Genomic DNA, 55,681 nt, shown 5'->3' with positions numbered 1-55,681 from the left:
GGCAGCGGGTGCCGGCGCAGCAGCAGCGGGTGCCGCGACGACCGGACCAGCCGGATTGCCGCCCTTCGAGCGGACCCACGCTTCCCACTTGTCGACCGGAAGCACTTCGACGGCGATCGGCATATAGCCATGATCGACGCCGCACAGTTCCGAACACTGGCCGTAATAGACGCCGACTTTGTTCGCGGTGAAGGTCGTTTCGTTGGCACGGCCGGGGACCGCGTCCATCTTGGTCCAGAAGGCGGGAACCGCGAAGCTGTGGATCACGTCGGCGCCGGTGATGATCAGCTTCACCTGACGGCCGACGGGAACGACCATACGGTTGTCGACGGCGAGGTGATAGGGCTCGCCCGCGGCCACGGCCTTGTCCTCGGGCAGGATTTTCGAGACATATTCGCCGATGCCCTGGTCGGGATAGGCATAGCCCCAATACCATTGGTAGCCGGTGACCTTGATCGTCAGCGCCTCCTTCGACGGCGGCTCATATTGCTGCGCGAGAAGCCGGATCGAGGGCACCGCGATCACCGCGAGGATCAGCACCGGAATAGCGGTCCAGATGATTTCGATGAAGGTGTTGTGCGTCGTTTTCGACGGCACCGGGTTCGCCTTGGCGCGATAGCGGAATGCCACCCAGAACAGGAGACCGAGAACCAGCAACGAGATCACCGTGATCACCGGCAGCAGGATGACATGGTTGAACCAATATGCCTGTTCGCCGACCGGGCTGACCTGCGGCTGGAAATCGATGCCTGCGTCGACCGGCTGGCCAACCCCGGGGGTCGGCTTCATCGGGACATAGGTCGCATCGCCAGCCGGAACCGCGGCGGTCGTCGCGACCGGTGCCGCTGCCGGAGCTGCCGGAGCAGCCGCATCGGCGGTGGCCGGAGCCGGATTCGCCGGAGCCGTTGCGGCGGGCGCTTCGGCCGGAGCCGTCGCGGGCGATACCGGCGTTTGGGCATGCCCCGCGCCCACCGCGCCCAGCGACAAAGCCGCCGCAATTACAAGGGTTTTCAAGCTCTTCATAAGGATAGTGCCGCCCGTTGCCTGTTGTTCTTATTGATGCCCCACCCCCTTTGCGGCAGCGGCCGGACATGCGTCGCGGCAGCCGGCGGAGGGGCTGAAACTCGCGGGCGCTATAGACCCGCTTGCCGCTTGCCTCAAGCATCTCTAACACTATTTTGCGGCTGGATAATCTTCGCCGCCAAAACCCGGTCGCCCATCATGGGCGACGCACTGGACAAAAGAACAACTCTCCCATGACCGATGATGAAATCCTGGCCGAATTCCGCGCCGCCGACGCCTTGCTGCAGGGCCATTTCCTTCTCTCCTCGGGCCGTCACAGCGAATATTACCTGCAATGCGCGCGCGTGCTGATGGACACCGAACGCGCCGGGCGGCTCGCCGTCGCGCTCGCCGCCAAGCTGCCGCGCGAGCTGAAACAGGCGATCGACATCATTGTCTCGCCCGCGATGGGCGGGGTGATCATCGGCCATGAAGTGGGCCGCGCGCTCGGCAAGCCCGCGATTTTCGTCGAGCGGCCGACAGGCACCTTCGAACTGCGCCGCGGCTTCACGATCGACCCCGGCGCCAAGGTGCTGATGGTCGAGGATGTCGTGACCACCGGCCTGTCGTCGCGCGAAGCGATGGAGGCGGTACGCGCCGCGGGCGGTGAAGTCGTCGCCGAAGCCGCGCTGGTCGATCGCTCGGCGGGCAACGTCGAACTCGGCGTGCCTTTCTATCCGCTCGTCGCGATCAATTTCCCGACCTATGCAGAGGGTGAGCTGCCCGAAGCGCTCGCCGCCACCGAGGCGGTGAAGCCCGGCAGCCGGAGCAAGGCGGCTTGAGCGGCGGCGCCCCTTCCCGCCTGCGGCTCGGCGTCAACATCGACCATGTCGCAACGATCCGCAACGCGCGCGGCGGCGAGCATCCCGATCCGGTGCGCGCGGCGGAGATCGTTGCGGCGGTCGGCGGCGACGGCATCACCGCACATCTGCGCGAAGACCGCCGCCATATCCGCGACGACGATCTGGCGCGAATCCAGGCCGCGACCGACCTGCCGCTGAACCTCGAAATGGCCGCGACCGACGAGATGGTCGAGATCGCGCTGCGCCACATGCCGCATGCGGCCTGCATCGTTCCCGAAAAGCGCGAAGAGCGCACCACAGAGGGCGGGCTCGATGCCGCGGGGCAGCACAACCACCTCGCGCCGATCGTCGCGCGGCTCAACGACGCCGGCATCCGCGTCAGCCTGTTCATAGAACCCGACGCACGGCAGATCGAGGCAGCGATGCGACTCCGCGCGCCCGTCGTCGAATTCCACACCGGCCGTTACGCGCATGTCGAGGGCGAGGAACGCGCCGCCGAACTCCGCCGCCTCGCCGATGCGGCCGCGCTCGCATGGAAGAACGGCATCGAGCCGCACGCCGGCCACGGCCTCACTTATGAGAATGTCGTCCCGGTCGCCGCGATCCCGCAGCTCGCCGAGCTCAACATCGGTCACTATCTGATCGGCGAGGCAATCTTCACCGGGCTGGAAGATGCGGTGCGCCGGATGCGCGCGCTGATGGACGAGGCGCGGGGCGCGCCGTGATCATCGGCCTCGGCTCCGACCTCTGCAATATCGAGCGCATCCAGAAATCGCTCGACCGCTTTGGCGAGCGCTTCGAAAATCGCGTCTTCACCGATGTCGAGAAGGCCAAGGCGGCACGGCGGCCGTTCACCCGCGCCGGCACCTACGCCAAGCGCTTCGCCGCGAAGGAAGCCTTTTCGAAAGCGGTGGGCACCGGTTTCAAGCGCGGCGTGTTCATGAAGGACATTGGCGTCGTCAACGCCCCGTCGGGTGCCCCGACGCTCGCACTGACCGGCGGTGCCGCCGCCCGGCTCGCGCAGATGATCCCGCTGGGCCACACCGCGCATATCCATTTGACACTGACCGACGACCATCCGTGGGCGCAGGCTTTTGTCATCATCGAAGCAATCAAGGACTGACACGAATATGGCGAAGGACAAGTCGAAGGACGACGGGAGCTGGGGCAAGTTGATCCGCGACGTCGTGGTCATCCTGCTGCTCGTGCTCGGCATCCACAGCTGCGTCGCCAAGCCCTTCTATATCCCGTCCGATTCGATGATGCCGGTGCTGCGCAACGGCGACCGGCTGATCGTCAGCAAATATCCTTATGGCTGGTCCTATTCCTCGGTCAGCTTTCACCTCGCGCCCAAGATCGAGGGCCGGCTGTTCGGCAAGCTGCCCGCAAGAGGCGACATCGTCGTGCTCGAACATCCGGTAACGCGGATCGACTATATCAAGCGCGTGATCGGCCTGCCCGGCGACACGATCCAGCTCCGCAACGGCGAACTCGGCATCAACGGCAAGCCGGTGAAGCGCGAAGTCCAGCCGATGCTGGCGATCCCGGTCGACCCCAATCTGCCCGGCCCCGACAGCAGCCTGTTCCGTTTCGTGAACCGCGATGAGAAAGGCAAGGAAGTGCTCGAACTCCCTATTGTCCGCGAAACGCTGCCCGGCGGCGCGACGTTCGATACGATAGATATGGGGCCCGGCTATGCGACCGACGATTATGGCCCGGTCACCGTGCCCGCCGACCACCTCTTCCTGATGGGCGACAACCGCGACGGCAGCGCCGACAGCCGGGTCGGCACGGACCAGAAGGGGCTGGGCGGCCCCGTTCCCTTCGACGCCATCGCCGGGCGCGCCGAGATCATCAGTTTTTCGACCGATGGAACCGCCGAGTGGTATAACCCATTGAGCTGGTTTAGTGCCTTGCGATCGGGGCGCGCGGGAACCGACCTGCGACCCGAGCGTCAGGGCAATTAACACAACGGGGAACAAGACATGGCGGCGACAAGGAAGACAACCGGAACGCGCGCCGCCAGCGCCGCCGCCAAGGCAGAAGCGCACAAGGAAGCCCCCGGCCCCACCGAGATACGCAGCCAGCTTGTCCGCACCGAACTGCTGAAAGCCGGCGTCTGGATCGGCCTCGCGCTGCTCATCGGTCTATGCATCGTCCTGATCCAGCCGATCCTGCTGATCTTTGCGGGTATCGTCATGGCATCGATGCTCGACGGCGGAACGCGCCTGCTCGGCCGCGTGCTGCCGATTGCGCGCGGCTGGCGGCTTTTGATCGTCTGCCTGTCGCTGCTCGTCTTCCTTATCTGGACCATCATGTTTGCGGGCTCGCAGATCGCCGATCAGGCCGCGACATTGCAAACCGTCGTGATGGGACAGGTCGAGCGGATCGCAGCTTGGGCGAGCGACCATGGCATGGGCAATCTGCAACTCGATACCAAGACGATCACCGACAATCTCGCCGGCACGTTCGGCCGCGTCACCGCAGCGGTGGGTACGGTTCTCGGGGGGTTGACCAGCTTGATCATGATCCTCGTGCTCGGCATCTTCATCGCGATCGAGCCGCGGCTTTACGAACGCGGCGTCGCGTGGATGCTGCCGATGAAGAGCCGCGAGAATTTCTACATCACCACCGCGCGCATGGGCTTCACGCTGCGCCGGTTGATGGCGGGGCGTCTGCTCGGCATGCTGGTCGAGGGCATCGGAACCTGGCTCGCCTGCATGGCGGTCGGCATCCCGATGGCGGCCTTGATGGGCCTGCTCACCGGTTTGCTCGCCTTCATTCCCAATATCGGCGCGATCGTCTCGGGCGTACTCCTCGTCCTCGTCGGCTTTTCGGCGGGGACCGACACCGGCCTGTGGGCGATCGCCATCTATTTCATCGTCCAGACGGTCGATGGTTATCTGATCGTGCCGATGGTCGCGAAGAAGACCGTCGACCTTGCCCCCGCGCTCGTGCTCGGCGCGCAGATCTTGTTCGGCGCGCTGCTCGGGCTGATGGGGCTGTTCCTCGCCGACCCGATCATCGCGATGATCAAGGTCGCGCTGGAACGCGAGGCCGAGCGCAACGCCGATGGCGCCCAAACGAAAGCGGCGGCGGGCACCTAAGCCCGCCGCCGCTTTTGTTTCCCAGGGACCGCTCGCTTATCGCTGCGGCGGCATGCCCGGCGGCGGGCCACCCGGGCCGCCGGGGCCACCCTGGATCTGTTGCTGCTGCATCATCTGCTGCTGTTGCTGCATCTGCTGCTGCATCGCACGAACCTCGGCCTCCGAGCGGAAGTCGAGCAGCGTGACGGCGAAGTGCAGCGTGCTGCCGGCCGGGATCGGACCGACCACGCGGTCGCCATAGCCGAGTTGCGCCGGAATGGTGATCTTGTACTCGCCGCCCTTCTTCATGCGCGTCAGCGCTTCCGAAAAGCCGGGAACGACCTGCGCAACCTGCATCGGCGCCTGTTCGTTGGCGTCGAAGACGGTGCCGTCGTCGAGCTTGCCTTCATATTTGACCAGCACGACGTCGGCCTTGGTCGGGCTCGGCCCGGTGCCTTCCTTTACGACCTCGAACCCGATGCGCGGGGTCATGTGCCAGGCAAAGGCCGCGCCCGCCACCAGCAGCGCCGCGAGGCCAAACCACATCAGCCACAGGCCGCCCTTGCTCACCGGACGCAATGGAACCGTCGTTACGCTCATCTTGGCTGATCCTTCCGCAGGCGCCCGCGGGCGCGAATGTTGGCGAGCCTATAGGCGGTGCGGCGTGGAAGGGTCCAGAGGCAATTAGACGCCGGAAGTTTGCGAGCGCCGATGTCGGCTTTGGGGTGGGAAGCGGACGTCTCGCTCTTTCCCTTCGTCATCCCGGACTTGATCCGGGATCCATGCGGCGCTGAAGTCATGGACCCCGGATCAAATCCGGGGTGACGAGGATGAGAATCCTCCCTGTCGCGAAGCGATGGGGAGGGGGACCGCGCCCGGAGGGCGTGGTGGAGGGGCCGCGACCTCACGCAAAAGCCCCTCCGTCAGCGCTTCGCGCTGCCACCTCCCCATGGCTTCGCCACAGGGAGGATCAACGGCCGCCATCGGTCGAAAGCCACCACCCTCGCCCGATCCAACGAAAAAGGGCGCCGCGTTGCCGCGGCGCCCTTTTCACGATCCGGATCCCGAACGGGAGACGGTCTTACTTGATACCGTCACGCTCCATCCGTTTGCGCTCCATCTTGCGGGCGCGGCGGACGGCGGCGGCGTGCTCGCGCGCGCGCTTTTCGCTGGGCTTCTCGTAATGACGGCGCAGCTTCATTTCGCGATACACACCCTCACGCTGCAGCTTCTTCTTGAGCGCGCGAAGGGCCTGGTCGACATTATTGTCGCGAACGATGATTTGCATACGCCGTGTCGTCTCCGGTTCGTCCAACGATCTGCGGCAACCGGATACCCGGTCCGCCATAAATCGCCGATATTAGGGCAATAAAAAGAGCGCCGCGATCACGCGACGTTCCGATGCACCGCCAACTAGAGGGATTCGCGCCGAAATGCAAGCCCCCGCGCGGCGAACCGCGCCCGTCGCGCTATCGAACCGCCCCGCCTGCACTCGGACCTGCTCTCGGGCCTGCTCTCGGGATTGTATCGTGCCCGTACCTTATGGCATAGGTAGCAGGACGAAACTAACATCATAATGAGGGACAGGCCATGGCGACCCAGCTCAAACGCAACAGCAAATATAGCGAAGCCGAATGGACGGCGCGGCAGGAGCTTGCCGCCTGTTACCGCGTCTTTGCGATGATGGGCTGGGACGAGATGATCTTCAACCACATCACGGTGAAGATTCCCGACGAGGACGGCGCCTTCCTCATCAACCCCTATGGCCTGCATTTCAGCGAAGTCACCGCGTCGAACCTGATCAAGATCGACATCGACGGCAACAAGGTCGACGAGGATAATCCCTGGCACGTCAACAAGGCGGGCTTTGTCCAGCACAGCCTGTTCCACCGCACCCTGCCCGACGCGCACGCGATCATCCACACGCATACGACCGCGACGGTCGCGGTTTGCGCGCTCGAAGGCGGATTGCAGCCGGTCAATTTCTACGCCTGCAACTTCGCCGGCCAGCTCGCCTATCATGATTTCGAGGGCGTGACGGTGCGCGAGGAAGAGGGCGAGCGGCTCGTCGAAAACCTCGGCAACAAGCGCATCCTGATGCTCAAGAACCACGGCCCCGTAGTGATGGGCAAGACGCTGACCGAAGCCTTCATCAAATATTGGGCGCTCCAGCGCGCCTGCGAGATTCAGATGGCGACGATGAGCATGGGCAAGCCGATCACCGTCCCGCAGGAGGTCATCGCCGTCCACCAGCGCGACCTGTTCATGGCCTCTATCCCGGGCCAGGCGGGCAAAGCCGAATTCGACGCGATGGTGCGCAAGGTCGACAAGATCGACACAAGCTGGCGTGACTAATCCCGCCAGTCGGCTAACAGGAGCCACATGACGCGATTCTCGGTCAACGACCGCCCGGTCGAATATCGCATGGAACCCGAAACGCCCCTGCTGTGGGCGCTGCGCGATGCGTCGAACCTGACGGGCACCAAATATGGCTGCGGCACCGGCGAGTGCGGTGCCTGCACCGTCGATATCGACGGCGAGGCGATTCGCAGTTGCATGGTCACCATTGCCGAATGCGAGGGCCGCTTCGTCACGACGATCGAGGGACTCGCCCGCGACCGCAGCCATCCGGTGCAGCAGGCGTGGGTTGCCGAACAGGTGCCCCAATGCGGTTTCTGCCAGTCGGGGATGATCATGGCGGCCGCGGCGCTGCTGCGAACGAACAGCAATCCCAGCGATGCCGAGATCGACGCGGCGATGACCAATATCTGCCGCTGCGGCACCTATCCGCGCATTCGCACCGCGATCCGCCTTGCCGGACGCGTCGTCCGCGGCGAGGAGCGCATCGCCGCCGCGCCCCCCCCGGGCATCCGTCCCGAGGATGCCGCGCGCGCCGTCCCGGCCCTCCGCCTGCCGCCCGGAACCTGAGCATCGCCGTTCATCTAGCTGAACCGCAGGCAACAGCGCGGTCAGCCATCGATCATCTTGCGGAGAGTAAGAATCGATTCATCATCCCAGCTGGCGTCTCCAGCACACGGGACATGAGTTGGAGTATGGCGAGATGAAGAAGATGTTCGGAGGGTTGCTGATCGCTGCAACGATCCTGACCCCGATCGCCCCGGCCGCCGCACAGGCATCGGGCGAGCGGGTCCAGATCGCGCAGCGCGGCGACCGCGGGGATCGCGGACCACGCGGCCCCGAAGTGCGCCGTGGTGGCAATTCGGGTGGCGAGGCGCGACCTCAGCGCCAGCAAAGCCAGCAGCCACAGGTCGAGCGCCAGCAGCGCAGCGAAATGCGCCAGCAGCAGCGGCAACAGCGCGGCAATGACCAGCAGCGGCAGGCCCAGCGCCAGCAGTGGCAACAGCAGCGTGGCAACGATCAGCAGCGCGGAAACGATCAGCAGCGTCAGGCGCAACGTCAGCAGTGGCAGCAGCGCGGCAACGATCAGCAACGCCAGCAATGGCAGCAGCGGCAAACCGAGCAGCGCCAGACCCAGCAGGTCCAGCGCCAGCGCGGCGGCGCCTATGACCGCAACAATGACGGCCGCATCGACCGCCAGTGGGACCGCAACCGTAACGGCCAGGTCGATCGGCGTTATGACCGCAACGACAACAACCGCGTCGATCGGCGTTATGACCGCAATCGCAACGGCGACCTCGACCGCCGCTGGGATCGCAACAACAACAATCGCATCGACCAGCGCGACGGGCGTTACGATCGCAACCGCGACGGCCAGATCGACCGGCGTTACGACCGCAACAACAACAATCGCGTCGATCGGCGTTATAACGACCGGCGGGGCGATCGCTGGAATCGCGACTGGCGCAGCGACCGCCGCTACGACTGGCGCAGCTATCGCGACCGCAACCGCAGCTATTACCGCCTGCCGCGTTATTACAACCCGTATCGCGGTTATGGATACACACGGTTCGGCATCGGCTTCAGCCTGAATTCGCTCTTCTATAGCTCGCGTTACTGGATCAACGATCCCGGCTATTACCGCCTGCCGCCCGCCTATGGGGGCACGCGCTGGATCCGCTATTACAACGACGCGCTTCTGGTCGACACATACTCGGGCGAAGTGATCGACGTGATCCACGATTTCTTCTGGTAATATTCCTTTCGGTTATCAGATGACAAACTAAGGGGCCGGTTTGACCGGCCCCTTTTTTTATTCCCGGATCGTCCTCTTTCGACCGGTAGAGAACACTCTTCCCCCCTCCCGCTTGCGGGAGGGGGCGGGGGTGGGCGACGACGGCGCGGCCATGCCCACCCCGCTGCGGCTAGCCAGCAAGCTGGCAAGCCTCGCTGCCCCTCCCGCTTGCGGGAGGGGAGATCATCGTCTGCTCACCACCCCAAAACCGACATTGGCCGACCGGCGAAAAATCGCTGTCCTACTTTATCGCGCCGTGCCAGCCTCGAGTTCGCTCTTTGAAATCGTCGGCTTCCGCAAACCGCTCTTAAAGCGACAAAGGAGACATTTTTCGCAAGCGCATGTGTATCCTTTGTCGCCTTAAGGCCACAAAGGATACAAAATCGAAGCACGCATGCGGGGCTCTTGTGGCTTTAAGCGCCTGCCGGACCGAGAAACGGCTTTCGTGCAATGCCACTCACCACTTGCCCTCCCCCGCCCGCCGCGCCACGGTGGCGCCTTCAGACAGGGGAGACTTCATGCGTAAATTGGGAATGGTCGCAGCCGCGACGCTCGCGCTGCTCGGCACTACGGCGCACGCGAAAACCACCATCGTCTATGCCGGCCGCGTCATCACCGACGCCGCCAAGCCCGCGCAAGGCCCCTCGACGATCACCGTCACCGACGACCGCATCACCTCGATCGCGCCCGGCCGCACCGAAGCGCCCGCCGGCGCAGAAATCGTCGACCTTGGCGACAAGACTTTGCTGCCCGGCCTCGTCGACCTCCACGTCCACCTGACCGGCGACCCCGGCGGCGATTATCGCGCCGCGACGGTCGACCCCGACGAATGGGGCGTTGTCGTCGGCGCCAAGAATGCCGCGATCACGCTGCGCGCGGGTTTCACCACAGTCCGCGAAGCCGGATCGGCGCAATATACCGCCTATGCCCTCCGCCGCGGCACCGCGAACGGTTTCATCGAAGGCCCGCGCATCGTCGCCGCCGGCCCCGCGCTGTCGATCATCGGCGGGCACGGCGACGTGACGGGCTTCCGCGAGGATGTCCATGCCGTCCTGGATGAAGGCTACACCTGCACCGGCGCGGTCGAGTGCGCCGAAAAGGTGCGCAAGGCATCGCGCGCCGGCGCCGACGTCATCAAGATCACCGCGACGGGCGGCGTGCTGTCGCAGCAGGCTCGCGGCCTCGAAGGCCATTTCACCAGCCCCGAACTGCAAAGCATCGCCGACACCGCACATTCGCTGGGACTGAAGGTGATGGCGCATGCGCACGGCGCGGGCGGGATTACCTCTTCGGCGGCAGCCGGCATCGACAGCATCGAGCACGGCACGTTCGCCGACGATGCGACGCTGAAAGTGATGAAGGCCAAGGGCACCTATCTCGTCCCGACGCTGATGGCATTCGAGGGCATCCGCGAGCGGCTCGGCAAGGGCATCTATACCCCGACGGTCGAGAACAAGGTGCGCATGACGCTGAACGACGTCGGCAAGGCGGTGACCCGTGCCAAGGCGCTCGGCGTGCCGATCGCCTTCGGCACCGATGCCGGCGTGTTCGAGCATGGCCGCAACGGACAGGAGTTCGCGCTGCTCGTCAAACATGGCCTCACCCCGCGCGAGGCGCTGGCGAGCGCGACGACGGTCGCCGCAAAGCTCTTGTCGCTCGAAAACGAGATCGGACGGATCGCGCCCGGTATGTCGGCCGATATGATCGCGGTCAGCGGCGACCCGCTGACCGACGTCACGGTGCTGGAAAAGGTCGACTGGGTGATGGCGCGCGGCCGCATCGCAAACTGATCCAAGGTGTCACGCGGCGCGGCGGACCCGCCCCTGCGCCGGCGTGGCCGTCTTCGGACCGATCAGCCCGTCGACCTCGACCGCTTCGGCAAATTTCACGCCGACGCGGTTGCCCACCGACCAGCGCGCCTCGGCATCGAAAATCTGGTCTGCGCCGAATTCGAGGATGAGCGGCGTCCCGGGAGGAACATTCCATAGCCCCTCGATCAGCGCCCCGCGCGACGATATGTTGCGGACGATCCCCTCATATTGGTAACCGCCGCTGCCGACCCGGATCGTGCGAAAGGTCGTAAGTCGGGCCTCGCGTGCGCTCTTGTATCCCTTCGCCTCGACACGCCCGCCACCCTCGCGAAGCAAGGCCAGCACCTCAACCAGATCCATCGGCTTGCCATAGATATAGCCCTGGACATGGCTGCACCCGAGCCCACGAATCAGCGCGAGGTCGTCGTGCGTTTCGACGCCTTCGGCGGTCGTTTCCATCTTCAGCGCGGTCGCCAGCCCGACGATCGACGAGATGATCGCGGCGTTCATGCTGCTGGGGTCCGCGGCGCCGAGGACGAAGCTCTGGTCGATCTTGATTTTGTCGAACGGCGCCTTCTTCAAATAGCCGAGCGCCGAATAGCCCGTACCGAAATCGTCGAGCGCCAGCCGCACGCCGGTGCGCTTCAGCTTCTGGAACATCGCGAGATTCTCGGCGCTCTCGTCGAGGAAGACGCCCTCGGTGATCTCGAGTTCGAGCTGATCGGGACGAATGCCCGCTGCCGACACCGCGCTCATGATCGTCGCGGGCAGCTTTTCGTTGGCGAACTGGCGCGGCGAGACGTTGACCGCGACGCGGTATCCGGAGCCGAGGTGCGCAATCGTCGCGCAAGCAGTGCGGATAATCCATTCGCCGATGGGTACGATCAGGTTCGACTCCTCGGCAATCGGGATGAATTTCGACGGGCTGATTAACCCGCCGGTCGCATGATGCCAGCGGATGAGCGCCTCGAATCCGGTGATCCGTTCACTCTCGACGTCGACGATCGGTTGATAAAGAAGCCTGAGCTCGTCCTTCGCCAGCGCGTCGCGCAGCGCATCCTCGATCGCCTTGCGCTCGCTCGCCTGGTTGTGCATCGCGTCGGCATAGAAACGATAGACGCCGCGCCCCGCATCCTTCGCGGCATAAAGCGCAAGGTCGGCGTTACGGACGAGCGCCGACGCCGACACCCCCTGCCCGTCCGATACCGCGATGCCGAGCGACGATCCGATACGCACCTGCTCACCCTCGATCGAAAAGGGTTTGGCGAGGCTGAGGATGATCGCGTTGGCGATGCCGGCGAGCTTTTCGGGCTGGCTGAGCTGCGGCACGACGATCTGGAATTCGTCACCGCCGAGCCGGCCGACCTGTCCCTTGTCGCCGACGATCTGCGTCAGGCGTCCCGCGACCTGCTGCAGCAACTGGTCGCCGACGGGATGCCCCAACGTGTCGTTGACCGCCTTGAACCGGTCGAGATCCATCAGCAGCAGCGCGCAGGGCTGCGGCTGCCCGCTATGGCTCTTGAGCGCGCGTTCGAGCAGATCGGTGATGTGGCGGCGGTTTGCCAGACCCGTGAGTGTGTCATAGCGTGCGAGCTGGTTGATCTCCCGCTCGGACCTTTTCTTGTCGGTCAGGTCGGTGCCGCTGCCTCTGAACCCCTGGAAATTGCCGAGCTCGTTGCTGATCGGGTGGCCCGAGATCGACCACCAGCGCTCCTCGCCCGGAACCGCCGCCTGCACCGTCAGTTCCTTGAACGGCGTACGCGACGACAGGCTGAAACCCAGCGTCCGCTCTTCACTCTCGTCATTGCCGATCCGCTTGCGGATGATGTCCGTAAAGGGGTGACCGAGCAGGTCGGCGAGCGGCCGGTCGAGCCGTGCTGCGACGGTTGGCGAGATATAGACGAGCTGGCCGTAGCGGTCGGTTTCCCAGAACCAGCCGCGTCCCGCTCGCTCGAAATCGCGCATCAGGTTCAGCGCGCGCTGCTGGTCGCTGATGCTCAGCCGCGCGGCGCGCGTTGCGCGGCGCTGGTGGCGGACATCCTCGCGCATCATCACGATCAGCAGGCCAAGGAAGACGAAGCCCGCGACCGCGAACGGCCAGGAGGCGACGCCAATCGCCCCACCCAGCGCCGTCGCACCCGCGAAGGCGAAAAAAGCGGGACGGACCACCGCGACCGCCGACGCCGCGACGAGCAGCGAGCCGATGTGGATCGCGGTAAAGGCATCGAAATGGCGGCTGCCGTCAGGAACCGCAATTGCATCGAACATCGCTGCAGCGTTGAGCAATGTGCCGAGCGCGATCAGCGCCATGCACAGCATCGCCATGAGCCGCACCTGGCTGTGCGCGATCGGACGCGGTTTGCGCATCGCCTGCCCGATCACGGTCAGCGCGACATCGCATGGCAGGCCGGTGACCATGACCAGCCAATGCGAAGGATGATCGAGGAAGCCTGCAAGGCCCGGCAGAAAGGCAAAGGTCAGGAATGCAAGGACGCGGCCGATCAGCACATAATGCCACAGCTTTGCCACGCGCATCAGGTGCGTGACGAATTCCGGTGAATCGAACAGCGATTCACCCGATGGCAAATCGCCGCCTCCCGGCCGGATGATGTTGCGCCGAACCCCCAATGTCCCGATAATCCCCGCTTTTCTGGTCGCGACAACCAGTGGCCAAAAAGGGGTTTCCAATTCCTTACCGCAAGCTTGCGATTTCCGCCGATATTGTGCCAAAACGGAAGGGGTTACGTTTCGGTTCGCAACTCGTTATAGATCGGTCATGCCTGCCGTCCGCCTGTTCCCGCCCGACCGTTTTTTCGACCGCACCGAATGGTCGGCAATCACGCGCGCGTCCTCTTGGCGCGGGATCTGGCTCGTCGCGCACGCATGGATCGTCAGCATCGCGCTTGTCGGCCTTGCCGCCTGGTCGCAGAACCCGGCCCTATGGCTGTTGGCCGTCATCTTCGTTGGCGGGCGCCAGCTCGGACTCGCGATCCTGATGCATGACGCGGCGCATGGCGCGCTCCATCCGAACCGGAAAATCAACAATTTCCTTGGCCAGTGGCTGACCGGCGCAGCGGTGGGATCGGATCTGATCGCCTATCGCACCTATCATCTGCAGCATCATAAATTCACGCAACAACCCGAAGACCCCGACCTGTCGCTGTCAAAGCCCTTCCCGGCCACGCGCGCCAGCCTGTGGCGCAAGGTTCTGCGCGACATGACGGGCCAGACCTTCTTCAAGCAACGCGTTGCGCAATTCGGATTCGCCTTCGTCGGCCTGAAAGCCATACTGCGCGGCGAGCAGGGGCAGAAAAGCGGCGCGAGCGCCAAGGCCGGGACGCCGTTCAACAAACAGTCCGACGACGGCATGACGTCACCGACAATCGATGTCGCGGGGGCGATGGCGGTGGCACGCGCGGTCGGGCGTTTTCTGGTCGCGCAGGCGGTGCTGCTCGGCGCCTCGCTCGCGCTCTATGGCTGGATGCCTTACCTCCTCTGGTTCGCCGGGCTCGCCACGACCTTTCAGCTGTACCTGCGCGTCCGCAACATCGCGGAACATGCATGCACGACGACCGGGAGCGACGACCCCTTCACCCACGCGCGCACCACCAACGCTGGCTGGTTGGCGCGCGCGACGGTTGCTCCATATTGGGTGAATTATCACGCCGAGCATCACCTGTTCATGGGTGTGCCTTGCTATCGGCTGCCCGAAGTGCATGCCGCGCTCGGCCGCGCGGGCAAGCTTGATTCGATGACGATCGCGCCGAACTATGCTGCGGTGCTGCGGCAGGTCACCGCCGGGGGATGATCAGCCTTCCTGCACGAAACGGGCGCCTGCGCGGTCCTTGACCGTCTTTTCGGGGTCGAAGATCATCCCGTTCATCGCGACATAGACCCCGGGCGGCAGCGTCTGCGCCGCTGCGAGCGCGAAGCCGACGTTGAATTCGGCATCGCTCGCGCGCACCGACGCGGGTTGCATCGCCCCCGTCATTACGATCGTCTTGCCCGTGATTCCCGCGAGCACGCGGCCGGTGACGACCATTGTGTCGGTGCCGTGGGTGACGAGGATGCGCGATGCATCGCTCGCGGCGACTGCGGCGCGGATCGCCTCGCGATCGGCATCGCCCAATTCGAGGCTGTCCTTGCGCATCAGCTGCGTCACGCGGTGCGGGACGTGGACGTTGTTTTCGCGCAGCATGTCGGGGATCGCCGCAGGGCCGATCTGGAACTCGCTCAATGCATCGAAATAGACTTTGTCGATCGTCCCGCCAGTGGTGAAGATGTCGATCATGTCGATCATGTCGGTCACGCACACTCATCCTGTATAGGCAGCGCCGGTGTCCCGTCGGGCGCGGCGAACGGCCGCTTGAAAGTGAAAGCCTCCGCCGTCGGCCCGTTCGCCTCGATCATCGCGATCCGCGCCATGCCCTCGGCGACCGTCGGGCGATGCCCCGCAGGAACCCACCACAGCGCCTGATAGGTCGCCATATGGTCGAACCATTCCTTGCGCCGCTTCATCACCGTCAGATGGTCGGGCGTGCGATAAACATAGGCCGCGAGCGCATCGATATTGCGCCACATCGACATGTTGGCGATCAGGTGCGGATCGTCGGTCACGGGCACATCGGTCGCGTTGTTACCCTCGCCAGTGAGCCGCCAGACGAAGCCGTCGGCCGCCTCGGCGACGGCGTTCACATGGTCGAGCGCGTCCATGAAATCGCGGTTCGCGACATGCTCGGACGGCAGGCGAAAGCGGCCGATGTTGATTTGCGCGAGTTCATAAGCCGCCATAGGTTCTCCTCAGGCCAGAGCCTCGGCGATCAGCCGCCGCGTATTGTCGATCCCGAACAGCGCGATGAAGCTCCCCATGCGCGGCCCGGCGCTCGACCCGAGCAGGGTCTCGTACAGTGCCTTGAACCAATCGCGCAGATTTTCAAAGCCATAGGCCTCGTTCTTGCCGATCGCATAGACGATATTCTGGATGTCGTCGGCCGAGGCATCGGCGGGCAGCGCCGCGAGTTCGCCGTCGAGTTCGGTCAGCGCCGCGACCTCCCCGCCCTGCGGCTTGCGGCGATTGAGCGTTGGCGCGACATAGTCCCGGTTATACGCCATCGCATTGTCGATCAGCCGGTCGAGTTCGGGCCAGGTCGCAGCGTCGGCGCCCTCGACATATTGGCCAAGATAGCGCCAGATCTGCTCCTTCGACGCATCGGCGCCCATCACCGCGACGAGGTTCAGCAGCAACCCGAAGCTTACCGGCAGTTCGCTCGCCGGAATATCCTCGCCGCGCGCGACATGGACGTGGTGCACCGGATTGCCGAGGCGCTTGTCGGGCTCCTGCGCCGGATAGCTGCCGCGCATCTGCAGATATTCGTCGATCGCCTTCGGGATTACGCCGATGTGGAGCTGCTTCGCCGCCTTGGGCTCGCGGTACGCGAAAAAGGCCAGGCTTTCCTCGCTGCCATAGTCGAGCCATTGATCGAGACTCAGGCCATTTCCCTTCGACTTCGAGATTTTCTCGCCCTTTTCGTCGAGGAACATCTCATAGATCAGCCCCTCGGGCTTGCGCCCGCCGAGCGCCCTGGCGATCTTGCCCGACTGGACGCCGCTGTCGGTCAGGTCCTTGCCGTACATCTCGTAATCGACGCCGAGCGCGACCCAGCGCATCGCCCAGTCGACCTTCCATTGCAGCTTCGCGCCGCCGCCGAGGACGCTGTGCGTGATCGTCTCGCCCTCGTCCTCGAACGACACCAGCCCCGCATCGGCATCGACGACGGTCACCGGCACCTGCAGCACGATCCCCGACCGGGGGCTGACGGGCAGGATCGGCGAATAGGTCGCGGCGCGCTCGGCGCGCAGCGTCGGCAGCATGATGTCGAGGATGTCCTGATTATGACGCAGGACATTCTTCAGCGCGTCGTCGAATGCGCCCGACTTATAGCGTTCGGTCGAGCTGATGAATTCATATTCGAAGCCAAACCGGTCCAGAAACTCGCGCAGCATGGCATTGTTATGATGCGCAAAACTCTCGAACTTTCCGAATGGGTCGGGAATGTCGGTCAGCGGCTTGCCCAGATATTCGCGGAGCATGTCGCCGTTCGGCACATTGTCCGGGACCTTGCGCAGCCCGTCCATATCGTCGCTGAACGCGACAAGGCGCGTCGGTGCGGGCACCCCGGATTCATTGGCCGTCAGCGCCTCATAGGCGCGGCGGACCATCGTCGTGCGCAGCACTTCGTTGAAGGTGCCAATATGCGGGAGCCCCGACGGACCATAACCCGTTTCGAACAACATGGCTTCACCACCCGGCTTGCCGTCCGGATAGCGTTTGACCAGCTTGCGCGCTTCCTCGAACGGCCAGGCTTTGGACATCTGCGCGGGTTCGCGCAGCGACGGGTGAAGGTGCGGGTCAGTCATAGCTGCGCCCCATAGCGGCAAGAAGCGCCGATGGAAAGAAGCGCGGAAAACTGCGCAACTTTACTCGTGAATCACCGACGACGCTTGGCTCTTCCGGACTTAAGGAGACAAAGGATACGCGCGCGCGCATCCATATTGTCTCCTTTGTCGCTTTAGCGAGAGAGGCGGCTGTCGATCGCATCGGACAGTATCAAGCATGCCGGTGCAATGTAGGAAAGCCGGTATCTCGGTCGGCACCTGCCGATACCGCCCGTCTCGTTTCAGCCCCGCGGTTGCATCGCCGGCATGAAACTGCTCCGGCGCAGCAAGGCGGCCGACACGATGGATACCAGCAACGCAACGGGAAATATCTCGGTCAGCGTCAGCGCCATGCGGAAGAGCGGATTTTTGTACTGCTCCGCCATCACCCCCATCTCGGCCGAGAATTTCGCGATCTCAGCGGCCGGTTTGCCGGAAGCGTGCATGTCCTCGACGCTCTTGGCGATATAGTCGGCCATAAACGTCCCGCCCGTCTGCCACATATAGAGTTCCCAGCCCAGGATGTAGAAGAGCGATGCGACGAGCCCGATGCCGAGACCGACGCCGAGCGCTTTCCAGAAGGTGATCACCCCGCCCATATTGACGTCGCGGTAACGCTTCACGCCGATGAAAACAAAAAGCAATGCGACCAGCATCGACAGATAGCCGGCGACCATGCCCATCGTGCCGTGGTCGGCAACGAAGGTGATGCTGATAAACATGCCGAGAATGACGATGACGCCCGCGATGGCGCCGTAAACCGCAATGATTCTGCCCATGATATGTCTCCCCTGGTGGTGAATGCCACGCGAGATGGGCCGAAACAACGGTCGGAATCTATCGCCCAAATGGGTGATTTGGTGCCGATCGCCCGATTTTACGGCAGGATGCCGAGCGTCCGTGCCTTCTGAATGGCCTGGGTCCGGCTGGCGACCGCCAGTTTTTCATAGACGCGCGCAATATGGGTCTTCACCGTGTTGGGCGAGATATCGAGTTGGCGCGCGATCACCTTGTTGGCGTGCCCAGCGGCCAGCATCTCCAGCACTTCGAATTCGCGCGCGCTGAGTCCCAGCGCCGCGATCGCCGCGTCGTTGCGCACAAAAGCCTGGCGCGGCCGGGCGGTCAGCCGGTTTCCGGCCCATATGCCAAGCGCAACGCAAATGACCGCGACGCAGACAATGTAAAATTCGGTCGACCAGCGGTGCACGACATGCTTGTAGTTCAGCCACTCGAGCAGAAACGCCGCGGCGGCGAGACCAACGCCATAGAGGATGATCGGACGGACCATGATCCGTGTAGACCATCGTCGGCGATCGCTTGCAATATTGTCCCGGCACGAACCAACATCGTTACCGGAAAATTTACCATGCTGGCGTAGCGTCCCGGACATGGACAATTTTCGCACCCCCGCCGCCCGCAGCCACAAGCGCACCGCCGTTTCGATCGAGGTCACCGTCAATGGCGTGCTCAACTTCGTCGACGGCCGGATCACCGACCTGTCGGAAGGTGGCGCGCGGATCGACGGGGCCAGCATGCCGGCGCGGTCGCGCTGCGAAATCCACTATGGCGGACAGGTGACTTATGCCGTCGTCATGTGGTCCGAGTATGATCGCATGGGCGTGCGTTTCCCATATGAGCTGACGCATGGCGCGCTGCATAATGCGCTGAAAATAGCGCGCGGCGCATCGATGATCGAGCCCACGCAGATTTTCCAGACGGCACGCCCGATCACCTTCGGACGCCGCGGGCTGAGCTGAGCGATTCGTCGCGGCCATCTTGCCGCGTTCGCCTTTTGTCCCTATCCACGGAGCGATGGCTCCCGACCCGCTCACCCTGCCCGCGATCCATGCGAGCCATATCGGCATCTGGATCGCCGACACGCGCGGCCGCGTGCAGCGCGTCGGGCGCGGTGAAGCGATCGCGGCGGTCGCAGCGACCCCGCATTTGCTGCTCAATGCGACGCTGACCGGCGACCGACTCGGCTATCCCGAACTGTCGGGGCTCGACCTGCTCGAGCTCTTCGCTTTCCTCTATCCCGCGCGCTTTGCCGTGCCGACCCCGGCGGGAATCGCCGCCGGGGTCGGCCTGACACCGCCGAAAAGCGAAGAGGATATCGCGGCCTTTCTGCCCAAGGCGACCGCGGCAATGCTCGCGAGCTTCGACGATCCCGACTGGCCCGAGCGCGAAGGCGCGTGGCACGGCGTCCAAGCCTTGTCGCGCCAGCGCTGGTCGTGGTCGCCGTTGATCCAGCCACGGCTATCGCAGCCCGACGCAAATGAACGCTGGCTGTTCGCGCGCCTGCCCGAGTGGGAGGAACAGCCGCCGCGCGGGACGCCGCGCCAGGTGACGATCAACGCGGACGATGTGTCGGCGCGGCTCGACCGGCTGACCGGCGACGGCGCCGAGCGGCGGCCGGGGCAGCAGGATTATGCGCGCGCGACCGCCGCGATCTTCGCCCCGCGCGAACGCAAGGACGCGCCGCAGATGCTCGTCGCCGAGGCTGGAACGGGCATCGGCAAGACTTTGGGCTATCTCGCCCCCGCCAAGCAATGGATCGACCAGTCGGCGGGCAGCGTCTGCATCTCGACCTTCACCAAGGCGCTGCAACGCCAATTGTCACGCGAGACCGAGAAGCTCTATCCCGACGCCGAAACCCACCGCGAAAAGGTGGTGGTGCGCAAGGGGCGCGAAAATTATCTCTGCCTGCTCAACCTGGAAGATGCGTTGCAGGGCGGCTTTTCGGGCCGCGCCGCGATCCTCGCGCAGCTTGTCGCGCGCTGGGCCGCCTATACGCGCGACGGCGACATGGTCGGCGGCGACCTGCCCGGCTGGCTCCCCGCCCTGTTCCGCCGCAACGGCACGACGGCGCTGACCGACCGGCGCGGCGAGTGCATCTATGCGGGCTGCCCGCATTTCCGCAAATGCTTCATCGAACGCTCGGCGCGTGCGGCGACGCAGGCCGACATCGTCATCGCCAACCATGCGCTGACGATGGTGCAGGCGGCGCGCCCGCGAGACGGCGGCGCGCCCGCGACACGGCTGATCTTCGACGAAGGCCATCATCTGTGGGATGCCGCCGACAGCATGTTCGCCGCCGCGCTCACGGGGCAGGAAGCGGTCGAGATTCGCCGCTGGGTGCTCGGCCCCGAGGGCAAGTCGCGCGGACGGCGGCGCGGGCTCGCCGCACGCCTCGCCGATGTCGCAAGCTATGACGAGGCGGGCGACCGCGCGATCCAGGCCGCAATCGCCGCCGCCGCCGAACTGCCCGGCGACGGCTGGCTTGGCCGATTGTCCGAAAACGACCCGTGGGGCGCGATCGAGCGGCTGCTCGTTGCCGTACGCGGACAGGTTTACGCGCGCGCGGTTGATACGCGTACCGCCGATGCGGGCTATGGCCTCGAAACCGAACTCGCCGATCCCGATTCCGAGCTGGTAACCGCAGCCGCAGCGGCGAGCGACGCGGTCGAGGCGTTGCTGCGCCCGCTGATGGCGCTCGGCAAGCGGCTCGACGCGCTGGTCGACGATCCACCCGACTGGCTCGACGGACAGGCGCGGGCAAGGGTCGATGGCGCGTGGCACAGTCTGGGCACACGGATCGATACGCTCGGTGGCTGGCTGTCGCTGCTCGGGCGCGTGGGCGGGCCCGCCGACCCCGATTTTGTCGACTGGCTCGCGGTCGACCGCTACGACGGGCGCGAGTTCGATACCGGGCTGCATCGCCACTGGCTCGACCCCGCGCGGCCGATCGCCGAGGTCGTCTACGCGCAGGCGCAGGGCGTGCTCGTTACTTCGGCGACGCTGCGGAACGGCGGACACGGGAGCGGCGGCTGGACCGACGCCGACATCCGCACCGGCGCGCGCCACATGGACGGCGGCGTCCAGCATTTCGCGGTGCCGAGCCCGTTCGACTATGCGCGCCAGTCAGAGGTGCTGATCGTCACCGACATCGCGCGCGGCGACCTTCCCGCGCTTGCCGGCGCGTATAGCCGGCTGATCGAGGCGTCGGGCGGCGGCGCGTTGGGGCTGTTCAGCGCGATCCGGCGGCTGCGCATCGTCCATTCGCGCATCGCCGACCGGTTGGCGCGGGCGGGACTGCCGCTGTTCGCGCAGCATGTCGATCCGCTCGACACCGGGACGCTCATCGACATTTTTCGCGCCGATCCGCACGCATCGCTGCTCGGCACCGATGCCTTGCGCGACGGCGTCGATGTTCCCGGTGATTCGCTGCGGCTCGTGGTAATGGAGGGCGTTCCCTGGCCGCGCCCGACGATCCTCCACGCGGCGCGGCGCGCGGCGCAGGGCGGCAGCGCCTATGACGATATGGTCATTCGGGGCCGCATCGGGCAGGCGTTCGGGCGATTGATCCGCCGCGCCGACGATTTCGGCCAGTTCGTGATGCTCTCACCCAGCTTTCCCTCGCGCCTGCTGAGCGCCTTTCCAGAGGGTACGCCGATCCGCCGCCTGCCTCTCGACGAAGCGGTCAATCATGTGGCCGCGGCGAATGTGGAAAGGCGAAAAAGCGCCTTTCCGGCCTTTTCACCGTCATAAGTTTCCGGCACAAGGCCCGCGAACGAGGACAAGAGTGTGGGCGCGCGGGGAGCGATTTTGAAGACTTTGACGATCCTGCGCCACGCCAAATCGGGTTGGGATGTCCAGGTCGAGCGCGATTTCGACCGGCCGATCAACAAACGGGGGGCGCGCGGCGCCGACCTGATCGGACAATGGCTGAAGCGCCAGAAACTGCCCGTCGATCGCATCATCGCCTCGCCCGCAGTGCGCGTGACCGAAACACTCGACATCTTCCAGCCCGCCGCCGACCTCGACACGCTCGAGCCGCATTGGGACCGGCGCATCTATCTCGCCTCCGCCGCGACGCTGATCGACGTGATCCGCGACACCGGGCGCAACGCCGACCATCTGCTGATTTCGGGGCATAATCCCGGGCTGGAAGACCTGATCCTGATGCTCGTCCCCGAATCGGCGGGCGACGAATTGCGCGCAAAGGTCGAAGAAAAGCTGCCGACTTCGGCGCTGGCGCGGCTGAAGCTGGACATCGGCAACTGGCATGATCTCGACACGAACAGCGCGCGTTTTGTGGGTTTTATCCGCCCACGCGACCTCGACCCCGCGCTCGCGCCAGCGATGGACAATGACTGAAGCTTAGCCGAGCACCGCGGCGAGGCGCTGGCGGAGCGACACCAGCGCCTCGACCGGAACCCCCTTCACTTGCATCGGCGCGGCGCTGTCGAGCGCCTCGCGGGTCAACGGCGCGCGCGACGTCGGTGCTGCCCCCGGTTCGGATAGCGCCTTGCGCGCGCCCTCGACGGTGAAGCCCTGGACATGCAGCAGATGGTGGATGCGCTCGGCAAGCGCGACGTCCTCGGCGCGGTAATAGCGGCGGCGGCCCGACCGCTGGAGCGGCTTCAACTGCGGGAAACGTGTTTCCCAATATCGCAGCACATGCGTCGGAACGCCGATGCGCACCGCCAGTTCGCCGATGGCGAGCATGGCGCCAGACGCCTTGCCGCCATCGTCGGTCATCTCAAAACCCGACATGGGTCAGGCGCGGTTTATTTACCGGCAACGCGGGCTCGCATCGTCTGGCTGGCGCGAAAGGTCATCACGCGCCGCGGCAGGATCGGCACTTCGATGCCAGTCTTGGGATTGCGGCCAATCCGCTGCGCCTTGTCGCGCAGGACGAATGTACCGAAACCCGAGATTTTCACATTCTGACCGACCGCGAGCGCGTCGGACATATGATCGAGAATCGATTCGACGATTGCAGCCGATTCATTACGCGACAGACCGATCTGTTGATTGATCCGTGTCGCAATGTCGGCCCGCGTGAGCGTCCCTGCTGCCATGATGATCCCTTCCCCCTCACTGAAGCGAAATATAGTCAATTAAGTCCCTGACAGCCCCCACCGTCACGAGTCCCATTACCATATGTAACAAATGCGAATTAATCCGCCAAACTGAAACGGATGGAGCGAGAAGTTGACGCGCCGGAACGAAGCGTCAGACGCGCAAAACCGCAGCGCCCCAGGTGAAGCCGCCGCCCATCGCCTCGAGCACGACCAGGTCGCCGCGCTTGATGCGCCCGTCGCGCACCGCGAGATCGAGCGCGAGCGGCACCGACGCCGCCGACGTATTGGCGTGCCGGTCGACGGTCAGCACGACGCGTTCGGGCGGCAAACCCAGCTTTTTCGCGGTTGCGTCGATGATCCGCTTGTTCGCCTGATGCGGCACGACCCAGTCGATCAACTCGGGCGACAGGCCGACGTCGGCCATCACCTCGGTCAGCACCGAGGCGAGGTTGGTGACGGCATGGCGGAAAACTTCGCGGCCCTGCATACGGACATGGCCGACCGTCCCGGTCGTCGACGGGCCGCCGTCGACATAGAGCATGCCTGCGTATTTTCCCTCGGCATGCAATCGCGTCGCGAGGATGCCTTGGTCGTCATCGACATCCTTGGCCGACAGCACCACCGCCCCTGCCCCGTCGCCGAAGAGGACGCAGGTCGTGCGATCTTCCCAGTCGAGGATGCGGCTGAAGGTTTCCGAACCGATCACCAGCGCATGCCTGGCGGCGCCCGTGCGGAGCATCGAGTCGGCGACCGACACGGCATAAAGGAAGCCCGAACAGACCGCCGCGACGTCGAAGGCGATGCAATCGGGAATGTCGAGCAGCGCCTGCACCTTGGTGGCGCTGGCCGGGAACGTATTGTCGGGGGTCGCGGTGGCAACGATGATCAGGCCGATGTCGGCGGGCTCGAGCCCCGCAGTGGCCAGCGCCTGCCTGGCCGCATCGGCGCCGAGCGTTGCCGTCGTCTCGTCGGGTTCGGCGATATGGCGGAAGCGGATGCCCGTGCGTTCGACGATCCATTCGTCGCTGGTGTCGACACGTGTCGCGAGTTCGGCGTTCGAGACTCGCGTACGCGGCAAGGCCGAGCCGGTGCCGGCCAATATGGCGCGGAGCGTCATGCTGCGGCGCCGCTACGGAAATTCGCGAGATCCTCGGTCACCTGACGCGTGATGTCCTTTTCGATCAGCTCGGCGCAGAGGTGGACGCAGTTCGCGACCCCCTTCGCATCGGCGCTGCCATGACTTTTGAGCACCACGCCGTTGAGGCCAAGGAACACCGCGCCGTTATGGTTGTTGGGATCGAGATGATGCTTGAGCAGCTCGGTCGCAGGGCGCGAGATCAGGAAGCCGATCTTCGAGCGCGTCGAGCTGGTGAAGGCGCGGCGCAGCAGGTCGGTGACGAAACGCGCCGTCCCCTCGATCGTCTTCAGCGCGATATTGCCCGAAAAACCGTCGTGGACGATCACGTCGACATTGCCGCGCGACAATTTGTCGCCCTCGATAAAGCCGGTGAATTCCATCGGCAGGCCGTGCGCCTCGCGCAGCCGTGCCGCGGCATCGCGAATCTCGTCGGTGCCCTTCAGTTCCTCGGTGCCGATGTTCAGCAGCGCGACGCGCGGGCGCTCGAGTCCCATGGCGGTGCGCGCATAGGCGGCGCCCATGACGGCGAACTGAATCAGATTGTTGGCGTCGCAATCGGTGTTCGCGCCAAGATCGAGCATGACGACGTCATTGTCGCCGAGCGTCGGCAGCAGCGCCGCGAGCGCCGGCCGGTCGATGCCCGGCATCGTGCGCAGCGCCAGCTTCGCCATCGCCATCAGCGCGCCGGTGTTGCCCGCCGACACGGCGCCGCCGGCATCGCCGCGTTTTACGGCGTCGATCGCGAGCCCCATCGAGGTGCTTTTCGCCTTGCGCAGCGCCTGGCTCGGCTTGTCCGAACCCGACACCACGCCATCGGTGTGGATGATATCCGACGCCGCGCGCAGATTCGGGTGATTTTCAAGCGCCGCCTTGATCTGCACCTCGTCGCCGACGAGGATGAAGCGGAGGCCGTCGTGCTTGTGGCGCGCCATCGCGGCGCCGGCGAGCATCATGCGCACGCCGACGTCACCGCCCATCGCATCGATTGCGATTCGCGGTGTCAGTGCCATTTAATGCCCTCCGGCTTGATTTTTACGCGCCGACCGACACCACTTCACGGCCATTATAATGGCCGCAGGCGTTGCAAAGATTGTGCGGGCGCTTCAGCTCGCCGCAGTTGGGGCATTCCTGAAAGGCTTCGACCTTCAGGCTGTCGTGGCTGCGACGCATGCCGCGCTTCGAGGGCGAGGTTTTTCGCTTGGGAACGGCCATGATATTTCCTGCATTCTTAAATAGTGTGTCACGAATCGGCTACCCGGATTTGTCACCGCCGTCGCCGGAAATGACTGGCCCGCCCGCCACGCCGAAGCCTGCTCCCGCCGATATTCGACAGGGAAAAACTTCCGCCGGAGGGTGCCTCAACGCCATATGGTGTCGGGTGCCGGATCGGGCGGGGCTATAGCGTTTTTGCCCGCAAAGGCAAGCCCATTGCGTCCATCCCCGTGCAGACTTGCCGCCCCGGTCAGGGGATGCCACACCCTGCCCGCTGCCGGCAAGCGAAACGCGCCGGCCAATAAGGGGGAAACCAGATGATTATCTTGCCGATCAGCCTGACGATTGCCGCGGGGGCGGCGCTGCTCAACCTGTGGCTTTCGGTGCGCGTCGGCCGCGTCCGTACGAAGGAAAAGGTCTTCATCGGCGACGGCGGCAACGAGCCCCTGACGCGGCGGATGCGCGCGCACAGCAATTTCGTCGAAAACACGGCCTTTGTGCTGATCCTGCTCGCATTGGTCGAGCTGGGCCTCGGATCGTCGATCTGGCTGTGGGGCGTCGGCGCGCTTTACCTTGTCGGCCGCATCCTTCACGCGCTCGGGATGGACGGGATGACGTGGGGCCGCATGGCGGGCACGATCATCACCATGGTGACGCAACTCGGCCTCGCGCTCGGCGCGCTCGCGATCGTCTATCTCACGCCGACGAGCATCACCACGACCGAGATCGTGGAAACCGAAGTCGCAGCGCCGCGGTGATCTTCTGCCCTCTCGCTTGCGGGAGGGGACATTACGCCTCCAGCGCAGCGTCGCTCACGAACGGATTGGTGCGCCGTTCGTGCGCGAAATTGCTGTGCGCGCCGTGTCCGGGCAGAAAGGTCGTGTCGCCCCCGAGCGGCCACAGTTTTTGCGTGATCGAATCGAGCAATTGCTGGTGATTGCCGCGCGGAAAGTCAGTGCGGCCGATCGATCCCTGGAAGATCACGTCGCCGACGATCGCGAGCTTCGACGGCGCGTGGTGGAAAACGACATGGCCCGGCGTGTGGCCCGGGCAATGGATGACGTCGATCGCGAGATTGCCGACGGTCACCGTGTCGCCATCGACCAGCCAGCGATCGGGCTCGAAAGATTCGCCGACCATACCGAAGCGCGCACCGTCCTCGGCAAAGGCGTCGATCCAGAAACGATCGTCCTCGTGCGGCCCCTCGATCGGCACGCCGAGTTCCTTCGCGAGCATCCCCGCCTGCCCGCAATGATCCATATGACCATGGGTGACGAGGATCTTCTCGACCTCGACCCCGGTCTGCTTGACCGCTTCCTTAAGCTTGTCGAGATCGCCGCCGGGATCGACGAAGGCCGCCTTGTTGGTCTTGGTGCACCACAAAAGGGTGCAATTCTGCTGGAAAGCGGTGACGGGCACGATCGCGGCGCGAAGCGGAGGAGTGGGAGCGTTCATGCGCCTTCATGTGGGGAAATGCGCGCAGGTTGGCAAGCCACGGCTCCAAAGCCCGTTGCTCTTCGTCTGCCCGCCCGCCTGCACAAAATGCGTGCTTGAATCCCTTTCTGGCTATCGCCAGACTGAACGGGGTCATAAGGGGGGAGTGAATGGCGGACTCTATCTTTGCAATTCTGCTGCAGTACGGGCTGCCGACGTTGGCGATAGCCTGTTTCGGGTTGCTGCTCGGAACATTCGCCTGGCGAAATGCCCGCCCCCTTCCGCGGACGATATTCGTCGCGCTGAGCGCTTACGCTATCAATGTCGTACGGTCGGCGCTTGGTTTCACCGTTGCGAATTTCGGGTGGGTAGGCGAAGCGATTTATTCCGTGCCCGGAGCGTTGATCTTCGGCCTTCTATATTATTGGCATCTCAAGAAGAACTGGGTCGACGACGAACCTTCTCCGAGCGTCTATCGTTAGACAATCCGCGCCTCAGCGCAATGCCATCGTGTCGCCTTCGACGTTCACCGCCGCGAGTTTCGAGAGGAAGCTCTGCCCGAGCAGCGATACGCCCATATCGGCGTCGATGACCGCCGCCTGCACGCCGCGCACCTCGATCCCCTCGACCTCGACACTGTCGAGCATGACCATCCGCATCGGCACGACGCCGCCCGCGGTGTTCGCGCTACCGCCGACCGGAAGATCGTCGACGTTGATCCCGATCGCCTCGGCATCGCTGCGGGTCAGCGCGACAATCGACGCGCCGCTGTCGACGAGCATGCGAATGTTCCGCCCGTCGATCTCGGTATCGGCATAGAAATGCGAATCGCTTGCGCGAGCGAGCAACACCTCGCTCGGCCGGCCCGAACCGCCCCGGGCTTCGGCCGCGGCCAAAGACCGGTCCTTGCGAACTTTATGCGTCGTCCAATTGTCGTGATTGCCCGAAATGACGTTCGACGTTTCGACGGCGTCAGTGGACGGAGACCGGCTGGCGATTCCCGCCAAGCCGACCGAAACCGCCGCGATCACCGCAGCCAGCCCGAGAAAGCGCCCCAACATGAGGCGCCTTTTCGCAAAAGAGGGTTGGAGATTGGTTAAGCGGGTTCGCGCTGCTCGATGAACGCGCGCCAAGTCGGCGTCTCGCCGCGAATGCTGTACGCGATCCGTGCGCAGGCATAAGGGCGCCCCGGCAGATTGTCGGCCTCGACCGCGGTTGCCGGCCATGGCACTGAGCCATTTCCGCCCGCCGACCAGCACACCAGCGCCTCGGCCTCTTGGCCATTCTCGATCGCGGCGCGTTCTTCGGCGCCGAGCGATGCGGGCGCGTTCCAGCCGAGGATCCCGCGGTGGGTCGATCCTTGCGAAAAGAGCGCGCGCAGGAACGGGCTGTTCCGGTCGCCCAGCAGATTCTTGACGCGCTCGCGATCTGCGGCGGACAGCCATTGCCCGCCGAGCAGCGGTGCCCACTGCGCCTCATCGCGCGAGCGCAGCGCCGTCGCCAGCTTGTCCGCCGCCGCCGCGAAACGCGGCGTCCATGCGGAGTCTGCTGCCAGCGGCGCGAGTTGGGAAGGGGGCTGCGCCGCCTCGGGTTCGGTCGGCAACAACGACGTCGGCGCCGCAACTGCGGGAGCCGACAAGGCGAAGGCGGCGACGAGCGCCGACGAAATCAGCAAAGCGCGCATGCCCGGCAGTCTAGCAGCAAAGGCTGCATCTGTCATGAACCGACCGCGAGGCTCTCGCGCATCCACGCGGGTACGTCGGCCGCTTCGATATTCTCGGTCCTGCGATGTTCGACCGACCAGCCGAGGTCGGGATAGGCGATAACCTGCCGCTTTTCGTCGGCCCCCGCGATCGGGACAACGACCAGCCGCCGGTTAACCTTTTGCCGCCAGTTCATCCGCGCGGTGTTTTCCTGTCCGACATAGCAGCCCTTGGTGAAGCTGACGCCATTCAGATCGATGGCGTTGCATTCCAGCCACAAGGTCGTGCCGTCACCCAGTTCGGCGCGCCCCTCGGTGACGCCGAGCGCGAGGCGGTGAGCGCGCCAGGCAGCGTCGGCGCCCGCGCCTTCACCGGCGGGGGCCAGCCAGCGCTGGCCGAGTTCGGGAAGGCGCGGATCGACGACACCCAGATCGCCCTGCCGCGCCCAGTGGACCGCCAGATCGGGTTCGACCGCGATCGTGATCGCACGGCGCAGCCGATAGAGCGTCAGGCGCTTCGCCAGCGCCTCGGTCGCCTCCCGCTCGCAATCAATCAGCACGTCGCCTTCGTCGCCCCAGATCAGGAAATCGAACAGCGCCTTGCCCTGCGCGGTGAGCAGCGCCGCCCACACCGGCAGATTGCCCGATGTGTCGTTGGTCACCAGCCCCTGAAGGAAGCCGTGGACATCCTCGCCCGACAGACGGATGAGGGCGCGGTCGTTGAGGGTTGTGTTGGCCATGCGTCGACAATAGGGAGCGCGGACGTGAACTTAAAGCCCCTCCCCTGAAGCGGAGGGGGGAGAAGATTATGACCGACCGCCTGACGATCCGCCGCGCCGACGACTGGCATGTTCATCTGCGCGATGGCGCGATGCTGGACCATGTCGCGCAATATACCGCGCGGCAGTTCGCGCGCGCGATCATCATGCCGAACCTGTCGCCGCCCGTGACAACCGCCGAGGAAGGCGCGGCGTATCGCGACCGGATCAACGCCGCGGTTCCGGCCGGGCTCGACTTCACCCCGCTGATCGTCGCCTATCTGACCGATCACAGCGACGCTGACGAGATGGCGCGCGGCCATGCCGAGGGCATCTTCACCGCGGCAAAGCTTTACCCCGCCCACGCCACCACCGGCAGCGCGCATGGCGTCACTGACATCGCGAAGATCATGCCCGTGCTCGAGCGGATGGCCGAAATCGGCATGCCGCTGCTCATCCACGGCGAGGTCACCGATCATGATGTCGACATTTTCGACCGCGAGGCGGTGTTCATCGAACGCACGCTGAAGGGGCTCGTCCGCGACCTGCCGAGCCTGAAAATCGTGTTCGAACATATCACCACGTCCGAAGCGGTCGATTTCGTCCAAGCCGCCCCGGCCAATGTCGCCGCGACGATCACGCCGCAGCATCTTCACATCAACCGCAACGCGATGCTCGTCGGCGGCATCCGGCCGCACGCTTATTGCCTGCCCGTCGCCAAGCGCGAGCAGCACCGGCTCGCCGTCCGCGCCGCGGCGGTATCGGGCTCGCCGAAATTCTTCCTCGGCACCGACAGCGCGCCGCATGCGGTGCATACGAAGGAAGCCGCGTGCGGCTGCGCCGGCATCTTCAACGCCCCCTATGCGCTCGAATCCTATATCCAGGCGTTCGACGAGGAAGGCGCGCTGGACAAGTTCGAAGGCTTCGCCAGCGAGCATGGCCCGAATTTCTATGGCCTGCCGCTCAACACCGGGACGGTGACGCTCGAACGCGGCGAGACCGTCATTCCTGACAAGATCGGCGAGGTCGTTCCGTTCCATGCCGGCGAAACGCTCGGCTGGCGGCTCACCGCCTAAGCCGCCGGCATCATCCGGTCGGCGCGCATCTTGCGCCACATGTCGAGGCTGAACACCGCGATGCTGACCCAGATCAAGATGAAGCAGACGAGCTGTGCGGGCTTCAGCGGTTCATGGAAGACGAAGAGGCTGAGCAGGAAGGCGATGCTGGGCGCGAGATACTGGACGAAACCCAGCGCCGCATAGCTCATCCGCCGCGCCGCGGTCGCGAACAGCAGGAGCGGCACTGCCGTGACAACCCCGCCAGCGGCGAGCAGCCAGCTGATCCCCGCTTCCGACCCGAAGCCGCGACCGTCGCCGAGCCAGATATAATAAGCGGCGCCCGCCAGCGAGAGCGGCAGCAGCAAGGTCGTCTCGATCGCGAGGCCCGGGAGCGATCCGACCGGCACGATTTTACGGATCAGGCCATAGGTGCCGAAGCTGAACGCCAGCGTCAGGCTGATCCACAGCGTGTCGAGCGCGCCCGCGAGCAGGATCGCGACACCGATCCCGGCGATGACGACCGCGAGCGCCTGGAGCCGCGAGAGACGTTCGCCGAGGAAGATCATCCCCAGCATCACATTGACGAGCGGATTGAGATAATAGCCGAGGCTCGCCGCGAGCACATGGTCAGTGAAGATCGAATAGATATAGACGAGCCAATTGAGCGCGATCAGGACCGAACTGATGAGCAACAGCCGCAGCACGCGCCAATCGCAGAGCGCCGCGAGATATTCGCCGATCTGGCGGCGGAACGCCATGATCAGGAAGCAAAGCGGCAGCGACCAGACGATGCGCTGCGCCAGCACCTCGGCCGGCGGCACGCTCGACAGCAATTTGAAGAAGAGCGGGACGAAACCCCAGATCAGATAGGCGCTGATCGCGAACGGCAAGCCGCCCTGATTGCTCCCCGCGGGGGCCGCTGGCTGGTTCATGATCGGTCAGCCCGGCTGGATCAGATGATGCCGCCGCCGAGCATCAGGCGGATCACGCCGATGACGATGACGACGATGTTGAGGTTGCGCCCGCTCGTCTTGTCCGACATCGCGCCGAGCGCGAGCCCGACGACGGCGAAAGGCACGATCACCCAGTTCGCCCAGCCGAGCAGCGGAATGAAGGCAAAAACGGCCAGAACCAAGGCGATAGCGCCGATGACGAGCGATCCGATATTGAGCATGGCCGGATTGTCGCATGCCGCCGCCGATGCGGCAAGAGCTTATCGGTTCGTCGATGGAAACACTCGACTCGTCTTGTTGCCTTGGGTTCATGCAACGGCTTTGCAGCCCGGTTCGTTTTCCCCATCGAAGCGCCCGGTCTTGTGCAAGCGGGATGAGGTGCCGAACCAGGAAAGGACTTTTTATGCGTAATTTCACCAAGGGCCTGATGGGCACTTTTGCTGCCGCCAGCGTCGCCCTGACCGCGCCTGCCTATGCAGGTATCGCGGCTCCGGCGAAGGCCGATGGGTTCCACCAGCTCGACCAGTCTTCAAATTTCTACCGCAAGAAGGACCGCCGCTATTATGCCCGCGACGAGCGCGTCAATAACAATACCCGTGTGTGGCGCGACAATGACGGCCGTTATCGCTGCAAGAAGGATAATGGCACGACCGGCCTGCTGATCGGCGGCGCTGTCGGCGGTCTCGCCGGCCACGAGATCGCAGGTGGCGGCGACAAGCTGCTCGGCACCGTACTCGGCGCAGCCGGTGGAGCCCTGCTCGGCCGCGAGATCGACAAGTCGAAATATCGCTGCCGCTAAAGGATAGCTAACCGTCTCGAGTATGGGTTCGAGACCCCTCCAGCCCGTACACGCTGATGGCGAGGGCGCCGGTTTAACGACCGGCGCCCTCAAGCGTATCTGCTTGCCGAAATCGTCCTCTTGCCGCAGAAGCGGCGGCCATCCGCTGCGGGAGAGAGAGAATGTTGAATGGCCCCCTTCTCGTCACCGAGCGGCTAATCCTGCGTCCGCCCGCGACCGAGGACTTCGACGGCTTCGCCGAAATGTGCACCGAAGAAGAGACGATGCGCTTCATCGGCGGCACGTGCCCGCGCTCGGCCGCGTGGCGCACGTGGTGCACGCTCGCCGGCGCCTGGCACATCCGCGGCTTTTCGATGTTCTCGGTGATCGAGCGCGCGACCGGCGAATGGGTCGGACGGCTCGGCCCATGGGAGCCCGACGGCTGGCCCGCACCCGAGATCGGTTACGGCGTGCGCGCCAAATTCGCCGGCAAGGGCTATGCGCTCGAAGGCAGCGTCGCGGCGTGCGATTTCGCGGTCGAATTCCTGAAATGGCCCGAGCTGATGCACAGCATCGACCCAGCGAACACGCGCTCGCAGGCGCTGGCGCAACGGCTCGGCGCGACGAACAGCGGTCCGACCCGCCTCCCCGCGCCGTTCGAGGACGCGCCGGTCGATGCATGGACGCAGAGCGCCGACGCATGGCGGGTGAAGCGCAAGGAATTCCTGCCCGGAGTGTGAGCGAAAGCGCAAAAGCGTCTCGCTCCGAGACAGTTTTCGACGAACAAAGCCTCGCCCGTTAACGCATTTTATTTGGGCCTTTTTGACCAGAATAGGGCATTCCCGGCAATGGATTAAGGGAGTGTTAGCGATGATGGTGCGCGGAAAATGGCTGGTTACCGGCTTGCTGATGGCGGCGGCGCCGCTCGCCGGCTGCCGGGATAACCCCAATGCCAAGGCCGATCTCGCTCCCCTCGACGACGGGCTGACCAACGCCGACCCGGCGATCAAGGGCTCGCTCGAAGACAAGATCATGGTCGACCCCAAGCTCGCCGGCCAGTCGAACAAGAACGCGGTGGGTCCGGGCAACAGGCCCGTCGACGGCGGCGTGCCCGGCGTCGCGGGCGGCAAGGCCGCGACCGCCGCCGAGGCCGCAGCGGCGCAGGCAGCAGGTAAATTGCTCACCGCGCCGAAAGCATTGCCGTTCGAGGCCGGATGCGACGGCTGCGAAGCCAAGCAGCGCCCCGTCACCATCGGCGCGCTCGCGCGCGACCAGCAAAAGGGTGGCTGCGACGCCAAGCTGACGTACAGCAACGCCTGGGCCGATCGCCTGCCCGCCGCGTTCAAAGTCTATCCGCGCGCGACGCTGCGCGAAGCCGCGGGCATCGCCGGCGGCAAGTGCAACATCCGCGTCGTCAATTTCCAGACCGCGGCGTCGATGCAGGCGGTGCTCGATTATTATCACACGATGGCGATCCGCGCCGGCTACACCAGCGACCACCGCGTCAACGGCAACGAGCATATGCTCGGCGGCACGAAGGGCGATCTCGCCTATGTCCTGATGATGCGCCGCGACGGCGCGATGACCGACGTCGACATGGTAGCCTCCGGGGGGAAGTAGATTGATCCTCCCTGTGCCGGAGGCATGGGGAGGTGGCAGCGCGAAGCGCTGACGGAGGGGCGATGACGCTACGTCGCGGCCCCTCCACCATTCGCTTCGCGAACGGTCCCCCTCCCCATCGCTTCGCGACAGGGAGGATATAGAAAAAGGCCCCGGGGAGAGGGATACCCCGGGGCCTTTTTCATTGCTTGCGTGACGCGCAAGTGGTCAGATCTTGTCGCCGAGCGCGCCCTGAACCTTGCCCTTCAGATTCTGGGCTTCGCCCTTGCGCTCCTGCGCTTCGCCTTCAGCGCGAAGACGTTCGTTATCGGTCGCCTTGCCGACCGCCTGCTTCGCATTGCCGGCAGCTTCGTTGGCGATGCCTTTCGCCTTTTCAGTGAATTCACCCACGGGGTTTCTCCTTGGCTTTACAGAGGCGGGAGGGGCTCGCCTCTTGCGGGAGAAACGGGTGACGCAGCGTGACGTTGCGGCGCGCGGGATAAGGCGTTGCAAAGGAAAGACGATGCGGGGTCAGCTTTGGGGTGGGAAGCGGACGTAAGAGTGGGTGCGCGGGTATCCCCTCCCGCAAGCGGGAGGGGTAGCGAGGCTTGCCAGCTTGCTGGCTAGCCGCAGCGGGGTGGGCCATCGCAACGTCGCTGCCCACCCCCGACCCCTCCCGCCAGCGGGAGGGGAGAAGAACGGCAACTATCGGTCACGAACGGACGTTCAGATCAATCCCGCCAGCGGGCTCGACGGATCGGCGTAACGACGAACGCCCATGCGCCCCGCGAGATAAGAATCGCGTCCCGCCTCGACCGCGAGCTTCATCGCGCGCGCCATGCGGATCGGGTCCTTGGCCTCCGCAATCGCGGTGTTCATCAGCACGCCGTCGCAGCCGAGCTCCATCGCCACCGCGGCGTCGCTCGCCGTGCCGACGCCCGCGTCGACAAGCACGGGGACCGAAGCCCCCTCGACGATCAGGCGGATCGTGACGCGGTTCTGGATACCGAGGCCCGAGCCGATCGGCGCGCCCAAGGGCATGATCGCGACCGCGCCCGCATCCTCGAGCTGCTTCGCGGCGATCGGATCGTCGACGCAATAAACCATCGGCAGGAAGCCCTCTTTCGCGAGCACCTCGGTCGCCTCGAGCGTCTCGCGCATGTTCGGATAGAGCGTCTTCGCTTCGCCGAGCACCTCGAGCTTCACCAGATCCCAGCCGCCCGCCTCGCGCGCCAGCCGCAGCGTGCGGATCGCGTCGTCGGCGTTAAAGCAGCCCGCGGTGTTCGGCAGGTAGGTGATCTTCTTGGGATCGATATAGTCGGTGAGCATCGGCGCGGCCGGGTCCGACACGTTGACGCGGCGCACCGCGACGGTGACGATTTCCGCCCCCGACGCTTCGACTGCGGCGGCGTTCTGCTCAAAATCCTTATATTTGCCGGTGCCGACAATCAGCCGCGACGTGAACGTCCGTCCGGCCACACTCCACTGATCCGCTGACACCTCAACCGCCTCCCACAAAATGGACTATTTCCAGCGCATCGCCCTCGGCGAGCGCGACTTCGGCGAGCGTCGAGCGCGGTACGATCTCGCGGTTGCGCTCAACCGCTACCTTTTTCACATCGAGCCCCAGCGAGGCGACGAGGTCGGCGATGCTGCCTTTGCGCACCTGCCGTTGTTCGCCATTGAGGAGGACAGAAATCACCGCGTACCCGCCTTGCTTTGCCTTTGCCGAGCAGCCCATATAGGGGGAGCGCGCGTCCCCGCAACCGAAAGCCCAACCCTTGACCAACAAGCCCTTGACCAACGAGCGTATCGACAAGCCGACTGTCTTTGTCTTCTCCGGCCCCAATCTCAACCTGCTCGGCACGCGCGAGCCCGAGATTTACGGGCATGATACTCTGAACGACATTCACGCGCGGCTCGAGGCGCAAGCGGCCGAGTTGGGATTACGCGTCGAATGCCGGCAAACGAACCACGAGGGCGTGCTGATCGACTGGCTGCACGAAGCCTATGTCGCGGGCGCCAAGGCGGTGCTGCTCAACGCCGGCGGCTATACGCACACGTCGGTCGCGATCCACGACGCGATCAAGTCGATCAAGGTGCCGGTGATCGAGGTCCATCTGTCGGACCCCCTGAAGCGCGAAGAGTTCCGCCATATCAGCTATGTCGGCATGGCGGCGGTCGACCATTTTGCGGGCCATGGCGCGAACAGCTATACGCTGGCGCTGGACGCCGCCGCGCGTCTCTGACAATAGGGCGCATCAAAAACGGGGTCTGAGCGTCCTTTGAATGGACGCCGCAACAACAGGAAAAATTCTCATGGGTGACCATAAAGACAATGGCATCAACATCGATCCGGCCTATGTGCGCACGCTCGCCGAGCTGCTCGACGATACCGGTCTGACCGAAATCGAGGTCGAGGACGGTGAGCGCAAAATCCGCGTCGCGCGCACGTTGACCGCGGCCGCCCCGCCCGTCGCTTATGCGCCTGCGCCGGTTGCTGCACCGGCCGCTGCTGCACCCGCCGCTGCATCCGCTGCGCCGGCAGCCGACAGCTTTGCCGACGCCGTGAAATCGCCGATGGTCGGCACCGTCTACCTCTCGCCCGAACCTGGCGCGGCGAATTTCGCCGCCATCGGTTCGGCGGTGAAGGTCGGTGACACGGTCCTCATCATCGAGGCGATGAAGGTGATGAACCCGATCGTCGCCCCCGCCGCAGGCACGCTGAAAGCCGTGCATGTCGAGAACAGCCAGCCGGTCGAATTCGACCAGCCGCTGTTCACCATCGCCTGAGTTTCGCATGGCCATCGAAAAGCTCCTGATCGCCAACCGCGGCGAGATCGCGCTGCGCATTCATCGCGCATGCCACGAAATGGGCATCAAGACGGTCGCGGTCCATTCGACCGCCGACACCGACGCGATGCACGTCCGCCTCGCCGACGAGGCGGTGTGCATCGGCCCGCCCGCGGCAAAGGACAGCTATCTCAACATTCCTGCGATCATCGCCGCCGCCGAGATTACCGGCGCCGACGCGATCCATCCGGGCTATGGCTTCCTGTCCGAAAACGAGCGTTTCGCCGAGATTATCGAAGCGCATGACATGATCTTCGTCGGGCCGAAGCCCGAGCATATCCGCACGATGGGCGACAAGGTCGAGGCAAAGCGCACCGCGGTCGCGCTGGGTCTTCCCGTCGTTCCGGGCTCGCCGGGCGCGGTCACCTATGGCGAAGAATGCCGGAAAATGGCCGAGGAAATCGGCTACCCGGTGCTGATCAAGGCTGCCTCGGGCGGCGGCGGACGCGGCATGAAGGTCGTTCCCGACGAGGACAGCCTCGAAAGCCTGATGGGCCAGGCGTCGAGCGAAGCCGCGGCCGCCTTTGGCGACCCGACCGTTTACATGGAAAAATATCTCGGCAACCCGCGCCACATCGAATTCCAGGTGTTCGGCAACGGCAAGGGCAATGCCATCCATCTGGGGGAGCGCGACTGCTCGCTGCAGCGCCGCCACCAGAAAGTGCTTGAGGAAGCTCCCTCGCCGATCATCTCGGCCGAGGAACGCGCGCGCATGGGCAAAGTGTGCGCCGACGCGATGGCCGCGATGCACTATCGCGGCGCCGGCACGATCGAGTTCCTGTGGGAAAATGGCGAATTCTTCTTCATCGAGATGAACACGCGCATCCAGGTCGAGCATCCGGTGACCGAAATGATCACCGGCTTCGACCTTGTCCGCGAGCAGATCCGTATCGCGGGCGGTTCGGATCTGTCGGTGAAACAGGAGGATCTCGAATTCCGCGGCCATGCGATGGAATGCCGCATCAATGCCGAGGATCCGCGCACCTTCCTGCCCTCGCCCGGCAAGGTGACCAATTATCACGCCGCGGGCGGCATGCATGTGCGCGTCGATAGCGGGCTTTACGCCGGCTATTCGATCCCGCCCTATTACGACAGCATGATCGGCAAGCTGATCGTTTACGGCCGCACACGCGAAAGCTGCATGATGCGAATGCGCCGCGCGCTCGAGGAAATGGTGATCGCCGGGGTCAAGACGAACATCCCGCTGCATCAGGCGCTGCTCGCCGACCCCGACGTCATCCACGGCGATTATACGATCAAATGGCTCGAGGATTGGCTGGCAAAGCAGGATGAAGCGGCGAAAGCCTGACATCTATTCTTGCGACGGAGTGTGCGGCAGCTCACTTTAATTGCGGATTGTTTTTGGCTATGGGCTTTAATCATGGTCAAAAACTCTCCCTTTTCGGCGCGTCCTGCTGCGGCGCTCCTTCTTCCGCTGAGCCTGCTCGCGGCGCCCGCTTTCGCGCAGCCGGGGGTCAAGGAGGATTCGGTGATCCTTCAACCCGACAAGGTGAAGGACGACGCCCCCGTCGTCGAAACCGCGGCCGAAGCGAATTTGCCGAACTGGTCGAAACAGAATGCCGAGGCGCTGCTGGTGTCGATCGAAGGCGTTGGCGCCGAGGGACTGTTTCCCAAGGATTATAGCCCCGATGCGCTCGCCGCCGCAATCATGGGCGGCGATCAGGCGCGGCTCGACAAGACCGCGACCGATACCTTCCTGCTGCTCGCGACGCATCTGCGCGATGGGCGCACGCCGAACGCCGCGCGCAAACAATGGTTCATGGTCGACAGCGACGGCGACAGCGAGCCCTTGCTCTCGCTGCTCGCCGCCGCGCTGGGCGCCGGCACCGTCAGCGAAACGCTCGCGACGCTCGACCCCGTGCATCCCGATTTCGCGGCGCTCAAGGCATCGCTCAAAAAGGCAAAGACCCCCGCCGACGCCAATGCGATCCGCGTCAACATGGAACGCTGGCGCTGGATGCCGCGCACGCTCGGCGAACGCTATGTCGTCAGCAACGTGCCCGAATATCTGACCCGCGTCGTCCACGGCGGCACGATCATCGCGACGCACAAGGCCGTCGTCGGCAAAAATTCGACTCCGACGCCGCAGCTCAACCCGATGGCGACCGGCATCATCGTCAACCCGACATGGACGCTGCCGCGCAGCATTATCAACGAAGGCATCGGCGGCACGATCGCGCGCAATCCGGGTGCGGCGCGCGCGCAGGGCTATACCTGGACGGGCAGCGGCAAGACGCTGTCGGTCGTGCAAAAGGCCGGGCCGGGCAACGCGCTGGGCGTGATGAAGATGGAGATGCTCAATCCGCACGCCATCTACCTGCACGACACCCCGTCGAAGGGTGCGTTCGCCGCCGCGGCGCGCGCATTCAGCCATGGCTGCATCCGTACCGAGCGGGCGCTGCATTTCTCGGGCCTTATGGCGGTGATGTTCGCGGGCAAGAGCCCCGAAGAGTTCGGCGAGGCGATCGCCAGCGGCGCGACGACGCGCTTCGGGTTCGAGAGCCCCTTCCCCGTCTATGTCGCCTATTGGACCGTCGTTCCCGACGGCAAGGGTGGGACCAAGAAGCTCGCCGACATCTATGGCCGCGACGCGCCCGTCGTGGCGAGCTTTTCCCAGCCCGGCCGCCCGACCGCGACGATCATCGCGCCGACGCCCCCCCCCGTGGTTCCGACGGTGACGACGACCGCGCGCGCGACGACGCCGGGGACGAGCGGGATTTATTGAACAACAACGCCAATTTCCTTGTCATCCCCGCAAACCCGATGCCGTCCATGATGGTATTCTTTGGCCGATAGCAGACGATCCGCCAGCAGCGATGGCAACACCGAAAGGGGTCATCGCATAAGCGACCGCTTCGAATATATTACGGCAAGCGATAGCGGCTCGGCGGAACGCCGAGGATGCGCTTGAACATCGTGGAAAAATTGCCCGGACCGTCATAGCCGAGATCATAGGCAATCGACGTCACCGGCTCTCCCGCCGCCAGTTTCGGAAGGGCAACCGACAGGCATGCCTGCTGGCGCCATTCGGCGAAGCTCATCGCCGTCTCGCGCCGGAAGAGCCGGGTGAAGCTGCGGCGGTTGATTCCCATGGCATCCGCCCATTCATCGATCGTCGCAGCCGCGTTCGGCCGCTCGAGGAAGGCGTGGCATCGCCTTGCGAGCGCGGGATGCGACGGAAAGGGAACCGCGAGCGGGATCGGCGGCGCAGCGTCGATTTCCGCCATCAGCAGATGCATGACGAGTCCGTCGCGGCCGGCCACGTCATATTCGGGCGTCACGTGCGCGGCGGCGGACAGCAGGTGGCGAAGCAACGGCGACACGCCGACGACCTGACACTGGAGCCCCCGCCCGGGACATTCTCCGGGTTCGACGAGAACGCTGCGGGTCTGCACCGCCCCCACCATGCGCACCGAATGCGGCGTGCCGCCCGGAATCCAGACCGCGCGTTCGGGCGGCGCCACCCATGCGCCCGAGGGTGTGCTGACCGCCATCACACCGCTCGCGGCATAGAGAAACTGGCTACGACGGTGCCGATGCTCGGCCAGTTCGAACGAGTCCGGATAATCGTGACCGATCGCGATGACCGGCCGGGCCACATGATCATTCTCGTCGGGATAAAAGTGCATCATGTCCCACTTGCAGAAATGATTGTCTCATACAAGTAAGCGGGAAATAGCTCTCCTTGCTAGAGGCCCGCTTCCAGAAAAGCGAAAGACCCGATCGTGACCGATTCCACCGCCAGCCTGACCGCCTCCCCTGACATCGTCCCTCTCACCGCGCCGCGTCAGGATGGCCCCAAGCTCGTCGTGCAGATTGTCGGCGCCGTCGCGTTCGCGCATCTTCTGAACGATCTGATCCAGGCCGTGCTCCCGGCCATATACCCGATGCTCAAGGATAAATATCATCTGAGCTTCGGTCAGATCGGCTGGATCGCCCTGATCTATCAGGTCACCGCCTCGCTGCTCCAGCCATGGGTCGGTCTCTATACCGACAAGCGCCCCCTGCCCTATCTACTGCCGCTCGGCATGGTCGTCACGCTCGCCGGCGTCGGCGGCCTCGCGATGGCCGACAGTTATTCGGCGCTGCTCCTCGCCGCCGCCGTCATCGGCATCGGATCGGCGACCTTCCATCCGGAGGCATCACGCGTCGCCCGCATGGCATCGGGCGGCCGCTTCGGAACCGCCCAGTCGGCGTTTCAGGTCGGTGGAAATACGGGCTCGGCGCTGGGCCCCATCATCGCGTCGGCGATCATCTTGCCGTTCGGGCAGACCGCAGTAGGCTGGCTCGCCTTCGTCGCCATTGCGGCGATCTGGGTGCTCTTCGGCGTCACGCGCTGGAGGGTCCAGCATAGCCGGGCGCAGGCCAGCGCCCCCGCCGCCGTCCATGCTTCGCCGTACAGCCGCGGCGAAATCATTCGCGCGCTTTCGGCAATCGGCATCCTCATGTTCGCGAAATTCATCTACATCGGCGCCTTCACCAACTATTTCACCTTCTACCTCATCGAACGGTTCGAGCTGACCGCGCGCGAATCCCAATTCTATCTCTTCTGCTTCCTCGCCGCGATCGCGGTCGGGACCTTCGCCGGTGGACCGGTGGGCGATCGCATCGGCCGGAAAGCCGTGATCTGGGCGTCCTTCCTCGGCGTTGCGCCCTTCGCGATGATCCTGCCGCACGCCAATCTTTTCTGGACGACGATCTTCGCCATCTCGATCGGCCTGATCATGTCATCGGCGTTCGCCGCGCTCGTGGTCTATGCGCAGGAACTCGTCCCGGGCCGCGTCGGGCTGGTGTCGGGATTGATGTTCGGCCTGATGTTCGGGATCAGCGGGATCGGAGCAGCAGGGCTCGGCCAGCTTGCGGACCGCTATGGCATTGTCTGGGTGTATAAGTTCTGCGCCTATCTGCCCCTTCTGGGCCTCGCGACAATCCTGCTACCGCGCTCCGACGAACATCGACGAACCATCTGAATGCCGGTTCGTCGAGACGGACGCTTCGCCGGGGCGCGGATGTTGCAGCTAGCACAAACCGACGCTGTGATAATTGGAAGCGCCTAATCCGCCGTCTTCGGCAGCGGCCCGCTGATCGAACTCGCGCGCCGCAGATTCTCCATACCCGGAAGCGGATCGGCGGGCGGCAGTTCGAACGGTTTGGGCATCGGCGGCGGGGCGCTCAGCCGGTCGGCGAACAGCAGCCGCCCCGGCCCGAGCTTGTAGAGGATCATCGGCAGCAGCTCTTCGCCGAACACAAAGCAGCCTTCGCTGCGCCCCAGCTTGCCCTGCGTCGCGATCAGCGCCGGGTCGGCGTACCAAGCCCCGTGTACGACGATCGCGCGCTGGTCCGCGGAATAATTGTCGGGCTCCAGCCCCGCGAGCCGCATCGACGACCCGTTGGCGCCCCAATAATAGTCGCTGGTGCGATACGCGCCGCGCGAGGTTGCGAGCGATCCCATGCGGTTCGAGAAATTCTTGAGCCACCCGTCGTGCTGCGGGTCCGATCCGCGCCCGTGCGTCACCGGGAACATGTCGACCTTGCCCGCGATCATGTCGACCAGCGCAAAGCGCGGACGCGACGACGGCAGGCCGAAATCGACGACGCCGACGCGGTCGCTCTGCGGGATGTTGCGTCCCTGCATCGCGAGCTGCTTCTTCGCCACGGCCAGATAGTCGACCGGCGGCGGCAAAGGCGCCACCGGCTGCTGAATCCAGTTGGGGAGTTGTGCGCGTGCGGGCACGGCGGCCATCGCCCCCGCCCCAGCCATCGCTGCCAACATCGCCCGTCGATCGATCAATTCATTCACTTGCAACCCAACCCCGCATTGGCCGCCTTTTACGGTCCCTCGACTTTGCATAAGTCGTGTGTTGGCCGCGAAAGGCAAGCTGATGGTTCCCCTTCATGCGGGAAGATGTGCCATATATGCCATGAATAGCGAGTTTACGCTGCTGTAAGGCTGCGTTAGGACACGCCCCATGAACGCGACTATCTGGCACAACCCCGCTTGCGGCACCTCGCGCAAGACGCTGGCGATTCTTCAGGAGACGCCCGGCGTCGAGCTGACCGTCGTTGAATATCTGAAAAATCCCTACAGCGCGGACAAGCTGCGCCAGCTGTTCAAGGATGCCGGGCTGACCGCGCGCGACGCGCTGCGCCTGCGCGGCACCGATGCCGAGGAGCGCGGGCTGAAGGACGCGAGCGAAGATGAGATCATCGCCGCGATGGCCGCCAGCGCCGCCTATGTCGAACGCCCGTTCGTCGAAAGCGACAAGGGCGTCCGCCTGTGCCGTCCGCAGGACCGCGTGCACGAAATCCTCTAACCCGCCGCGATCCGTCCACCGCTGATGAGAAAGCGCGTCACCGGCCCCGGCATATCATCGAACAGCGCCGCCTCGGTTCCCGTCAGCCACGCCTGCCCGCCCTGTCCTGCGAGCCGTTCGTAGAGCGCGCCACGGCGCAGCGGGTCGAGATGCGCCGCAACCTCATCAAGCAGCAGCACGGGCCGCTGCCCGCGCGCGCGCGCGACGCTGTCGCTGTGCGCGAGGACGAGCGAGAGCAGCATCGCCTTCTGCTCGCCGGTCGAGCAGCGCGCCGCCGCGCGGCCGGTCGCGGCATGGACCGCCGACAGATCGTCGCGGTGCGGCCCGGCGGTCGCGCGCCCCGCCGCGGCATCGATACGGCGGCGCGATGCGAAAAGCGACTTGAGCGCCTCGAAGTCATGCGGCGCCGTCCGCGCGGCGCCTTCACTGTCGACCAGCGTCAGCAACGGGCGCGCGAAGGGCGCGTCGGGCTGACCGGCAAGTTCGGCGGACAAGCCCGCGAGCATATGCTGCCGCGCCGCATCCATCGCCGCGCCATGCTCGGCGAGCTGCGCTTCGAGGCTCGTCAGCCATTGCTGGTCGGCTTGCGCGGGATCGGCGAGCAGTTTGCCCCGCGCGCGGAGCGCCGCCTCATAGCGATTGCTGTGCTGCGCATGGCGCGGATCGAGCACCAGCACGAGGCGGTCGAGGAAGCGCCGCCGGTTGCCCGCAGTCTCGACGAACAATCTGTCCATCGCAGGGGTCAGCCACAGGACCGCCAGCCAGTCGCCCAGCGCAGTCGCCGCGGCGGTCGCGCCATTGATGCGCACGATCCGGCGCCCCGGCTGCGCGGCCTCTATCCCCGTCCCCAGCGCCACCGGCGCGAGGTCGGCGCCGGCCTGAACCTCGGCAAAGACGGCAAAGCCTCCGCTCGCGCCATCGCGCACCATGTCGCTGAGTGCGGCACGGCGCAGGCCGCGCCCCGGCGCAAGCAGTGAAATCGCTTCCAATATATTGGTCTTGCCCGCGCCATTGTCGCCGTGCAGCGCGACGAGCCCCGGGGCGGCCGCCATGTCCGCGCCGGCATGATTGCGAAAATCGGTCAGCGAAAGGCGGGTCAGCGTCATCTGCCTGCCCGCCTACCCCAGCCCCTCGCGCGATTCCAGTCCGACGCCGAGCTTCGTTGCGTTGAATATTTTCCGAATAGCGGGAATTTTCACCATCTTGGCGCATTTTTCGCGACGAAATAATCTGTCGCATAGCCGAAAACCCCACTTAACCGCCAATGAACGAAATTGGCACGGTCCCTGCGACAGTGTCGGCATCCACCGGATGGCCCGGAATGGAAGGTTCAAGGAAGGAAAATATCATGGCCCATTTCAATGTCGACTCGTTCAAGAGCTATGCGATCGCCGCCGTTGCCTCGCTTTACTGCTCGATGATGTTCCTGGCCGCTGTCGGCCCCAACGGCCTGGTCGCCTGAGCGGATCGCAGCCCTCGATAAACGCCGGCCATCGGGCCGGGATGGAAAGGAAAGAAATGAAACAGGGTTTTCGCAAGAATCGTCGCGACGGGATGATTTTCGGCGTGTGCGCCGGGATATCGGACCAGTTTGGCATCGACGTCTTGTGGACGCGCGTCGGCTTTGTTGCCCTGACGCTTTTGGGCTTCGGCCTGCCTCTGCTGCTGTACCTCGCCGTCGCGATCCTCGCGCCTTAAGGTCAGAGCATAGGGCCGGACGCTTTCGAAGCGCTGTCGCACCGGCCCGCACATTCCCAGGACCAAGGGCTCGCCGGCCACCCCGGTGGGCCCTTTTCTATTTGTCGGCTAACGACCGAGTACGGACACTCAGCTTTCTCCCTCTGACACACACACACACACACACACCAAAAATCTCGCCGAATTGCCCAGGGAGACTTGGTGGGTTGGAAATGATTTCGGAGTTGGCCAGACTGGTCGATCAGAAAGCCTTGTCGATACCGGCGTCTTCAAGCGAGCCGTTCGCCGTGTGCTTTACCTCTACGCCCTTATCGACCGTGAAATTCCGGCTAGTGATCGGGCTGTACCATATTTCATGGTCGCCTTTTCCCTGCCGGACGAACGTACAGCCGTTCGCCTTCAAAAGTTTGATAATGTCACGATAATACCCCGCCACGCAGGGTCACGCATACGCGGGCCGAAGCGGGCTATCGAATATCGGGCGCACAGCTGGGCGCTTCCACTCAAGCTCTGAGTGGCAGTTGTAGGCATCGGGCTTCCGTGCTCGACACGTCGCAACGATCTCGCCGAGGTTCAGTTCGACAAGTTCGGGCACTGCTAGTTCGATACGTGCAATGAGGTTTAGCGGATCAGCATCTTCGAGGCGAAGGCCAGGCACATCTGATTCTGCAACGTACCAACGACCAGTTTCCTCGTCGCATGCAATGTGGACTTTCAATTCGAAGGTTTCTTCCATCGAAATTTCGCTCCGTCGGTCTCGCCGCCCCCGGAACGCATCTAGTATCCTGTCAATTCTCATATGATCTCCGCATCCGCCTTTTCAAGCGTCCCTGTCAATGCGTTGATTCGCATGATCTACGTACACCATTCCATGCGTCTACACATAGTACCTTAATACACCCACCTTTATGACCCATTAATCGGGGTGTTTGTTCCGCACTCGTCTGCGTTCACCATCGTCAGTCAATCAGCCGAAATCCAACATCGCAACCTATATCGTCACGGAACTAACTTCCGTTCACCCCACCCCTCCAAATTGCAAAGAGAGATGACCGGATCGGCTGCTATCCTCCGGTAGTTGCAGTACCCCGAAGAAAGCCGGGATCCAGAGGTTTATGAAAACGTCGCTCTTCGGCGCGCTGAGCCAGGTTTTCCGGGTACGGGAGGGCGACGCCCACCCCAAAGCCACCAAAGAAAAACCCCGCCGGATCGCTCCGGCGGGGCCAATCTTGTCTGTTACTCGAGAGCGAGACTAAGGCTTACGCCTCGTCGCCCTTGATCAGGTAATCACCGGCATCGGCGTCACTGCCGTGGGTTTCGCCTTCGACGACACCCAGCGGATCGTTACCGATCGCCGCTTCGGGGCCCTGCGCCAGTTCGGCGGCATGCTCTTCAGCGGCGGTCGCAGGCGCAATCAGGTGCGCCTGGTTCGCGGCGCGCATGGAGGCGCGCAGTGCGGCATCCTTGCTCGACGCAGTGACGCGGACGCGGTTCATGGCAGCGCCGGTGCCCGCCGGGATGAGGCGGCCGACGATGACGTTTTCCTTGAGACCCTGCAGCGAGTCGATCTTGCCCTGCACCGAAGCCTCGGTGAGAACGCGGGTCGTCTCCTGGAAGGACGCTGCCGAAACGAAGCTGCGCGTCTGCAGGCTCGCCTTGGTGATGCCGAGGAGGACCGGGCGACCTTCGGCGGGCACGCCATTCTTCGGCAGCTTGGCGTTATATTCCATCATCTCCAGATAATCGAGCTGTTCGCCCGGCAGCAACGTGGTGTCGCCGCCAGCGGTGATCTCGACCTTCTGCAGCATCTGGCGAACGATCACCTCGATGTGCTTGTCGTTGATCTTCACGCCCTGCAGTCGGTAGACTTCCTGGATTTCCGCGACGAGATATTCGGCCAGTGCTTCGACGCCCATGACGTCGAGAATGTCGTGCGGGTTCGGCGAACCGCTGATCAGCGCGTCGCCGCGCTTGACCTGGTCGCCTTCCTGCACTTCCAGAACCTTCGACTTGGGGATCAGATACTCGACCGTATCGCCTTCTTCCGGAACGATCGCGATCTTGCGCTTCGCCTTGTAATCCTTGACGAATTCAATGCGGCCGCTGATCTTCGCGATAACGCTGTTGTCCTTCGGAATGCGCGCTTCGAACAGCTCGGCCACCCGCGGCAGACCGCCGGTGATGTCGCGCGTCTTCGACGCTTCGCGGCTGACACGGGCAAGAACGTCACCCGCCTGCACCGTCTGACCGTCCTCGACCGACAGCATCGTGCCGACCGCGAGCAGATAGCGCGCGGCTTCACCCGACTGGTCGTCGAGCAAGGTCAGGCGCGGCTGAAGGTCTTCCTTCTTGGCGCGGCCCGCCGAACGATATTCGATCACGACGCGCTGGGCGATGCCCGTCGCTTCGTCGACCTGTTCGATCAGGGTCTTGGTATCTTCCAGATCCTGATACTTCACGACGCCCTGCTTTTCGGTGATGAGCGGCATGGTGAACGGATCCCATTCGGCAATCCGCTCGCCCTTCTTCACCTTCTCGCCATCCTTGTGCAGGATTTGCGCGCCATAAGGCAGCTTGTGCGACGCGCGTTCGCGGCCTTCGCTGTCGATGATCGCGATTTCACCCGAACGCGCGAGCGCCAGGCGGCGGCCCCGCTGATCGACGATGGTGTTCATATCGCGATATTCGATCGTACCGTCCGAAATCGCCTCGGCATTCGACTGTTCGTTGACCTGCGCCGCGCCACCGATGTGGAACGTACGCATCGTCAGCTGCGTGCCGGGTTCACCGATCGACTGCGCGGCGATAACGCCGACAGCTTCACCGATGTTCACCGGCGTACCGCGGGCAAGGTCACGGCCATAGCATTTGCCGCAAACACCCAGCACCGCTTCGCAAACCAGCGGCGAACGGATCTTGACCGACTGGACTTCGGCATCTTCGATCCGCTGCGTCGTCGGTTCGTCGAGCAAAGTGCCGACGGGGGCGATGATGTTGCCATCCTTGTCGACCACGTCTTCGAGCGTCGTACGGCCCAGGATGCGCTCGCCCAGCGAGGCGATTGTCGAACCGCCCTGGATGATCGCACGCATTTCCATGCCGCGTTCGGTGCCGCAATCCTCCTCGATCACGACGCAGTCCTGCGACACGTCGACCAGACGGCGGGTCAGGTAACCCGAGTTCGCCGTCTTGAGCGCCGTATCGGCCAGACCCTTACGCGCACCGTGCGTCGAGTTGAAATACTCGAGAACGGTCAGACCTTCCTTGAAGTTCGAGATGATCGGCGTTTCGATGATCTCGCCCGACGGCTTGGCCATCAGGCCGCGCATACCGGCAAGCTGCTTCATCTGCGCCTGCGAACCACGGGCACCCGAGTGCGCCATCATATAGATGGAGTTGATCGGGGCCAGACGGCCGTCGGGCAGCTTCGGCGTCGCACGGATTTCGTCCATCATGGCAGTCGCCACCTTGTCGCCGCACTGCGACCAGGCGTCGATCGCCTTGTTGTACTTTTCCTGCTGCGTGATCAGGCCGTCCTGATACTGCTGCTCGAAATCCTTCACGAGCGCGCGGGTTTCGTCGACCATCCCTTCCTTCGACGCCGGGATGATCATGTCATCCTTGCCGAACGAGATGCCCGCCTTGAACGCGTTGCGGAAGCCCAGCGCCATGATGGCGTCGGCGAACAGCACGGTCTCTTTCTGGCCGGTGTGACGATAGACCTGATCGATCACATCGCCGATTTCCTTCTTGGTCAGAAGGCGGTTGACGACGTCGAAGGGCACGGTGTGCGACTTCGGCAGGCATTCGCCGATCAGCATGCGGCCCGGCGTGGTCTCGAAACGCTTGAGATACTCGTTGCCCTGCTCGTCGGTCTGCGGGACGCGGCTGATCACCTTGGTGTGCAGCGTCACCGAGCCGGTGAACAGCGCCTGATGCACTTCGGCCATGTCGGCGAGCAGCATGCCCTCGCCCGGCTCGCCTTCGCGCTCCAGCGAGAGATAATAGAGCCCGAGAACCATATCCTGCGACGGAACGATGATCGGCTTGCCGTTCGCGGGGCTGAGGATGTTGTTCGTCGACATCATCAGCACGCGCGCTTCGAGCTGGGCTTCCAGCGAAAGCGGCACATGGACCGCCATCTGGTCACCGTCGAAGTCGGCGTTGAACGCGGCGCAGACCAGCGGGTGAAGCTGGATCGCCTTGCCTTCGATCAGCACGGGTTCGAACGCCTGGATGCCGAGGCGGTGAAGCGTCGGGGCGCGGTTCAAGAGGACCGGGTGCTCGCGAATGACTTCGTCGAGGATGTCCCAGACTTCCTTGCGTTCCTTCTCAACCCACTTCTTCGCCTGCTTCAGGGTCATCGACAGACCCTTGGCGTCGAGGCGCGCGTAGATGAACGGCTTGAACAGTTCGAGCGCCATCTTCTTCGGCAGGCCGCACTGGTGCAGCTTGAGTTCGGGACCGGTCACGATGACCGAACGGCCCGAATAGTCGACGCGCTTGCCGAGCAGGTTCTGACGGAAGCGGCCCTGCTTGCCCTTGAGCATGTCGGACAGCGACTTGAGGGGACGCTTGTTGGCGCCCGTGATCGTGCGGCCGCGACGGCCGTTATCGAACAATGCGTCGACGGCTTCCTGCAGCATGCGCTTTTCGTTGCGGACGATGATGTCCGGCGCGCGCAGTTCCATCAGGCGCTTCAAGCGGTTGTTGCGGTTGATCACGCGGCGATAGAGGTCGTTCAAATCCGACGTCGCGAAGCGGCCGCCATCGAGCGGCACCAGCGGGCGCAGTTCGGGCGGGATCACGGGGACGACTTCGAGGATCATCCATTCGGGGCGGTTGCCCGAATCGATGAACGATTCCACGACCTTGAGGCGCTTGATGATCTTCTTGGGCTTCAGCTCCGACTTGGTCGTCGCGAGGTCCTCCATCAGATCGGTGCGTTCCTGCTGCAGGTCGAGATTTTCGAGCAGCACGCGGATCGCCTCGGCGCCGATGCCAGCCGAGAAGGCGTCTTCGCCATATTCGTCCTGCGCGTCGAGCAGTTCGTCTTCGGTCAGAAGCTGGAACTTTTCGAGCGGGGTCAGGCCGGGCTCAAGAACGATATAGGCTTCGAAATAGAGGACGCGCTCGAGCTGCTTCAGCTGCATGTCGAGCAGCAGGCCGATGCGCGACGGCAGCGACTTCAGGAACCAGATGTGCGCGACGGGGGCGGCGAGCTCGATATGGCCCATGCGCTCGCGGCGGACCTTGGTCACCGTGACTTCGACACCGCATTTCTCGCAGACGATGCCCTTGTATTTCATGCGCTTATACTTGCCGCACAGGCATTCATAATCCTTGATCGGGCCAAAGATACGCGCGCAGAACAGGCCGTCACGCTCGGGCTTGAACGTGCGATAGTTGATGGTTTCGGGCTTCTTGATCTCGCCGAACGACCACGAGCGGATACGCTCCGGGCTCGCGATGCCGATCTTGATCATGTCGAAGGTTTCAGGCTTCGCGACCGGATTCATGAAGTTGGTAAGCTGGTTCATATTCTGGTTCCTCGCTTAGCCCCTCCCCTTCAGGGGAGGGGTTGGGGTGGGGCTAGCAGCCTTGTGCAAGGCCGATGGCCCCCACCCCCGGCCCCTCCCTTGAAGGGGAGGGGTGGAATATTTATTCGGCGGCTTCCGGAAGGGCGTCCGGGGCATTGTCGGGATCTTCTTCCGCATAGGAAGAGAGTTCGACGTTGAGGCCCAGCGAGCGCATTTCCTTGACGAGCACGTTGAAGCTTTCGGGAATGCCGGCCTCGAAGGTGTCGTCGCCCTTGACGATCGCTTCGTAAACCTTGGTGCGGCCGATCACGTCATCGGACTTCACCGTCAGCATTTCCTGAAGCGTGTACGCCGCGCCATAAGCCTGCAGCGCCCACACTTCCATTTCACCGAAGCGCTGGCCACCGAACTGCGCCTTACCGCCCAGCGGCTGCTGGGTGACAAGCGAGTACGGCCCGATCGAGCGCGCGTGGATCTTGTCGTCGACCAGATGATGAAGCTTCAGGATATACATATATCCCACGGTCACCTTGCGGTCGAAGCGATCACCGGTGCGGCCGTCGTAAAGATCGACCTGACCCGACCGGTCGAGACCGGCGCGCTCCAGCATCGTCGATACGTCGCCTTCGCGCGCGCCGTCGAACACCGGCGTCGCAAAGGGCACGCCCAATTCGAGACGTTCGGCAAGATCGACGACCTGCTCCGATGTGCGGGCGTTGATCTCGTCCGCATATTCATCACCATAGGCATGAAGCAGCGCGGCGCGCACCGCTTCGGGCGGCTTCCCCGCCACGGGGTCGGGGTTCGCCGTGCGCCAGTCCTCAAGCGCTGTGGTGATCTGGCGACCAAAGCCGCGCGATGCCCAGCCAAGGTGCGTCTCCAGAATCTGCCCGACGTTCATGCGCGAAGGCACACCCAGCGGATTGAGTACGAAATCGACGTGCGTGCCATCTTCCAGGAACGGCATGTCCTCGATCGGCAGGATGCGGCTGATGATGCCCTTGTTGCCGTGACGGCCGGCCATCTTGTCGCCCGATTGCAGCTTGCGCTTCACCGCGACGAAGACCTTGACCATCTTGAGCACGCCCGGGGCGAGTTCGTCGCCGCGCTGCAGCTTTTCGACGCGATCTTCGTACTTCGCGCTGATCCGCTTGATCGCTTCGTCATACTGCGCCTTGATCGCTTCGAGGGCGGCCTGGGCATTGTCTTCGACAACGGCCAGCTTCCACCAGTCAGCGCGGTCGAGGTCGACGAGCATCTCTTCGGTGACGACCTCGCCCTTCTTCAGGCCCTTGGGCACTGCGCTGGTCGCCTGACCGATGAGCAGTTCCTTGAGGCTGGAGAAGGTCGCACGGTTGAGGATCGCGCGCTCATCGTCGGCGTCCTGCTTCAGACGCTCGATCTCTTCGCGTTCGATCGCAATTGCGCGTTCGTCCTTGTCGATACCGTGGCGGTTGAAGACGCGGACTTCGACGACCGTGCCCGACACGCCCGGCGGCAGGCGAAGCGAGGTGTCGCGCACATCGCTGGCCTTTTCACCGAAGATCGCGCGCAGCAGCTTTTCTTCCGGCGTCATCGGCGATTCACCCTTGGGGGTGATCTTGCCGGCCAGAATGTCGCCCGGGCCGACTTCGGCACCGATATAGACGATGCCCGCTTCGTCGAGGTTGCGAAGCGCTTCCTCGCCGACGTTCGGGATGTCGCGCGTGATGTCTTCGGGGCCAAGGCGCGTGTCGCGTGCGGTGACTTCGAATTCCTCGATGTGGATCGAGGTGAAGACGTCGTCCTTCACGATGCGCTCGCTGATGAGGATACTATCCTCATAGTTGTAGCCGTTCCACGGCATGAACGCGACGAGCACATTCTTGCCGAGCGCCAGTTCGCCAAGCTCGGTCGACGGGCCGTCGGCGATGATGTCGCCCGCGCGGACGATCTCGCCCACCTTCACCAGTGGACGCTGGTTGATGCAGGTGTTCTGGTTCGAACGCTGGAACTTCTGGAGACGATAGATGTCGACGCCCGACTTGCCGGGTTCGACCATATCGGTCGCACGGATAACGATACGCGTCGCATCGACCTGGTCGATCACGCCGCCGCGGCGCGCCGCGATGGCGGCGCCCGAATCGCGCGCAACGGTTTCTTCCATGCCGGTGCCGACGACCGGAGCCTCGGCCCGGATCAGCGGCACAGCCTGACGCTGCATGTTCGAACCCATGAGCGCGCGGTTGGCGTCATCGTTTTCGAGGAACGGGATCAGCGACGCCGCGACCGAAACGAGCTGCTTCGGCGACACGTCCATCAGCGTGATCTGATCGCGCGGGGCCATCAGGAATTCGCCCGCTTCACGCGCCGAGATCAGTTCGTCGATGAAGCTGCCATCGGTGTTGAGATCGGCGTTCGCCTGCGCAACCGTGTGCTTCTGCTCTTCCATCGCCGAGAGGTACACGACGTCGGTCGTGACCTTGCCGTCGATGATCTTGCGGTACGGGGTTTCGATGAAGCCGTACTTGTTCACGCGCGCGAAGGTTGCGAGCGAGTTGATCAGACCGATGTTCGGGCCTTCCGGCGTTTCGATCGGGCAGATACGGCCATAGTGGGTCGGGTGAACGTCGCGGACTTCGAAGCCCGCGCGTTCGCGGGTCAGACCGCCCGGCCCGAGCGCCGACACGCGGCGCTTGTGGGTGACTTCCGACAGCGGGTTGGTCTGATCCATGAACTGGCTGAGCTGCGACGAGCCGAAGAATTCGCGCACCGCGGCGACGGCCGGCTTCGCGTTGATCAGGTCGTTCGGCATCACGGTCGACACGTCGACCGAGCTCATGCGCTCCTTCACGGCGCGCTCCATGCGGAGCAGGCCAACGCGATACTGGTTTTCGAGCAGTTCGCCGACCGAGCGGACACGACGGTTACCGAGGTTGTCGATATCGTCGATCTCGCCCTTGCCGTCTTTCAGGTTCACCAGTTCCTTGACGACGGCGAGGATGTCCTCGCTGCGCAGCGTGGTGACCGTGTCCTCGGCATCGAGGCCAAGGCGCATGTTCAATTTCACGCGGCCGACGGCCGACAGGTCGTAACGCTCGGGGTCGAAGAACAGGCCGCCGAACAGAGCTTCCGCGGTTTCGCGCGTCGGCGGCTCGCCGGGGCGCATGACGCGATAGATGTCCGAAAGCGCCTGGTCGCGGTCCTCGGCCTTGTCGGCCTTCAGCGTGTTGCGGATCCAGGGACCGGTGTTGTTATGGTCGATGTCGAGCAGGACGAGCTTGTCGATGCCCGCGGCGTCGATCTTTTCGAGATTGTCGGCGCTCACTTCGTCGCCGGCCTCGATGTATATCTCGCCGGTCGCTTCGTTGACCAGGTCATAGGCGCTGTAACGGCCGAAGATTTCCTCGGTCGGGATCAGCAGCGTGTCGAGACCGTCCTTCGCAGCCTTGTTGGCAAGGCGCGGGCTGATCTTGTGCCCGGCGGCAAAGACGACTTCGCCGGTCTTGGCATCCACCACATCGAAAGCGGGCTTCGAACCGCGCCAGTTTTCGACCATGAACGGCACGCGCCAGCCATTTTCGGCGCGCTCGAAGACGAGGCGGTCATAGAAATGGTTGAGGATTTCCTCGCCCGTCATGCCCAGCGCGTACAGCAGGCTGGTGACCGGCAGCTTGCGCTTGCGGTCGATACGGACGTTGACGATGTCCTTGGCGTCGAATTCGAAGTCGAGCCACGAACCGCGATACGGGATCACGCGCGCGGCGAACAGGAACTTGCCCGACGAGTGGGTCTTGCCACGATCATGGTCGAACAGCACACCCGGCGAACGGTGCATCTGCGACACGATGACGCGCTCGGTGCCGTTGACGAAGAACGTGCCGTTCTGCGTCATCAGCGGCATGTCGCCCATGTAAACGTCCTGCTCCTTGATATCGAGCACCGAACGCGTGTCGGTTTCGCTGTCGACTTCAAAGACGATCAGGCGCAGCGTGACCTTCATCGGCGCCGCATAGGTGATGCCGCGCTGACGGCATTCGTCGACGTCATATTTGGGCGATTCAAGTTCGTAGTGGACGAAGTCGAGCTCGGCGGTGCCGGCGAAATCGCGGATCGGGAAGACGCTGCGCAGCGTCTTTTCGAGGCCCGAAACATAGCCAGTCGACGGATCGGACCGCAGGAACTGCTCATAGGATTCGCGCTGCACCTCGATGAGGTTGGGCATTTCCACCGCTTCGTGGATGTTACCGAACAGCTTGCGGATTCGCTTGGTCGCGGTTGCTTCGAGGGCTTTGCCCACCGACTTCGCCTTGGTCGCCATAAGTGATTGTCTCGCCTGTCAAAAATCAAAATCGCGAGCGCATCGACGCGAAAAAAGCCGCAGGCAACCGTTGCCGGTTTACCGCAGCTTTCCACGCCTGTCGAAATCCCCGCCGACCTATCCGTACAGCCCGCTGCGCAAAGTCAGGCTCTATCTCGGACGATGGGGTGAGACGGCTATATAGGATTGGGGGTGTCCGCTGTCAACGGGAGCGTCCGACTGAAATCCTAGAAAACACCTTTCAGCAGGCCCGCCGGGTTCCGCCGCAACTCCGCCTCTTCCCCCGCCATATAATGAAAGATGCCTTTCAGCGCCTGCTCAGTCACCGAACGCGTCAGCCCGTCGCGCGTGAGCCCAGCCGATGCCATCAACTGATTGCCCTGCGACAGCTGGTCAAGCTGGCGATAGGCGCCGACATTGTCCAGCGCCGACCCGATCAGCGGCGACACTTTGCTAAAGAGGATGCTGCCCGCGCTCGTCTGGAGATAGCGCGTCGCCCCGTCGTTCTTCGTCACCAGCGCGGGCGCGTCAGTCCAGCGAAGATTGTCGATCGCGGCACGAAAGACCGGCTTGGCCTCGCCCGCAGCCTTGCCGCCGGCATCGTTCAGGCTTTTGGTCAGATTGGTCATAAGCCCCAGCTTGTCGCCCATGCCAAAGAGTTTCGAGGTGAGTTTTCCCCCCGCGCCCGGCAACAGGATGCGCACGGCGGTATCGCGATAGAAGGCGCCGGGCACGGCCAGCTTGTCGAGCGCGCCGTCGGATGCGCCCGCGATCAGCCCCTTCACACCGCTCTTCGGCAGCTTCGCCATCGCCCACGGTGCATGGATCAAAGCGAATATCCCGGCCGCTCCCGCCAGCAGCATCCGCCGCGCCATCATTGCTTCGTCCGTTTCCATGACGCCACCTTCCCTCCGCGACTGATAGAGCAGCCTACCAGCTTAATCGTCGCCGCCAAAGCGCAACGACCGCTTTGGGGTGGTGAGCGGACGTAAGAGTGGGTGCGCGGGTATCCCCTCCCGCAAGCGGGAGGGGCAGCGAGGCTTGCCAGCTTGCTGGCTAGCCGCAGCGGGGTGGGCCATAGCAACGTCGCTGCCCACCCCCGACCC

At 64.1% G+C, this 55,681-nt stretch carries 57 protein-coding genes (1 of these 57 cut by a window edge); 26 read left to right on the top strand and 31 right to left on the bottom strand.

Going from position 1 to position 55,681, the window contains the following annotated elements; all coding sequences use genetic code 11:
- On the bottom strand, positions 1–1,023 hold the 5' portion of the coding sequence (gene coxB, locus ACREBX_RS18970; RefSeq protein ID WP_431563291.1) for a cytochrome c oxidase subunit II. 99 nt of this gene lie to the left of the window's left edge; the window shows 1,023 of its 1,122 coding nt (coding positions 1–1,023); its start codon is at positions 1,021–1,023; its stop codon lies off the left edge, out of view.
- Between the two features lie 233 nt (positions 1,024–1,256).
- Here coxB and pyrE point away from each other — a divergent pair, with 233 nt between their 5' ends.
- From pyrE to ACREBX_RS18945, 5 genes are read left to right on the top strand one after another with little or no spacing between them, the layout of a single operon-like run.
- Complete coding sequence (gene pyrE, locus ACREBX_RS18965) at positions 1,257–1,844, top strand: orotate phosphoribosyltransferase (protein ID WP_431563290.1); 588 nt, start codon at positions 1,257–1,259, stop codon at positions 1,842–1,844.
- On the top strand, positions 1,841–2,590 hold the full coding sequence (locus ACREBX_RS18960) for a pyridoxine 5'-phosphate synthase (protein WP_431563289.1): 750 nt from the start codon (positions 1,841–1,843) through the stop codon (positions 2,588–2,590). The genes pyrE and ACREBX_RS18960 overlap by 4 nt, the downstream gene beginning before the upstream one ends.
- The gene (gene acpS / locus ACREBX_RS18955; RefSeq protein ID WP_431563288.1) at positions 2,587–2,988 is read left to right on the top strand and encodes a holo-ACP synthase; all 402 of its coding nucleotides are present in this window, start codon (positions 2,587–2,589) and stop codon (positions 2,986–2,988) included. Before ACREBX_RS18960 ends, acpS begins: the two co-directional genes overlap by 4 nt.
- Positions 2,989–2,995: 7 nt before the next feature.
- Positions 2,996–3,832, top strand: coding sequence for a signal peptidase I (lepB, locus tag ACREBX_RS18950; RefSeq protein WP_431563287.1), 837 nt, complete (start codon positions 2,996–2,998; stop codon positions 3,830–3,832).
- 18 nt (positions 3,833–3,850) lie between these two features.
- Positions 3,851–4,972, top strand: a complete 1,122-nt coding sequence (locus tag ACREBX_RS18945; RefSeq protein ID WP_431563286.1) for an AI-2E family transporter — start codon at positions 3,851–3,853, stop codon at positions 4,970–4,972.
- A 36-nt stretch (positions 4,973–5,008) separates the two neighbouring features.
- Here ACREBX_RS18945 and ACREBX_RS18940 read toward each other — a convergent pair whose 3' ends face one another.
- Together ACREBX_RS18940 and rpsU are read right to left on the bottom strand one after the other, a co-directional pair.
- A complete protein-coding gene (locus tag ACREBX_RS18940) occupies positions 5,009–5,551 on the bottom strand; it encodes an FKBP-type peptidyl-prolyl cis-trans isomerase (protein WP_431563285.1) in 543 nt (180 codons plus the stop codon).
- Positions 5,552–6,032: 481 nt separating this feature from the next.
- Positions 6,033–6,239, bottom strand: coding sequence for a 30S ribosomal protein S21 (gene rpsU / locus ACREBX_RS18935; protein WP_037510267.1), 207 nt, complete (start codon positions 6,237–6,239; stop codon positions 6,033–6,035).
- Between the two features lie 302 nt (positions 6,240–6,541).
- Between rpsU and ACREBX_RS18930 the strand changes: the two genes are divergently transcribed.
- From ACREBX_RS18930 to ACREBX_RS18915, 4 genes are all read left to right on the top strand, one after another.
- Positions 6,542–7,306 carry a class II aldolase/adducin family protein gene (locus tag ACREBX_RS18930; protein ID WP_431563284.1) on the top strand — a complete coding sequence of 255 codons (765 nt, stop codon included), beginning with the start codon at positions 6,542–6,544 and terminating at the stop codon, positions 7,304–7,306.
- A gap of 27 nt (positions 7,307–7,333) precedes the next feature.
- A complete protein-coding gene (locus tag ACREBX_RS18925) occupies positions 7,334–7,879 on the top strand; it encodes a (2Fe-2S)-binding protein (RefSeq protein ID WP_431563283.1) in 546 nt (181 codons plus the stop codon).
- A 133-nt stretch (positions 7,880–8,012) separates the two neighbouring features.
- A complete protein-coding gene (locus ACREBX_RS18920; RefSeq protein ID WP_431563282.1) occupies positions 8,013–9,065 on the top strand; it encodes an RcnB family protein in 1,053 nt (350 codons plus the stop codon).
- A 557-nt stretch (positions 9,066–9,622) separates the two neighbouring features.
- Entirely contained in the window at positions 9,623–10,894 is a 1,272-nt protein-coding gene (locus ACREBX_RS18915; RefSeq protein WP_431563281.1) for an amidohydrolase family protein, read from the top strand.
- Between the two features lie 9 nt (positions 10,895–10,903).
- Here ACREBX_RS18915 and ACREBX_RS18910 read toward each other — a convergent pair whose 3' ends face one another.
- On the bottom strand, positions 10,904–13,501 hold the full coding sequence (locus ACREBX_RS18910; RefSeq protein ID WP_431563280.1) for an EAL domain-containing protein: 2,598 nt from the start codon (positions 13,499–13,501) through the stop codon (positions 10,904–10,906).
- Positions 13,502–13,691: 190 nt separating this feature from the next.
- Here ACREBX_RS18910 and ACREBX_RS18905 point away from each other — a divergent pair, with 190 nt between their 5' ends.
- On the top strand, positions 13,692–14,723 hold the full coding sequence (locus ACREBX_RS18905) for a fatty acid desaturase family protein (RefSeq protein WP_431563279.1): 1,032 nt from the start codon (positions 13,692–13,694) through the stop codon (positions 14,721–14,723).
- Here ACREBX_RS18905 and ACREBX_RS18900 read toward each other — a convergent pair whose 3' ends face one another.
- From ACREBX_RS18900 to ACREBX_RS18880, 5 genes are all read right to left on the bottom strand, one after another.
- Positions 14,724–15,206 carry an asparaginase domain-containing protein gene (locus ACREBX_RS18900; protein WP_431563354.1) on the bottom strand — a complete coding sequence of 161 codons (483 nt, stop codon included), beginning with the start codon at positions 15,204–15,206 and terminating at the stop codon, positions 14,724–14,726. It abuts the gene before it with no gap.
- A gap of 14 nt (positions 15,207–15,220) precedes the next feature.
- Entirely contained in the window at positions 15,221–15,706 is a 486-nt protein-coding gene (locus ACREBX_RS18895) for a DUF3291 domain-containing protein (RefSeq protein WP_431563278.1), read from the bottom strand.
- 9 nt (positions 15,707–15,715) lie between these two features.
- A complete protein-coding gene (locus ACREBX_RS18890) occupies positions 15,716–17,332 on the bottom strand; it encodes a lysine--tRNA ligase (RefSeq protein WP_431563277.1) in 1,617 nt (538 codons plus the stop codon).
- 260 nt (positions 17,333–17,592) lie between these two features.
- Complete coding sequence (locus tag ACREBX_RS18885) at positions 17,593–18,129, bottom strand: DUF4199 domain-containing protein (RefSeq protein ID WP_431563276.1); 537 nt, start codon at positions 18,127–18,129, stop codon at positions 17,593–17,595.
- A 98-nt stretch (positions 18,130–18,227) separates the two neighbouring features.
- A complete protein-coding gene (locus ACREBX_RS18880; protein ID WP_431563275.1) occupies positions 18,228–18,638 on the bottom strand; it encodes a response regulator transcription factor in 411 nt (136 codons plus the stop codon).
- A gap of 100 nt (positions 18,639–18,738) precedes the next feature.
- Between ACREBX_RS18880 and ACREBX_RS18875 the strand changes: the two genes are divergently transcribed.
- Genes ACREBX_RS18875 through ACREBX_RS18865 form a run of 3 tightly spaced genes read left to right on the top strand, consistent with a single transcriptional unit; the run spans position 18,739 to position 22,507 of the window.
- A complete protein-coding gene (locus ACREBX_RS18875; protein WP_431563274.1) occupies positions 18,739–19,107 on the top strand; it encodes a PilZ domain-containing protein in 369 nt (122 codons plus the stop codon).
- A 55-nt stretch (positions 19,108–19,162) separates the two neighbouring features.
- Positions 19,163–21,898 (top strand): ATP-dependent DNA helicase, encoded by a 2,736-nt coding sequence (locus ACREBX_RS18870; protein WP_431563273.1) that lies wholly within the window; start codon positions 19,163–19,165, stop codon positions 21,896–21,898.
- A 57-nt stretch (positions 21,899–21,955) separates the two neighbouring features.
- On the top strand, positions 21,956–22,507 hold the full coding sequence (locus ACREBX_RS18865) for a SixA phosphatase family protein (protein WP_431563272.1): 552 nt from the start codon (positions 21,956–21,958) through the stop codon (positions 22,505–22,507).
- A 3-nt stretch (positions 22,508–22,510) separates the two neighbouring features.
- Here the strand turns inward: ACREBX_RS18865 and ACREBX_RS18860 are convergent, their stop codons facing one another.
- The 5 genes from ACREBX_RS18860 to rpmF all read right to left on the bottom strand — a co-directional run bounded on the left by ACREBX_RS18860 (position 22,511) and on the right by rpmF (position 25,567).
- Positions 22,511–22,906 (bottom strand): MerR family transcriptional regulator, encoded by a 396-nt coding sequence (locus tag ACREBX_RS18860; protein ID WP_431563271.1) that lies wholly within the window; start codon positions 22,904–22,906, stop codon positions 22,511–22,513.
- A 14-nt stretch (positions 22,907–22,920) separates the two neighbouring features.
- Positions 22,921–23,214, bottom strand: coding sequence for an integration host factor subunit alpha (locus tag ACREBX_RS18855; RefSeq protein WP_056373946.1), 294 nt, complete (start codon positions 23,212–23,214; stop codon positions 22,921–22,923).
- Between the two features lie 154 nt (positions 23,215–23,368).
- Positions 23,369–24,334: a beta-ketoacyl-ACP synthase III gene (locus tag ACREBX_RS18850; RefSeq protein ID WP_431563270.1), complete on the bottom strand. Its 966-nt coding sequence runs from the start codon at positions 24,332–24,334 to the stop codon at positions 23,369–23,371.
- Positions 24,331–25,365, bottom strand: a complete 1,035-nt coding sequence (gene plsX, locus ACREBX_RS18845) for a phosphate acyltransferase PlsX (protein ID WP_431563269.1) — start codon at positions 25,363–25,365, stop codon at positions 24,331–24,333. The genes ACREBX_RS18850 and plsX overlap by 4 nt, the downstream gene beginning before the upstream one ends.
- Before the next feature lie 22 nt (positions 25,366–25,387).
- Positions 25,388–25,567, bottom strand: a complete 180-nt coding sequence (gene rpmF, locus ACREBX_RS18840) for a 50S ribosomal protein L32 (protein ID WP_011541714.1) — start codon at positions 25,565–25,567, stop codon at positions 25,388–25,390.
- A 317-nt stretch (positions 25,568–25,884) separates the two neighbouring features.
- On the opposite strand from rpmF, the gene ACREBX_RS18835 reads away from it, so the two are divergent.
- Positions 25,885–26,325, top strand: coding sequence for an MAPEG family protein (locus ACREBX_RS18835; protein WP_431563268.1), 441 nt, complete (start codon positions 25,885–25,887; stop codon positions 26,323–26,325).
- 31 nt (positions 26,326–26,356) lie between these two features.
- Here the strand turns inward: ACREBX_RS18835 and ACREBX_RS18830 are convergent, their stop codons facing one another.
- A complete protein-coding gene (locus ACREBX_RS18830) occupies positions 26,357–27,022 on the bottom strand; it encodes an MBL fold metallo-hydrolase (protein ID WP_431563267.1) in 666 nt (221 codons plus the stop codon).
- 149 nt (positions 27,023–27,171) lie between these two features.
- On the opposite strand from ACREBX_RS18830, the gene ACREBX_RS18825 reads away from it, so the two are divergent.
- Entirely contained in the window at positions 27,172–27,483 is a 312-nt protein-coding gene (locus tag ACREBX_RS18825) for a hypothetical protein (RefSeq protein ID WP_431563266.1), read from the top strand.
- A gap of 12 nt (positions 27,484–27,495) precedes the next feature.
- On the opposite strand, the gene ACREBX_RS18820 is transcribed toward ACREBX_RS18825, so the two are convergent.
- The 3 genes from ACREBX_RS18820 to ACREBX_RS18810 are packed head-to-tail and all read right to left on the bottom strand — an operon-like array spanning position 27,496 to position 29,443.
- Complete coding sequence (locus tag ACREBX_RS18820; RefSeq protein WP_431563265.1) at positions 27,496–28,062, bottom strand: retropepsin-like aspartic protease family protein; 567 nt, start codon at positions 28,060–28,062, stop codon at positions 27,496–27,498.
- A gap of 35 nt (positions 28,063–28,097) precedes the next feature.
- A complete protein-coding gene (locus ACREBX_RS18815; RefSeq protein ID WP_431563264.1) occupies positions 28,098–28,685 on the bottom strand; it encodes a hypothetical protein in 588 nt (195 codons plus the stop codon).
- Positions 28,686–28,717: 32 nt separating this feature from the next.
- Positions 28,718–29,443: a YgfZ/GcvT domain-containing protein gene (locus ACREBX_RS18810; RefSeq protein WP_431563263.1), complete on the bottom strand. Its 726-nt coding sequence runs from the start codon at positions 29,441–29,443 to the stop codon at positions 28,718–28,720.
- Between the two features lie 68 nt (positions 29,444–29,511).
- Here ACREBX_RS18810 and pyrC point away from each other — a divergent pair, with 68 nt between their 5' ends.
- Complete coding sequence (gene pyrC, locus ACREBX_RS18805; protein ID WP_431563262.1) at positions 29,512–30,537, top strand: dihydroorotase; 1,026 nt, start codon at positions 29,512–29,514, stop codon at positions 30,535–30,537.
- Here the strand turns inward: pyrC and rarD are convergent.
- Together rarD and ACREBX_RS18795 are read right to left on the bottom strand one after the other, a co-directional pair.
- Positions 30,534–31,451, bottom strand: a complete 918-nt coding sequence (rarD, locus tag ACREBX_RS18800) for an EamA family transporter RarD (RefSeq protein ID WP_431563261.1) — start codon at positions 31,449–31,451, stop codon at positions 30,534–30,536. The genes pyrC and rarD overlap by 4 nt on opposite strands.
- 20 nt (positions 31,452–31,471) lie before the next feature.
- Positions 31,472–31,693, bottom strand: coding sequence for a membrane protein (locus ACREBX_RS18795; RefSeq protein WP_039572978.1), 222 nt, complete (start codon positions 31,691–31,693; stop codon positions 31,472–31,474).
- Positions 31,694–31,875: 182 nt separating this feature from the next.
- On the opposite strand from ACREBX_RS18795, the gene ACREBX_RS18790 reads away from it, so the two are divergent.
- The 3 genes from ACREBX_RS18790 to ACREBX_RS18780 all read left to right on the top strand — a co-directional run bounded on the left by ACREBX_RS18790 (position 31,876) and on the right by ACREBX_RS18780 (position 33,870).
- Positions 31,876–32,271, top strand: a complete 396-nt coding sequence (locus tag ACREBX_RS18790) for a glycine zipper 2TM domain-containing protein (protein ID WP_431563260.1) — start codon at positions 31,876–31,878, stop codon at positions 32,269–32,271.
- A 161-nt stretch (positions 32,272–32,432) separates the two neighbouring features.
- Positions 32,433–32,990 (top strand): GNAT family N-acetyltransferase, encoded by a 558-nt coding sequence (locus tag ACREBX_RS18785; protein ID WP_431563259.1) that lies wholly within the window; start codon positions 32,433–32,435, stop codon positions 32,988–32,990.
- Between the two features lie 130 nt (positions 32,991–33,120).
- Positions 33,121–33,870: a hypothetical protein gene (locus ACREBX_RS18780; protein WP_431563258.1), complete on the top strand. Its 750-nt coding sequence runs from the start codon at positions 33,121–33,123 to the stop codon at positions 33,868–33,870.
- Positions 33,871–34,077: 207 nt separating this feature from the next.
- Here the strand turns inward: ACREBX_RS18780 and ACREBX_RS18775 are convergent, their stop codons facing one another.
- The 3 genes from ACREBX_RS18775 to thiS form a co-directional block, all read right to left on the bottom strand.
- Positions 34,078–34,260, bottom strand: a complete 183-nt coding sequence (locus tag ACREBX_RS18775) for a CsbD family protein (protein ID WP_431563257.1) — start codon at positions 34,258–34,260, stop codon at positions 34,078–34,080.
- Between the two features lie 315 nt (positions 34,261–34,575).
- Positions 34,576–35,349, bottom strand: a complete 774-nt coding sequence (locus tag ACREBX_RS18770) for a bifunctional sulfur carrier protein/thiazole synthase protein (RefSeq protein WP_431563256.1) — start codon at positions 35,347–35,349, stop codon at positions 34,576–34,578.
- A 1-nt stretch (position 35,350) separates the two neighbouring features.
- Positions 35,351–35,551: a sulfur carrier protein ThiS gene (gene thiS, locus ACREBX_RS18765; protein ID WP_431563255.1), complete on the bottom strand. Its 201-nt coding sequence runs from the start codon at positions 35,549–35,551 to the stop codon at positions 35,351–35,353.
- A gap of 79 nt (positions 35,552–35,630) precedes the next feature.
- Here thiS and ACREBX_RS18760 point away from each other — a divergent pair, with 79 nt between their 5' ends.
- From ACREBX_RS18760 to ACREBX_RS18745, 4 genes are all read left to right on the top strand, one after another.
- The gene (locus ACREBX_RS18760) at positions 35,631–36,098 is read left to right on the top strand and encodes a type II 3-dehydroquinate dehydratase (RefSeq protein WP_431563254.1); all 468 of its coding nucleotides are present in this window, start codon (positions 35,631–35,633) and stop codon (positions 36,096–36,098) included.
- A 70-nt stretch (positions 36,099–36,168) separates the two neighbouring features.
- A complete protein-coding gene (gene accB, locus ACREBX_RS18755) occupies positions 36,169–36,642 on the top strand; it encodes an acetyl-CoA carboxylase biotin carboxyl carrier protein (RefSeq protein ID WP_431563253.1) in 474 nt (157 codons plus the stop codon).
- 7 nt (positions 36,643–36,649) lie between these two features.
- Positions 36,650–38,011 (top strand): acetyl-CoA carboxylase biotin carboxylase subunit, encoded by a 1,362-nt coding sequence (accC, locus tag ACREBX_RS18750; RefSeq protein WP_431563252.1) that lies wholly within the window; start codon positions 36,650–36,652, stop codon positions 38,009–38,011.
- A 72-nt stretch (positions 38,012–38,083) separates the two neighbouring features.
- Positions 38,084–39,448 carry a L,D-transpeptidase family protein gene (locus ACREBX_RS18745; protein ID WP_431563251.1) on the top strand — a complete coding sequence of 455 codons (1,365 nt, stop codon included), beginning with the start codon at positions 38,084–38,086 and terminating at the stop codon, positions 39,446–39,448.
- A 139-nt stretch (positions 39,449–39,587) separates the two neighbouring features.
- On the opposite strand, the gene ACREBX_RS18740 is transcribed toward ACREBX_RS18745, so the two are convergent.
- Positions 39,588–40,355 carry an AraC family transcriptional regulator gene (locus ACREBX_RS18740; protein WP_431563250.1) on the bottom strand — a complete coding sequence of 256 codons (768 nt, stop codon included), beginning with the start codon at positions 40,353–40,355 and terminating at the stop codon, positions 39,588–39,590.
- A gap of 93 nt (positions 40,356–40,448) precedes the next feature.
- Here ACREBX_RS18740 and ACREBX_RS18735 point away from each other — a divergent pair, with 93 nt between their 5' ends.
- Positions 40,449–41,693: an MFS transporter gene (locus ACREBX_RS18735; protein ID WP_431563249.1), complete on the top strand. Its 1,245-nt coding sequence runs from the start codon at positions 40,449–40,451 to the stop codon at positions 41,691–41,693.
- An 83-nt stretch (positions 41,694–41,776) separates the two neighbouring features.
- On the opposite strand, the gene ACREBX_RS18730 is transcribed toward ACREBX_RS18735, so the two are convergent.
- Positions 41,777–42,466 (bottom strand): murein L,D-transpeptidase catalytic domain-containing protein, encoded by a 690-nt coding sequence (locus tag ACREBX_RS18730; RefSeq protein ID WP_431563248.1) that lies wholly within the window; start codon positions 42,464–42,466, stop codon positions 41,777–41,779.
- Between the two features lie 226 nt (positions 42,467–42,692).
- On the opposite strand from ACREBX_RS18730, the gene ACREBX_RS18725 reads away from it, so the two are divergent.
- Positions 42,693–43,037, top strand: a complete 345-nt coding sequence (locus ACREBX_RS18725; RefSeq protein WP_431563247.1) for an ArsC/Spx/MgsR family protein — start codon at positions 42,693–42,695, stop codon at positions 43,035–43,037.
- On the opposite strand, the gene recF is transcribed toward ACREBX_RS18725, so the two are convergent.
- Positions 43,034–44,143, bottom strand: a complete 1,110-nt coding sequence (gene recF, locus ACREBX_RS18720; RefSeq protein ID WP_431563246.1) for a DNA replication/repair protein RecF — start codon at positions 44,141–44,143, stop codon at positions 43,034–43,036. The two genes, ACREBX_RS18725 and recF, sit on opposite strands and share 4 nt — an antisense overlap.
- Positions 44,144–44,555: 412 nt before the next feature.
- On the opposite strand from recF, the gene ACREBX_RS18715 reads away from it, so the two are divergent.
- A complete protein-coding gene (locus ACREBX_RS18715) occupies positions 44,556–44,735 on the top strand; it encodes a PspC domain-containing protein (protein ID WP_037516195.1) in 180 nt (59 codons plus the stop codon).
- A 241-nt stretch (positions 44,736–44,976) separates the two neighbouring features.
- Here ACREBX_RS18715 and ACREBX_RS18710 read toward each other — a convergent pair whose 3' ends face one another.
- From ACREBX_RS18710 to ACREBX_RS18690, 5 genes are all read right to left on the bottom strand, one after another.
- The gene (locus ACREBX_RS18710) at positions 44,977–45,171 is read right to left on the bottom strand and encodes a type II toxin-antitoxin system HicA family toxin (protein ID WP_431563245.1); all 195 of its coding nucleotides are present in this window, start codon (positions 45,169–45,171) and stop codon (positions 44,977–44,979) included.
- 6 nt (positions 45,172–45,177) lie between these two features.
- Positions 45,178–45,471, bottom strand: coding sequence for a DUF1902 domain-containing protein (locus tag ACREBX_RS18705; protein WP_431563244.1), 294 nt, complete (start codon positions 45,469–45,471; stop codon positions 45,178–45,180).
- A 523-nt stretch (positions 45,472–45,994) separates the two neighbouring features.
- Complete coding sequence (gene rpoC, locus ACREBX_RS18700; RefSeq protein WP_431563243.1) at positions 45,995–50,275, bottom strand: DNA-directed RNA polymerase subunit beta'; 4,281 nt, start codon at positions 50,273–50,275, stop codon at positions 45,995–45,997.
- A 121-nt stretch (positions 50,276–50,396) separates the two neighbouring features.
- Positions 50,397–54,575: a DNA-directed RNA polymerase subunit beta gene (gene rpoB / locus ACREBX_RS18695; RefSeq protein ID WP_431563242.1), complete on the bottom strand. Its 4,179-nt coding sequence runs from the start codon at positions 54,573–54,575 to the stop codon at positions 50,397–50,399.
- 227 nt (positions 54,576–54,802) lie between these two features.
- The gene (locus ACREBX_RS18690) at positions 54,803–55,471 is read right to left on the bottom strand and encodes a DUF4197 domain-containing protein (protein ID WP_431563241.1); all 669 of its coding nucleotides are present in this window, start codon (positions 55,469–55,471) and stop codon (positions 54,803–54,805) included.
- Positions 55,472–55,681 lie beyond the last annotated feature (210 nt).

Source organism: Sphingopyxis sp., assembly GCF_050725655.1.
GTDB lineage: Bacteria > Pseudomonadota > Alphaproteobacteria > Sphingomonadales > Sphingomonadaceae > Sphingopyxis.
The sequence above is the reverse complement of the archived record's forward strand: the minus strand, read 5'-3'. Positions and strand labels throughout refer to the sequence as shown.

Excerpts from the sequence above, each read along its gene's own strand:
- pyrE (WP_431563290.1), top strand. The coding sequence starts at position 1,257 with ATGACCGATGATGAAATCCTGGCCGAATTCCGCGCCGCCGACGCCTTG.
- lepB (WP_431563287.1), top strand. The coding sequence starts at position 2,996 with ATGGCGAAGGACAAGTCGAAGGACGACGGGAGCTGGGGCAAGTTGATC.
- ACREBX_RS18945 (WP_431563286.1), top strand. The coding sequence starts at position 3,851 with ATGGCGGCGACAAGGAAGACAACCGGAACGCGCGCCGCCAGCGCCGCC.
- ACREBX_RS18940 (WP_431563285.1), bottom strand. The coding sequence starts at position 5,551 with ATGAGCGTAACGACGGTTCCATTGCGTCCGGTGAGCAAGGGCGGCCTG.
- rpsU (WP_037510267.1), bottom strand. The coding sequence starts at position 6,239 with ATGCAAATCATCGTTCGCGACAATAATGTCGACCAGGCCCTTCGCGCG.
- ACREBX_RS18930 (WP_431563284.1), top strand. The coding sequence starts at position 6,542 with ATGGCGACCCAGCTCAAACGCAACAGCAAATATAGCGAAGCCGAATGG.
- ACREBX_RS18925 (WP_431563283.1), top strand. The coding sequence starts at position 7,334 with ATGACGCGATTCTCGGTCAACGACCGCCCGGTCGAATATCGCATGGAA.
- ACREBX_RS18920 (WP_431563282.1), top strand. The coding sequence starts at position 8,013 with ATGAAGAAGATGTTCGGAGGGTTGCTGATCGCTGCAACGATCCTGACC.
- ACREBX_RS18915 (WP_431563281.1), top strand. The coding sequence starts at position 9,623 with ATGCGTAAATTGGGAATGGTCGCAGCCGCGACGCTCGCGCTGCTCGGC.
- ACREBX_RS18905 (WP_431563279.1), top strand. The coding sequence starts at position 13,692 with ATGCCTGCCGTCCGCCTGTTCCCGCCCGACCGTTTTTTCGACCGCACC.
- ACREBX_RS18900 (WP_431563354.1), bottom strand. The coding sequence starts at position 15,206 with ATGATCGACATCTTCACCACTGGCGGGACGATCGACAAAGTCTATTTC.
- ACREBX_RS18895 (WP_431563278.1), bottom strand. The coding sequence starts at position 15,706 with ATGGCGGCTTATGAACTCGCGCAAATCAACATCGGCCGCTTTCGCCTG.
- ACREBX_RS18890 (WP_431563277.1), bottom strand. The coding sequence starts at position 17,332 with ATGACTGACCCGCACCTTCACCCGTCGCTGCGCGAACCCGCGCAGATG.
- ACREBX_RS18885 (WP_431563276.1), bottom strand. The coding sequence starts at position 18,129 with ATGGGCAGAATCATTGCGGTTTACGGCGCCATCGCGGGCGTCATCGTC.
- ACREBX_RS18880 (WP_431563275.1), bottom strand. The coding sequence starts at position 18,638 with ATGGTCCGTCCGATCATCCTCTATGGCGTTGGTCTCGCCGCCGCGGCG.
- ACREBX_RS18875 (WP_431563274.1), top strand. The coding sequence starts at position 18,739 with ATGGACAATTTTCGCACCCCCGCCGCCCGCAGCCACAAGCGCACCGCC.
- ACREBX_RS18870 (WP_431563273.1), top strand. The coding sequence starts at position 19,163 with ATGGCTCCCGACCCGCTCACCCTGCCCGCGATCCATGCGAGCCATATC.
- ACREBX_RS18860 (WP_431563271.1), bottom strand. The coding sequence starts at position 22,906 with ATGTCGGGTTTTGAGATGACCGACGATGGCGGCAAGGCGTCTGGCGCC.
- ACREBX_RS18855 (WP_056373946.1), bottom strand. The coding sequence starts at position 23,214 with ATGGCAGCAGGGACGCTCACGCGGGCCGACATTGCGACACGGATCAAT.
- ACREBX_RS18850 (WP_431563270.1), bottom strand. The coding sequence starts at position 24,334 with ATGACGCTCCGCGCCATATTGGCCGGCACCGGCTCGGCCTTGCCGCGT.
- plsX (WP_431563269.1), bottom strand. The coding sequence starts at position 25,365 with ATGGCACTGACACCGCGAATCGCAATCGATGCGATGGGCGGTGACGTC.
- rpmF (WP_011541714.1), bottom strand. The coding sequence starts at position 25,567 with ATGGCCGTTCCCAAGCGAAAAACCTCGCCCTCGAAGCGCGGCATGCGT.
- ACREBX_RS18835 (WP_431563268.1), top strand. The coding sequence starts at position 25,885 with ATGATTATCTTGCCGATCAGCCTGACGATTGCCGCGGGGGCGGCGCTG.
- ACREBX_RS18830 (WP_431563267.1), bottom strand. The coding sequence starts at position 27,022 with ATGAACGCTCCCACTCCTCCGCTTCGCGCCGCGATCGTGCCCGTCACC.
- ACREBX_RS18825 (WP_431563266.1), top strand. The coding sequence starts at position 27,172 with ATGGCGGACTCTATCTTTGCAATTCTGCTGCAGTACGGGCTGCCGACG.
- ACREBX_RS18820 (WP_431563265.1), bottom strand. The coding sequence starts at position 28,062 with ATGTTGGGGCGCTTTCTCGGGCTGGCTGCGGTGATCGCGGCGGTTTCG.
- ACREBX_RS18815 (WP_431563264.1), bottom strand. The coding sequence starts at position 28,685 with ATGCGCGCTTTGCTGATTTCGTCGGCGCTCGTCGCCGCCTTCGCCTTG.
- ACREBX_RS18810 (WP_431563263.1), bottom strand. The coding sequence starts at position 29,443 with ATGGCCAACACAACCCTCAACGACCGCGCCCTCATCCGTCTGTCGGGC.
- pyrC (WP_431563262.1), top strand. The coding sequence starts at position 29,512 with ATGACCGACCGCCTGACGATCCGCCGCGCCGACGACTGGCATGTTCAT.
- rarD (WP_431563261.1), bottom strand. The coding sequence starts at position 31,451 with ATGAACCAGCCAGCGGCCCCCGCGGGGAGCAATCAGGGCGGCTTGCCG.
- ACREBX_RS18795 (WP_039572978.1), bottom strand. The coding sequence starts at position 31,693 with ATGCTCAATATCGGATCGCTCGTCATCGGCGCTATCGCCTTGGTTCTG.
- ACREBX_RS18790 (WP_431563260.1), top strand. The coding sequence starts at position 31,876 with ATGCGTAATTTCACCAAGGGCCTGATGGGCACTTTTGCTGCCGCCAGC.
- ACREBX_RS18785 (WP_431563259.1), top strand. The coding sequence starts at position 32,433 with ATGTTGAATGGCCCCCTTCTCGTCACCGAGCGGCTAATCCTGCGTCCG.
- ACREBX_RS18780 (WP_431563258.1), top strand. The coding sequence starts at position 33,121 with ATGATGGTGCGCGGAAAATGGCTGGTTACCGGCTTGCTGATGGCGGCG.
- accB (WP_431563253.1), top strand. The coding sequence starts at position 36,169 with ATGGGTGACCATAAAGACAATGGCATCAACATCGATCCGGCCTATGTG.
- accC (WP_431563252.1), top strand. The coding sequence starts at position 36,650 with ATGGCCATCGAAAAGCTCCTGATCGCCAACCGCGGCGAGATCGCGCTG.
- ACREBX_RS18745 (WP_431563251.1), top strand. The coding sequence starts at position 38,084 with ATGGTCAAAAACTCTCCCTTTTCGGCGCGTCCTGCTGCGGCGCTCCTT.
- ACREBX_RS18740 (WP_431563250.1), bottom strand. The coding sequence starts at position 40,355 with ATGATGCACTTTTATCCCGACGAGAATGATCATGTGGCCCGGCCGGTC.
- ACREBX_RS18730 (WP_431563248.1), bottom strand. The coding sequence starts at position 42,466 with ATGGCCGCCGTGCCCGCACGCGCACAACTCCCCAACTGGATTCAGCAG.
- ACREBX_RS18725 (WP_431563247.1), top strand. The coding sequence starts at position 42,693 with ATGAACGCGACTATCTGGCACAACCCCGCTTGCGGCACCTCGCGCAAG.
- recF (WP_431563246.1), bottom strand. The coding sequence starts at position 44,143 with ATGACGCTGACCCGCCTTTCGCTGACCGATTTTCGCAATCATGCCGGC.
- ACREBX_RS18715 (WP_037516195.1), top strand. The coding sequence starts at position 44,556 with ATGAAACAGGGTTTTCGCAAGAATCGTCGCGACGGGATGATTTTCGGC.
- ACREBX_RS18705 (WP_431563244.1), bottom strand. The coding sequence starts at position 45,471 with ATGGAAGAAACCTTCGAATTGAAAGTCCACATTGCATGCGACGAGGAA.
- rpoC (WP_431563243.1), bottom strand. The coding sequence starts at position 50,275 with ATGAACCAGCTTACCAACTTCATGAATCCGGTCGCGAAGCCTGAAACC.
- rpoB (WP_431563242.1), bottom strand. The coding sequence starts at position 54,575 with ATGGCGACCAAGGCGAAGTCGGTGGGCAAAGCCCTCGAAGCAACCGCG.
- ACREBX_RS18690 (WP_431563241.1), bottom strand. The coding sequence starts at position 55,471 with ATGGAAACGGACGAAGCAATGATGGCGCGGCGGATGCTGCTGGCGGGA.